The 55912-nt window shown below is 68.5% G+C and carries 54 protein-coding genes (2 of these 54 cut by a window edge); 21 read left to right on the top strand and 33 right to left on the bottom strand.

Translation table 11 applies throughout. The annotated features are described in order from the left end of the window. Positions 1–2387, top strand: partial view of a glycogen debranching protein gene (locus tag ACIBG5_RS14840; RefSeq protein WP_396392089.1) — the 3' portion only. Its footprint begins 262 nt before the window's first position; the window shows 2387 of its 2649 coding nt (coding positions 263–2649); the start codon falls outside the window, past its left edge; its stop codon occupies positions 2385–2387. A 488-nt stretch (positions 2388–2875) separates the two neighbouring features. Here the strand turns inward: ACIBG5_RS14840 and ACIBG5_RS14845 are convergent, their stop codons facing one another. The 10 genes from ACIBG5_RS14845 to ACIBG5_RS14890 all read right to left on the bottom strand — a co-directional run bounded on the left by ACIBG5_RS14845 (position 2876) and on the right by ACIBG5_RS14890 (position 10709). Further along, positions 2876–3673, bottom strand: coding sequence for a hypothetical protein (locus ACIBG5_RS14845; protein WP_396392090.1), 798 nt, complete (start codon positions 3671–3673; stop codon positions 2876–2878). Then, a complete protein-coding gene (locus ACIBG5_RS14850; RefSeq protein WP_396392091.1) occupies positions 3670–4596 on the bottom strand; it encodes an ATP-binding cassette domain-containing protein in 927 nt (308 codons plus the stop codon). Before ACIBG5_RS14850 ends, ACIBG5_RS14845 begins: the two co-directional genes overlap by 4 nt. Continuing rightward, the gene (locus ACIBG5_RS14855; protein ID WP_396392092.1) at positions 4596–4952 is read right to left on the bottom strand and encodes a GntR family transcriptional regulator; all 357 of its coding nucleotides are present in this window, start codon (positions 4950–4952) and stop codon (positions 4596–4598) included. The genes ACIBG5_RS14850 and ACIBG5_RS14855 overlap by 1 nt, the downstream gene beginning before the upstream one ends. Before the next feature lie 73 nt (positions 4953–5025). Further along, positions 5026–5754, bottom strand: a complete 729-nt coding sequence (locus ACIBG5_RS14860; protein ID WP_396392093.1) for a GPP34 family phosphoprotein — start codon at positions 5752–5754, stop codon at positions 5026–5028. Then, a complete protein-coding gene (locus ACIBG5_RS14865) occupies positions 5747–5956 on the bottom strand; it encodes a hypothetical protein (RefSeq protein ID WP_360445135.1) in 210 nt (69 codons plus the stop codon). The genes ACIBG5_RS14860 and ACIBG5_RS14865 overlap by 8 nt, the downstream gene beginning before the upstream one ends. Positions 5957–5965: 9 nt before the next feature. After that, complete coding sequence (locus tag ACIBG5_RS14870; protein WP_396392094.1) at positions 5966–6877, bottom strand: SPFH domain-containing protein; 912 nt, start codon at positions 6875–6877, stop codon at positions 5966–5968. A gap of 145 nt (positions 6878–7022) precedes the next feature. Next, on the bottom strand, positions 7023–7721 hold the full coding sequence (locus tag ACIBG5_RS14875) for an aminotransferase class IV (protein WP_396392095.1): 699 nt from the start codon (positions 7719–7721) through the stop codon (positions 7023–7025). After that, entirely contained in the window at positions 7718–9100 is a 1383-nt protein-coding gene (gene pabB, locus ACIBG5_RS14880) for an aminodeoxychorismate synthase component I (protein WP_396392096.1), read from the bottom strand. The genes ACIBG5_RS14875 and pabB overlap by 4 nt, the downstream gene beginning before the upstream one ends. Before the next feature lie 45 nt (positions 9101–9145). Further along, the gene (locus ACIBG5_RS14885) at positions 9146–9922 is read right to left on the bottom strand and encodes a class I SAM-dependent methyltransferase (RefSeq protein ID WP_396392097.1); all 777 of its coding nucleotides are present in this window, start codon (positions 9920–9922) and stop codon (positions 9146–9148) included. Positions 9923–10004: 82 nt separating this feature from the next. After that, the gene (locus tag ACIBG5_RS14890; RefSeq protein ID WP_396392098.1) at positions 10005–10709 is read right to left on the bottom strand and encodes a metal-dependent transcriptional regulator; all 705 of its coding nucleotides are present in this window, start codon (positions 10707–10709) and stop codon (positions 10005–10007) included. 97 nt (positions 10710–10806) lie between these two features. Here ACIBG5_RS14890 and ACIBG5_RS14895 point away from each other — a divergent pair, with 97 nt between their 5' ends. Genes ACIBG5_RS14895 through ACIBG5_RS14910 form a run of 4 tightly spaced genes read left to right on the top strand, consistent with a single transcriptional unit; the run spans position 10807 to position 14495 of the window. After that, positions 10807–12123: a cryptochrome/photolyase family protein gene (locus ACIBG5_RS14895; RefSeq protein WP_396392099.1), complete on the top strand. Its 1317-nt coding sequence runs from the start codon at positions 10807–10809 to the stop codon at positions 12121–12123. Between the two features lie 58 nt (positions 12124–12181). Continuing rightward, positions 12182–12574 (top strand): GntR family transcriptional regulator, encoded by a 393-nt coding sequence (locus ACIBG5_RS14900; protein ID WP_131360545.1) that lies wholly within the window; start codon positions 12182–12184, stop codon positions 12572–12574. Beyond that, on the top strand, positions 12571–13452 hold the full coding sequence (locus tag ACIBG5_RS14905; RefSeq protein WP_396392100.1) for an ABC transporter ATP-binding protein: 882 nt from the start codon (positions 12571–12573) through the stop codon (positions 13450–13452). Before ACIBG5_RS14900 ends, ACIBG5_RS14905 begins: the two co-directional genes overlap by 4 nt. Continuing rightward, positions 13449–14495, top strand: coding sequence for an ABC transporter permease (locus tag ACIBG5_RS14910; protein ID WP_396392101.1), 1047 nt, complete (start codon positions 13449–13451; stop codon positions 14493–14495). The genes ACIBG5_RS14905 and ACIBG5_RS14910 overlap by 4 nt, the downstream gene beginning before the upstream one ends. Here ACIBG5_RS14910 and ACIBG5_RS14915 read toward each other — a convergent pair. The 3 genes from ACIBG5_RS14915 to ACIBG5_RS14925 all read right to left on the bottom strand — a co-directional run bounded on the left by ACIBG5_RS14915 (position 14461) and on the right by ACIBG5_RS14925 (position 16870). Next, complete coding sequence (locus ACIBG5_RS14915) at positions 14461–15717, bottom strand: APC family permease (RefSeq protein ID WP_396392102.1); 1257 nt, start codon at positions 15715–15717, stop codon at positions 14461–14463. The two genes, ACIBG5_RS14910 and ACIBG5_RS14915, sit on opposite strands and share 35 nt — an antisense overlap. Position 15718: 1 nt before the next feature. Then, on the bottom strand, positions 15719–16243 hold the full coding sequence (locus tag ACIBG5_RS14920) for a hypothetical protein (RefSeq protein WP_396392103.1): 525 nt from the start codon (positions 16241–16243) through the stop codon (positions 15719–15721). A 69-nt stretch (positions 16244–16312) separates the two neighbouring features. After that, positions 16313–16870 carry a hypothetical protein gene (locus ACIBG5_RS14925; RefSeq protein WP_360445115.1) on the bottom strand — a complete coding sequence of 186 codons (558 nt, stop codon included), beginning with the start codon at positions 16868–16870 and terminating at the stop codon, positions 16313–16315. Between the two features lie 84 nt (positions 16871–16954). Here ACIBG5_RS14925 and ACIBG5_RS14930 point away from each other — a divergent pair, with 84 nt between their 5' ends. After that, a complete protein-coding gene (locus tag ACIBG5_RS14930) occupies positions 16955–17209 on the top strand; it encodes a hypothetical protein (protein WP_396392104.1) in 255 nt (84 codons plus the stop codon). Here ACIBG5_RS14930 and ACIBG5_RS14935 read toward each other — a convergent pair. From ACIBG5_RS14935 to ACIBG5_RS14955, 5 genes are all read right to left on the bottom strand, one after another. Further along, positions 17201–18046 (bottom strand): ketose-bisphosphate aldolase, encoded by an 846-nt coding sequence (locus tag ACIBG5_RS14935; protein WP_396392105.1) that lies wholly within the window; start codon positions 18044–18046, stop codon positions 17201–17203. The two genes, ACIBG5_RS14930 and ACIBG5_RS14935, sit on opposite strands and share 9 nt — an antisense overlap. Before the next feature lie 17 nt (positions 18047–18063). Next, positions 18064–18978 carry a 1-phosphofructokinase family hexose kinase gene (locus ACIBG5_RS14940; RefSeq protein ID WP_396392106.1) on the bottom strand — a complete coding sequence of 305 codons (915 nt, stop codon included), beginning with the start codon at positions 18976–18978 and terminating at the stop codon, positions 18064–18066. Beyond that, complete coding sequence (nagA, locus tag ACIBG5_RS14945) at positions 18966–20096, bottom strand: N-acetylglucosamine-6-phosphate deacetylase (protein WP_396392107.1); 1131 nt, start codon at positions 20094–20096, stop codon at positions 18966–18968. The genes ACIBG5_RS14940 and nagA overlap by 13 nt, the downstream gene beginning before the upstream one ends. After that, positions 20093–21046 carry an ROK family protein gene (locus tag ACIBG5_RS14950; RefSeq protein ID WP_360445105.1) on the bottom strand — a complete coding sequence of 318 codons (954 nt, stop codon included), beginning with the start codon at positions 21044–21046 and terminating at the stop codon, positions 20093–20095. The genes nagA and ACIBG5_RS14950 overlap by 4 nt, the downstream gene beginning before the upstream one ends. Positions 21047–21355: 309 nt before the next feature. Continuing rightward, a complete protein-coding gene (locus ACIBG5_RS14955; RefSeq protein WP_396392108.1) occupies positions 21356–21982 on the bottom strand; it encodes a TetR/AcrR family transcriptional regulator in 627 nt (208 codons plus the stop codon). A gap of 237 nt (positions 21983–22219) precedes the next feature. On the opposite strand from ACIBG5_RS14955, the gene ACIBG5_RS14960 reads away from it, so the two are divergent. Next, positions 22220–22942: a hypothetical protein gene (locus ACIBG5_RS14960; RefSeq protein WP_396392109.1), complete on the top strand. Its 723-nt coding sequence runs from the start codon at positions 22220–22222 to the stop codon at positions 22940–22942. Here ACIBG5_RS14960 and ACIBG5_RS14965 read toward each other — a convergent pair. The 4 genes from ACIBG5_RS14965 to ACIBG5_RS14980 form a co-directional block, all read right to left on the bottom strand. Continuing rightward, a complete protein-coding gene (locus ACIBG5_RS14965; RefSeq protein WP_396392110.1) occupies positions 22939–23550 on the bottom strand; it encodes a CGNR zinc finger domain-containing protein in 612 nt (203 codons plus the stop codon). The genes ACIBG5_RS14960 and ACIBG5_RS14965 overlap by 4 nt on opposite strands. Positions 23551–23563: 13 nt before the next feature. Continuing rightward, the gene (locus ACIBG5_RS14970) at positions 23564–24526 is read right to left on the bottom strand and encodes an SPFH domain-containing protein (RefSeq protein WP_360445097.1); all 963 of its coding nucleotides are present in this window, start codon (positions 24524–24526) and stop codon (positions 23564–23566) included. Beyond that, positions 24526–24819, bottom strand: coding sequence for a hypothetical protein (locus ACIBG5_RS14975; protein WP_396392111.1), 294 nt, complete (start codon positions 24817–24819; stop codon positions 24526–24528). The genes ACIBG5_RS14970 and ACIBG5_RS14975 overlap by 1 nt, the downstream gene beginning before the upstream one ends. Before the next feature lie 290 nt (positions 24820–25109). Next, a complete protein-coding gene (locus ACIBG5_RS14980) occupies positions 25110–25829 on the bottom strand; it encodes a TetR/AcrR family transcriptional regulator (protein WP_396392112.1) in 720 nt (239 codons plus the stop codon). A gap of 113 nt (positions 25830–25942) precedes the next feature. Here ACIBG5_RS14980 and ACIBG5_RS14985 point away from each other — a divergent pair, with 113 nt between their 5' ends. Beyond that, on the top strand, positions 25943–28132 hold the full coding sequence (locus tag ACIBG5_RS14985) for an MMPL family transporter (protein ID WP_396392113.1): 2190 nt from the start codon (positions 25943–25945) through the stop codon (positions 28130–28132). Here ACIBG5_RS14985 and pdxH read toward each other — a convergent pair. From pdxH to ACIBG5_RS15000, 3 genes are read right to left on the bottom strand one after another with little or no spacing between them, the layout of a single operon-like run. Continuing rightward, positions 28081–28722, bottom strand: a complete 642-nt coding sequence (gene pdxH / locus ACIBG5_RS14990) for a pyridoxamine 5'-phosphate oxidase (protein ID WP_396392114.1) — start codon at positions 28720–28722, stop codon at positions 28081–28083. The two genes, ACIBG5_RS14985 and pdxH, sit on opposite strands and share 52 nt — an antisense overlap. Positions 28723–28742: 20 nt before the next feature. Continuing rightward, positions 28743–30674 carry a hypothetical protein gene (locus ACIBG5_RS14995; protein ID WP_396392115.1) on the bottom strand — a complete coding sequence of 644 codons (1932 nt, stop codon included), beginning with the start codon at positions 30672–30674 and terminating at the stop codon, positions 28743–28745. 51 nt (positions 30675–30725) lie between these two features. After that, on the bottom strand, positions 30726–31400 hold the full coding sequence (locus tag ACIBG5_RS15000; protein WP_396392116.1) for a hypothetical protein: 675 nt from the start codon (positions 31398–31400) through the stop codon (positions 30726–30728). A gap of 138 nt (positions 31401–31538) precedes the next feature. Between ACIBG5_RS15000 and ACIBG5_RS15005 the strand changes: the two genes are divergently transcribed. After that, entirely contained in the window at positions 31539–32651 is a 1113-nt protein-coding gene (locus ACIBG5_RS15005; RefSeq protein WP_396392117.1) for a citrate synthase 2, read from the top strand. 13 nt (positions 32652–32664) lie between these two features. Here ACIBG5_RS15005 and ACIBG5_RS15010 read toward each other — a convergent pair whose 3' ends face one another. Continuing rightward, positions 32665–33411, bottom strand: a complete 747-nt coding sequence (locus ACIBG5_RS15010) for an AraC family transcriptional regulator (protein ID WP_360445083.1) — start codon at positions 33409–33411, stop codon at positions 32665–32667. A gap of 143 nt (positions 33412–33554) precedes the next feature. Here ACIBG5_RS15010 and ACIBG5_RS15015 point away from each other — a divergent pair, with 143 nt between their 5' ends. After that, positions 33555–34391 carry a phytanoyl-CoA dioxygenase family protein gene (locus ACIBG5_RS15015; RefSeq protein WP_396392118.1) on the top strand — a complete coding sequence of 279 codons (837 nt, stop codon included), beginning with the start codon at positions 33555–33557 and terminating at the stop codon, positions 34389–34391. 112 nt (positions 34392–34503) lie between these two features. Then, on the top strand, positions 34504–35628 hold the full coding sequence (gene serC / locus ACIBG5_RS15020; protein WP_396392119.1) for a phosphoserine transaminase: 1125 nt from the start codon (positions 34504–34506) through the stop codon (positions 35626–35628). Positions 35629–35789: 161 nt separating this feature from the next. Here serC and ACIBG5_RS15025 read toward each other — a convergent pair whose 3' ends face one another. The 3 genes from ACIBG5_RS15025 to ACIBG5_RS15035 form a co-directional block, all read right to left on the bottom strand. Next, positions 35790–36956 (bottom strand): hypothetical protein, encoded by a 1167-nt coding sequence (locus ACIBG5_RS15025; protein WP_396392120.1) that lies wholly within the window; start codon positions 36954–36956, stop codon positions 35790–35792. Beyond that, positions 36953–38182, bottom strand: coding sequence for a class I SAM-dependent methyltransferase (locus ACIBG5_RS15030; protein WP_396392121.1), 1230 nt, complete (start codon positions 38180–38182; stop codon positions 36953–36955). Before ACIBG5_RS15030 ends, ACIBG5_RS15025 begins: the two co-directional genes overlap by 4 nt. A gap of 71 nt (positions 38183–38253) precedes the next feature. Next, entirely contained in the window at positions 38254–38619 is a 366-nt protein-coding gene (locus ACIBG5_RS15035) for a hypothetical protein (RefSeq protein ID WP_396392122.1), read from the bottom strand. A 173-nt stretch (positions 38620–38792) separates the two neighbouring features. Here ACIBG5_RS15035 and ACIBG5_RS15040 point away from each other — a divergent pair, with 173 nt between their 5' ends. Both ACIBG5_RS15040 and ACIBG5_RS15045 read left to right on the top strand, forming a co-directional pair. Then, positions 38793–39392: a helix-turn-helix domain-containing protein gene (locus ACIBG5_RS15040; RefSeq protein WP_396392123.1), complete on the top strand. Its 600-nt coding sequence runs from the start codon at positions 38793–38795 to the stop codon at positions 39390–39392. 27 nt (positions 39393–39419) lie between these two features. Further along, positions 39420–40718, top strand: coding sequence for an MFS transporter (locus ACIBG5_RS15045; protein WP_396392124.1), 1299 nt, complete (start codon positions 39420–39422; stop codon positions 40716–40718). Here ACIBG5_RS15045 and ACIBG5_RS15050 read toward each other — a convergent pair. After that, positions 40648–41754, bottom strand: coding sequence for a hypothetical protein (locus ACIBG5_RS15050; RefSeq protein ID WP_396392125.1), 1107 nt, complete (start codon positions 41752–41754; stop codon positions 40648–40650). The two genes, ACIBG5_RS15045 and ACIBG5_RS15050, sit on opposite strands and share 71 nt — an antisense overlap. 268 nt (positions 41755–42022) lie before the next feature. On the opposite strand from ACIBG5_RS15050, the gene ACIBG5_RS15055 reads away from it, so the two are divergent. Genes ACIBG5_RS15055 through ACIBG5_RS15070 form a run of 4 tightly spaced genes read left to right on the top strand, consistent with a single transcriptional unit; the run spans position 42023 to position 47713 of the window. Next, on the top strand, positions 42023–42994 hold the full coding sequence (locus tag ACIBG5_RS15055) for a carbohydrate ABC transporter permease (RefSeq protein WP_396392126.1): 972 nt from the start codon (positions 42023–42025) through the stop codon (positions 42992–42994). Then, a complete protein-coding gene (locus tag ACIBG5_RS15060; RefSeq protein ID WP_396392127.1) occupies positions 42994–43854 on the top strand; it encodes a carbohydrate ABC transporter permease in 861 nt (286 codons plus the stop codon). The genes ACIBG5_RS15055 and ACIBG5_RS15060 overlap by 1 nt, the downstream gene beginning before the upstream one ends. An 18-nt stretch (positions 43855–43872) precedes the next feature. Beyond that, positions 43873–45183 carry an ABC transporter substrate-binding protein gene (locus tag ACIBG5_RS15065; RefSeq protein ID WP_396392128.1) on the top strand — a complete coding sequence of 437 codons (1311 nt, stop codon included), beginning with the start codon at positions 43873–43875 and terminating at the stop codon, positions 45181–45183. A 10-nt stretch (positions 45184–45193) separates the two neighbouring features. Next, positions 45194–47713 carry a hypothetical protein gene (locus ACIBG5_RS15070; RefSeq protein ID WP_396392129.1) on the top strand — a complete coding sequence of 840 codons (2520 nt, stop codon included), beginning with the start codon at positions 45194–45196 and terminating at the stop codon, positions 47711–47713. A gap of 109 nt (positions 47714–47822) precedes the next feature. Here ACIBG5_RS15070 and ACIBG5_RS15075 read toward each other — a convergent pair whose 3' ends face one another. Beyond that, on the bottom strand, positions 47823–49469 hold the full coding sequence (locus ACIBG5_RS15075) for an acyltransferase (protein ID WP_396392130.1): 1647 nt from the start codon (positions 49467–49469) through the stop codon (positions 47823–47825). An 86-nt stretch (positions 49470–49555) separates the two neighbouring features. Between ACIBG5_RS15075 and ACIBG5_RS15080 the strand changes: the two genes are divergently transcribed. The 4 genes from ACIBG5_RS15080 to ACIBG5_RS15095 all read left to right on the top strand — a co-directional run bounded on the left by ACIBG5_RS15080 (position 49556) and on the right by ACIBG5_RS15095 (position 54083). Continuing rightward, entirely contained in the window at positions 49556–50641 is a 1086-nt protein-coding gene (locus tag ACIBG5_RS15080) for a LacI family DNA-binding transcriptional regulator (protein WP_396392131.1), read from the top strand. 215 nt (positions 50642–50856) lie between these two features. Next, positions 50857–52176, top strand: coding sequence for an ABC transporter substrate-binding protein (locus ACIBG5_RS15085; protein ID WP_396392132.1), 1320 nt, complete (start codon positions 50857–50859; stop codon positions 52174–52176). 91 nt (positions 52177–52267) lie between these two features. Beyond that, positions 52268–53251 carry a carbohydrate ABC transporter permease gene (locus ACIBG5_RS15090; protein WP_396392133.1) on the top strand — a complete coding sequence of 328 codons (984 nt, stop codon included), beginning with the start codon at positions 52268–52270 and terminating at the stop codon, positions 53249–53251. After that, positions 53244–54083, top strand: coding sequence for a carbohydrate ABC transporter permease (locus ACIBG5_RS15095; protein ID WP_396392134.1), 840 nt, complete (start codon positions 53244–53246; stop codon positions 54081–54083). The genes ACIBG5_RS15090 and ACIBG5_RS15095 overlap by 8 nt, the downstream gene beginning before the upstream one ends. A 149-nt stretch (positions 54084–54232) precedes the next feature. Here ACIBG5_RS15095 and ACIBG5_RS15100 read toward each other — a convergent pair whose 3' ends face one another. Both ACIBG5_RS15100 and efeB read right to left on the bottom strand, forming a co-directional pair. Next, the gene (locus ACIBG5_RS15100) at positions 54233–54664 is read right to left on the bottom strand and encodes a hypothetical protein (RefSeq protein ID WP_396392135.1); all 432 of its coding nucleotides are present in this window, start codon (positions 54662–54664) and stop codon (positions 54233–54235) included. 35 nt (positions 54665–54699) lie between these two features. Continuing rightward, a protein-coding gene (gene efeB / locus ACIBG5_RS15105; RefSeq protein ID WP_396392136.1) for an iron uptake transporter deferrochelatase/peroxidase subunit crosses the window boundary here: on the bottom strand, positions 54700–55912 show its 3' portion. It continues 38 nt past the right edge of the window; the window shows 1213 of its 1251 coding nt (coding positions 39–1251); its start codon lies off the right edge, out of view; the stop codon is at positions 54700–54702.

Here is a 55912-nt window from a genome sequence, read left to right on the forward strand (position 1 = left end):
ACCCCGCCACCGGCTGGCACATCCGCGGTGAGATGGGTGGCTTCTGGACCCAGCCGATCAAGATGCTCGACGGGCTGTGGTTCGGCCTCGACGGCGCCTGGCTCGGCAAGGACGTGGCCGCCGCGAAGTACACCAGCGGCCACGGCTACAGCCGGATCGACTACTCCGGTGACGTGAGCGTCCACCGGACCGACTTCGTACCCGACGGCATCCGCGCCACGCTGGTCGGACTCACCTTCAAGTCCGGTACGGCGAAGACCGTCAAGCTCGATGTGGACGCGCACTCCGAGCTCATGCAGTCCTACCCGTGGGGCTGGACGGCCCCGGGTGCGGCCGATGCCAACCTGCCGGACACCGGCGGGTACACCGACGGCTCGCTGCGGTTCCGCGAGCAGGGCACGCCGTCGTACCCGAACGCGACCGCGCACGACTACGCCGCGTTCGTCGGATCGTCCCTGCGTCCGACGGGCCACGCACTTGGTCCGGACCACCGCGGCCCGCAGGACCCGGCCGTGATCTGCCCAGCCGACGGATTGACGCCCGCACGGTGTGACGACTCGCTCGTCGGGAAGGGCACCGGCGGCCGGCTGACGTACGACGTACAACTCGCACCGGGCAAGGAGAAGACCGTCTGGTTCGCGGTGGCCGGATCCGACACCGGCGTGTCCTCGGCACAGCGCGAGTACAGCCGGGCGTTGAGCAACCCGGACAAGTTGCTGAAGGCAAAGGCTGACGAGCGGCAGCAGATCGACAGCATGTCAGCGGTGGAACTGCCTGGTGATCCACTGCTGCAGCAGAGCGTCGAATGGAGCAAGCAGAACCTGGCCGACTCCGTGCAGGAGGCGAGCAACCTGCGCATCCGCGACGTCAACGAGGGCAAGGACTACCCGGCACCAGTCGGCACGGTCGGCACCGCACGCTGGTTCGGTGCGGGCTTCCCGGACTACCCGTGGTTGTTCGCAACCGACGGTGAGTACACCGCGTACGCCGCGGTCGCGGCCGGTCAGTTCAGCACGGTGAAGGACCACCTCAAGGCGTTGCGGGATGTCAGCGACATCCTCAACGACCGCAGCGGCAAGGTCGCGCACGAGGTCGTCCCGACCGGCGACGTGTACTTCGGTTCGAACCAGAGCGCGGGCAACACCGACGAGACGGTGAAGTTCCCGAGCATCGTCGCACTGCTGTGGAGGTGGACCGGCGACGACCGCTTCCGCGACGACATGTACGACTTCAGCGTCCGCAACCTGCAGTACGTCTACCGCGAGCTCGACAAGGACAGCGACGGCTGGCCCGAGGGTCTCGCGAACGTCGAACGCAGCGGGATGGGCGCCGAGAAGCTCGACAGCACCGTGTACCTCGCTCGCGGGCTGCGCGACCTCGCCGACCTGGCCGCCTCCCGGCACGACACCCAGGTCCAGCAGTGGGCCACCACCCGGGCCGACGACCTCGAGTCGCGGTTCGAGTCCCAGTGGTGGGTCCCGCAGGCGCTCGGGTACGCCGACTCCGTCGACGACCCGGCGAACCCCGCGAACGACAACACGCCGATCTTCCAGCGGCACTGGATCGGCGTCACTCCGATGGAGGCCGAGCTGGTCCGGCCCGGAAAGCCGGTGTCCCCGCTGGCTTCCCCGGAGCACGCGGCCATTGCGCTCGACCAGCGCGAGAAGCGTTGCTACACAGGCGAATTCGGCCTCTACCACACGGGTACCGGACCGACGTCCGATCCGGCCGGCAACCCGGGTCCCTCGTGTGACCCGGTCGTCTCGCAGGTGAAGAGCGAGCGCAGCATCTTCTCGCTGAACACGTCGATCATGGCCGTTGCGGAAGGCAACTACGGTCGTCTCGGCACCGGCCAGCAGCAGGTCTACACCACCGGCAACGCCCGCATCCAGCTCGACCCGAACGTCTGGGAGACGCCGGGCGCGATGCCGGAGATCGCGCCGTCGCCCGACTCGGCGGCGAACATCGGCCGGCCGTTCTACGACCGCTCGATGGCACTGCAGGCGTGGGGCACGTACGGCGTACTGTGGCCGGTCGTGCACCAGCAGCTCGGCGTGGACCCGGACCTCGGCCACGGCCGGGTCTCGATCGTGCCGCAGCTTCCGGGGGGCCAGCAGAAGGTGGCCGGCAGCAACATCCAGCTCGGCCGCGGATCGGTCGATGTGTCCGCACGCCTTACAGGCAAGCAATTGCGGACCGATGTCAAGGTAACGGGTGTCGGGGCAACGTTCACCATCGGCGCCGTACTCCCGGCCGGTGCGAGCGTGAAGAGCGTGTCGCTCGACGGCCACGAGGCGCAGTACAAGCTCGTCACCACGACGCGTGGAGTGGAGGTGCAGGTAGCGGCCCGGGGCTCGTCCTCGGCGCTGACGATCACGCTCTCCTGACCCGTTGACTCCGGGGTCGTGGCCGAGGCGGGCACGACCCCGGATCGCCGGCCGGCGCACAACCGTTCTGTGCGCCGGCCGGCTTTCTTGCGTCTGTTTTTCGGCACCTGCGAGTGCCGTTAGACGGCGTCGCGAACATGAAGCGGGGCCCCTCCGAGTATGAGTCGGAGGGGCCCCGCATTAGCTGAAGGAAGGTGACGTCTCCAGCCTCCCGAACGAGTCCGTAGGACCGGCAGACCCCGTCACCGGTCTACCTCAGTAGGGATCCCCACTGCGAGGGGCCCCCGGTTTTCGCCCGACCCGCCGCTCCTTCGCAGAAACGGCGTGTCGACATTTCTACCGCCGTCAACCAGGGTCGCACAACCCCTTCCTGCCAACAGTTTGCGCCACTTCGCCACCTGCCGCCTGTTCTCCACAGCGACCCGGCAACCGTCCACAGATATCGTCCGACTTATGCACACCCCCTGTGCATAACATCGATCGCTCGTTCAACCTTTGGCCGGCTTCAACGCCATCGGTCGCAGCAGCAGATAACCGGCGTACAACCCGAGCGCTGTGACCACCGCGACGGCCGGTACCGCGACGGCCAGTGGTGGACGATCGTAGCTGAGACGTGACAGCGGCTCGGCCAGCCACTCGGCGACCAGGAGGAACTCGGTCGCCGCGGCCGGCAGCACGGACAGCGGCAGCAGCAGTACTCCGCGCCAGAAGCCGAGACGGTAGAACGTGATGCCGAGCAACCAGCCGGCTGCTTCATGCGCCACGATCAGCAGGAAGAACTCGGTGAAGATCATCCCGACCTGCGAGGTACTGGTGAAAAGGTGCCGGTTCTCCATCGCCTGGGCCCACCCCTGCCAGTCGTAGATCACGCGTTCCACCTGGTAGACCAGCACCCACAACAGCGCGGTCGCCACCGCGGCCCCGACCAGGAAGATGCTCGAGGCAACGGAAAACATCCGCCGGGTGACGCCCTGCGCGACCATCAGTTTCAGGTATGCCGGAGCGAGCATGATGCCGACCGCCATCGAGAAGTACTTCGGCGACTGGGTGCCGTAGTCCCACGTGCTGTACCCGGTCCCACCGGAGACGGTCTGGACGATGAAACCGCCTACAGCGAAGGCGATCAGCATGATGGCCCAGTATCCGAGGATCATCGGCCGCGAGCCGATCATCATCGCGTGCAGGACCTGCCGCAGCCGGTACCACGACGTGACACCGCGCGGCATCGACGTGGCATCGGCAACTCGCTGGGTGGCCTCGGTTCGATTGTCGACTGCCGCACTCATGAACGAGCTCCAGAGGTCGGGGCGGTGAGGTGCACGAAGAGGTCCTGCAGGCCGACCGGGCCGACCTCCAGTCCGGCCCGCGTCGCCTCGGCGAGCAGGGCGGGATCGAGATCGCCGAGCACGGTGGTGGACTTGGTGCCGCCGAGCCTCTCTTCCGCGAGCACGGTGAACCCGGCGGTGAAGTCGTCCACCGCGGCGGCCGGTCCGACGATCGAGGCGCCACGGCCGCGGAGTGCGTCCACCGGCGACTGGGTGACGAGGCGGCCGTTGTCGAGGATCACGACCTCCTCGAGCATCGGGCTGACCTCGGTGACCAGATGCGTCGACAGCACGATCGTCCGCGGCACCTCGGCGTAGTCGGCGAGCAGGGCGTCGTAGAACAGGTTGCGGGACGGGACGTCCATGCCGAGGTAGGTCTCGTCGAAGATCGTCAGCGGTGCCCGGCTGGCCAGCCCGAGCACGACCCCGAGGGCGGACTTCTTACCGCGGGAGAGCTTGCTCACCTTCTTGCCGGTCGGCACCTCGAACCGATCCAGCAGCTCGCCGGCCAGGTCGTCGTTCCAGTACGGACGCAAGCTCGAGGCGAGCCCGAGCACGTGCTTGACCGGCGCCGCGTCGACCAGGTCACCGGACTCGCGGATCAGGCAGACCCGGCTGGTGACGACCGCGTTCTCGTACGGCTCCTGCGCCGTACCGAGCTCGGCTGACTCGACCAGCACCCGGCCCTCGTCCGGGCGCCGGAAGCCGGCCAGGGTCGCGGCGAGCGTGCTCTTCCCGGAACCGTTGCGGCCGAGCAGACCGTGGATCTTGCCGGGCGCGAGGCGCAGGTCGAGCCGGTCGAGCGCCGGCACGCCGCCGAACCCAACCGACAGGTTCTCGGTCCGCACAGCGAGAGCGGTCTGTTCAAGAGTGCTGGTGGTCATCAGGCTTCCACTGTGCGGATGTGCTGGACGACGTCCTTGAGCGGAACGCCGATGGCCTTGGCCTCGCGGATCATCGGGTCGACCACGTCGGCGAAGAACGAGTCCTGTCGGCCGGTGCGCAGCAGCAGGCGGGCGTTGGGGCTGACGAACATCCCGATCCCGCGCTTCTTGTAGAGCACGCCCTCGTCGACCAGTTGGGCGAAGCCCTTGGCCGCAGTCGCCGGGTTGATCCGGTAGAACGCGGCGTACTGGTTGGTCGACATGACCTGTTCGTCCTCGGCGAGGGCACCGGTCACGATGTCGTTCTTGATCTGCTCCGCGATCTGCAGATAGATCGGACTCCGATCGTCGAACACCACGGCCCCCTCTCTGCCCTCACTCGGTCCACCGGTTCATTACTTGAGCAACGAACCATAGCACCTCATGGGGTCAGCCTCCTGCGGCGTACGACGACTGCTGCAGAGACTTCTTCAGCGCCGGTACGACGGGCCCGACCCGGACACCGAGCTGCGCCAGCCGATCCTTGTGGCGGAGGCGCTGGTCCTTGGTGACGACCGTGCGCAGGTCCGCGGTCGCGGCCAGTACGACGACGGCTGCATCACGGAGGTCCACGCGTGTGACCAGCCGGGACGGGCGGAGTGTGTCCGTCGCACTCTGCAGCACCTGGCGCCGAATCAGCGGGTGCCGCAGCGTGATGCGATGGGCCGGGAACAGACCGAGGACCCGGTACGGCGCGACCCTGATCAGGTAGGCACGCTCCAGGTCGCCGCGGACCTCGCGGACCATCGCGCGCTGCCGGCGGTCGACCCAGGTCTTCCACTTGCGCGGACCGCGGCCACCGATGTCGGCGAGGATCCCCGCCAGGACCTGATCCTCCGGCGCGGCCACCTTCGTCAGCCGGGCGCGACCGTTGTCGTCGGCAAGGTTCCCGGCGAGCTGGAGGTCGACCAACGCGGCCGCGCGGAGCAGCTTTCCGAGCTTCGAGGTGTTCGTCAGGCGGCCTTTCATCGGGTCGTAGGCGAGCAGGAACAGCCTTGCTGCCAAGGCATCCGGAACTTTGGCCTTGCCGAGGGCAACGGTCTTCCGAGCACGGGCCGGGCGCCGGGTCGCGACGCTCCGGGCGGGCCGCCGCAGCGGCGTCACCACAGCTCTACTCATGGTCTTCCTCCTTGGCCGGACGGCCCGGGCGGCGGATCTTGCCGACGCCTGACGGCAGCCGGCCGGCGTCGGCCAGCGCCCGCCGGAGCAGGTACTCGATCTGAGCGTTGGTGCTGCGCAGGTCGTCGGCCGCCCACCGGGCCAGCGCGTCATGCACCACGGGATCCAGCCGGAGCAGGATCTTCTTGCGTTCGGCGGCCACAGCGCCCGCTCACTGGTAGAGCGAGCCGGCGTTGACGACCGGTTGGGCGTCTCGGTCGCCACACAGCACCACCAGCAGATTGCTGACCATGGTCGCCTTGCGCTCCTCGTCCAGGTCGACCACCTCGTGCTCGGACAGCCGGGCCAGGGCGAGCTCGACCATGCCGACCGCACCCTCGACGATCCGCTGCCGGGCCGCCACGACCGCGCCCGCCTGCTGGCGGCGCAGCATCGCCTGGGCGATCTCCGGCGCGTACGCGAGGTGGGTGATGCGCGACTCGATCACATGCACCCCGGCCGCCTGCACCCGGGCGCCGATCTCGACCGACAGCGTCTCGGTGATCTCGTCGGTGCTGTCCCGCAACGACAGGCCGCCTTCGTCGGGATGTACGTCGTACGGGTAGCTGTTGGCGATGTGCCGGACGGCGGTCTCGGTCTGGATCGCGACGAACTCGACGAAGTCGTCCACCTCGAACATCGCCTGCGCGGTGTCCTCGACCTGCCAGACCACGACCGCGGCGATCTCGATCGGGTTGCCGTCGGCATCGTTGACCTTGGCAACGGCCGTCTCGTGGTTGCGGATCCGGGTGGAGATCTCACGCCGCTGGGAGATCGGGTTCACCCAGCGCAGGCCGTCGGTGCGCAGCGTCCCGGCGTACCGGCCGAGGATCTGCAGCACCCGGGCGCGGCCCGGCGAGACCGGCGTCAGCCCGGCGGCCACGATCAGGCCGGCCAGGAAGATCAGCACGGAGAGCACGATCAGCACGCCCTGGTCCTGGCTCAGGCCGATCACGAACAACACCACTGCGCCCACCACCAGCACGAACGCCAGCCCGGCCATCGGCCACCCGTTGACCTCGCGTGCCACCCGCTCGGTCACCTTCGGCTTCGGCATCTCCACCGCAACGTCCAACTCCGCCATCACCAGCTCCTCTCGGATAGCTGAAAGGTAGCAAAGTGATATCACTTTTACAAGCGGCGGCTCGCTGGCGGCTTGTTTCGCCGATAGCCGGTTGTTACCGGTTACCGAGCAAACACCCCGCCATCGACCGAGCCGGATCGGTGGGTCAGAGGGGTTGGGCGAGGGCTTCCAGGTGGGATTGCCAGAGGGGGGCGTGGGAGTTGGGGAGCGGGTCCATGGCGGAGTCGGACCAGGCGTGGATGGGGCGGATGCCGTGCAGGGCGTTGACGAGCCAGGCCTCGGTGGTGTTCTGGAGTTCGGTCGGGGTGATGGGGTGTTCGGAGACCGGCGTGCCTTGGGCGGTGGCGACGCGGCGGAGGAGTCGGGCGGTGACGGACGGGAGAAGCGGGCGATCGGACGGCGGGAAGCAGAGGGTGTCGTCCTCCCACCAGGCGAGGGCCGAGTAGGCGGCCTCCAGCACGGTGCCGTCCTGGTCGAGGAGGAGGATCTCGTCGGCGCGATGCGCGGCGGACTCCTTCAGCTTGCCCAGCAGCTCCAGGTCAGGACCCTTCACCCGCGGCTCGGTGCGTGGATCGGGATCCTCGTGTACGGCGACCCGGACGCGGCCGCCGGTCGGCGGAGCGGGCCGGCGCTGTACCGCGAGCTCACCCGACTCGTGCAGCTCGAACCGAGGAAACCAGCGACCGAAACCCGGCAACCGGCCGACCTGCTTGTCCCAGTACGCCGCCGCATCCACCCCCGCCGCCAGACACGACCCGACGAACCGTTCCCGGTGCAGCTCGATCCCCCGAACCTTGCCATCAGCAACCAAGAACGAATCCGCCACCCGCAGACCACCACTCATGTCCCCCACCCTTCGGCCGCGGAGTTCCCGCCCACGGCTGCCATTGCCTTCAGCACCATTTCGTCGTACTCCGCGACCGGGTCGGAGTCGAGCACGATCGCACCCCCCGCGCCTACTGTCGTTCCGTCCGGCGTCAGTACCGCCGTCCGGATCACCACACTCAGATCCGCCCGCCCGTCCACGGTCAGATAGCCGAGCGCACCCGAATACACCCCACGGGCACTCGACTCCAACGCGTCGAGAATCTCCATCGTGCGGATCTTCGGTGCACCCGTCATCGACCCCGGCGGGAAGCACGCCCGGACCGCGTCGATCGCGCTCACCCCGGAGCGCAGCCGGGCGCGGACCGTGGTGACGAGCTGATGGACGGTCCGGTAGCTCTCGACCTGCATCAGCTGCGGCACGTGCACCGTGCCCGGCCGGCTGACCCGGCCGAGGTCGTTGCGGATCAGATCGACGATCATCAGATTCTCGGCCCGGGTCTTCTCGTCCTCGGCCAGTGCCTTCGCCGCCAACTGGTCCTGCGCCGGGTCCACCTCCCGCGGCGCGGTCCCCTTGATCGGGCGGCACTCGGCCCACCCGTCCGCATCCACGGTCAGGAACCGTTCCGGCGACGAGCTGGCCACCGCGAGATCGCCGTACCGGAGGAAGGCGGCGTACGGCGCCGGGTTGGCCGCCCGCTGCCAGCGGAAGAACTCGAACGGATCGGGCACGGACGGCAGGCGGACCCGGTTGGTCAGGCAGACCTCGTACGTCTCACCTGCCTCCAGCGCCGCCATGCACGCGGCGATCCCGGCCAGGTACGTCGGCCGGTCCTGCTCGAGATGCGCCTCGAGGTCGAGCCGCGCGATCGCCGGTACGCCGTCGCCGGACATCCACCAGTCCGACGCACTCCGAACCGCCCGATCCAGCCACCCCGCGCCCGCGTCTTGTTCGTCGACGGCGACGAGGTAGGTGATGTCGCGGTCGTGGTCGATCACGACGAACCGGTTCGCCCAGATCCACAGCGCGTCCGGCGTCGACGCCTCGTGCGCCGCGACTCCCCCGGTCAGCGCCTTGAGCTCGTAGCCGAAGTACCCGACGTACCCACCGTTGAAGAGTCCGGTCAGCTCGTCCGGTACGGCGTCCAGCCGGCCGGCCTTCTCCGCCAGCCGCTCGCCCAGCTCCACGAACACATCACCATCTGAGACATCCCGGACGACGACCTCGGCGTCGGGGCCGGCCGTCGTACCCAGGACGGAGACACGTCGTACCGCCCGATCCGTCAGGCTTCCGTCGAGCCAGAACGCAACAGGTTCTTCGGCCAGCAGCTCGCGGTAGACAGTCTCTCCGTCGAGCGCCCGGTCGACCGTCCGGACGGACCAGCTCAGCGCACCCACAGGCACACGCTACCTACCCGCGGGCGGATCCACGCCCCTGACTCGTCAGGCGGTCAGAGCGAGCTTGGTGCGCATGGCCGTGATCCGGCGGATCGGGATCGCGACCTCGAGTCCGTCCTTCGACTCGGCGCGATCCGCCAGCCAGCCGGCGGCGGTGTCCCGGCGGACATCCGGAGTACCGGGAAGGTAGAGCGCGTTCACCAGACGGTGGGCGTCGTCGCGGCTGCGGATCATGTAGACGTACCGCTCCCGCTGGCTCTCCATCACGTCGAAACCGGCGTGGTGGAGCTGGTCCTTGAGCTCGGTGATCTCGCCGCCGGCCGGGAACTGCGGGGTCGACCGCAGCCGCGTGGTCAGACCGCTCAGGGTGCGGATGTCACCGCGGCGGAGCGGTCGTACGGCGGGCACGATCGCGGCCAGCACACCGCCGCGACGCAGTACCCGGGCCGCCTCGGCCAGGACCGCCGGCAGCGGCTGGAGCACCATCAGGCCCATCGAACAGGTGACGACGTCGAACACCTCGTTCGCGAACGGCAGATGCAAGGCGTCCGACTGCACCCTCGGACCTGGCGCACCGGCGAGCTGGGCCGGGTTGTTGTCGACGCCGACGACCCAGTGGCCGTGCAACTCGCGGGAGACCGGGCCGTTGCCGCAGGCCAGGTCGAGGACGCGCCGGGCCTCGCCGGAGACGGCGCGAACCAGCCAGCGGTACGGCGTGTGGTCGCCGGCCACCGCGCGGGAGAGCAGGGCTTCGGTGCTACCTGGAGTCGCGGTGTGGAACTCCCGCAGGTACTCGGGCCAGTCGATCAGATTCTCGGACATCGCGCAGTGAGGCTACCTCGTGACCACCCGCCGTACACCATCGAGCGCACAGCGTGGGTGGTCTCTTAATACAGCTTTGAACTCAGACCCGGCTGACGAAGATGTGGCCGGCGGTCTCGTCGCTGATCACGCCACCCGCCTCGCGGCTGCCGACCAGGACACCCTCGGCGTCCATCGTCGAGTCGACCTCGCGACCCGGCAGCGCGCCGGCCCGGCGCAGTACGGCCATCGCGCCGTCGTCGGTCTGGACCGGTTCGGCGATCCGGCGGACCAGCACCCGGACGCTCTCGCCGGTGGACGCGTCGAGCACCTTGTCCAGCGGCTCGACACCGATCCGGAAGTCCTCGATCCCGCTCGCCTGGCCGCTGGTCTCCAGTTCCTCCAGACCCGGGATCGGATTGCCGTACGGCGACTCGGTCGGGTTGTTCAGGATCTTGAGCAACCGCAGTTCCACCGCGTCGCTCATCACGTGCTCCCAGCGGCAGGCCTCTGTGTGCACGTCCTCCCACTCCAGCCCGATCACGTCGACCAGCAGCCGCTCGGCCAGCCGGTGCTTGCGCATCACCCGGACCGCCTGCTTCCGGCCGACGTCGGTGAGCTCCAGGTGGCGGTCGCCCTCCACCTTGATCAGCCCGTCGCGCTCCATCCGGGCGACCGTCTGGCTGACCGTCGGACCGGACTGGTGCAGGCGTTCGGCGATCCGCGCACGCAGCGGCAGGATCCCCTCTTCCTCCAGCTCGTAGACGGTCCGCAAGTACATCTCGGTGGTATCGATCAGCTCGCTCACGACAACCATTCTCACCTATGTAGGCAAGCCTGACCGAATTCCCGGTGAACAGGCGGACCGAGTAGGTCATAACCGCGGAAGCACGCACGATGGACCGATGGCGCCTGCGGTGATGTGGTTCCGGCGGGACCTCCGGCTGGCGGACAATCCTGCGCTGCTTGACGCAGTCGCCGCGAGTGACGGCCGAGTGCTCGGCCTGTTCGTGCTCGACCCGCGACTGTGGAACCGCGCGGGAGATCCACGCCGTGAACGGTTGGCGGCGTCGTTGCGGCAGCTCTCCGATTCCATCGGCGGCCGGCTCGTCGTACGACGGGGTGATCCGGCAACCGTCGTACCGGAACTGGCCGAGGAGATTGGCGCGGCCAGTGTGCACATCAGCGCGGACTGCGCCCCTTACGGACAGCGCCGGGACAAAGAAGTTGAAGCCTCATTGAAGTGTCCGCTGGTGGCGACCGGATCGCCGTACGCGATCGCTCCCGGGCGCATCCTGAACCAGCAGAATCGCCCGTACCAGGTGTTCACGCCATACTTCCGGGCCTGGCTCGAGCACGGCTGGCGTCGTCCGGTCGATGCGCCGGCGAACGTCGGGTGGCTCGAGGCCGACGGCGAGGATCTTCTGGAGAGCGCAGTCGAAGGCGCTGGCGAGCAGGGAGCGCACGAGCACTGGCATGAGTATCTGGACCAGGTCGCGCGGTACGACGACGAGCGTGACCGGCCGGATCTCGACAGCACCTCGCGGATGTCGATCCCCTTGAAGTACGGCGAGATCCACCCGCGCACCATGCTCGCCGATCTCGCCCGCAAGCGCAGTCGGGGCGCGGACGCCTACCGTCGCGAGCTCGCCTGGCGCGAGTTCTGCGCGGACTTGCTCGCGCGGCATCCCGACGCCGCCTGGAAACCGCTGCGGCCCGAGTTCGAGCGGATGGAGTACGACGACCCCGGCGCGCTGTTCGACGCGTGGTGCCAGGGCCGGACCGGGTATCCGTTCGTCGATGCGGGGATGCGACAGCTCGCCGAGACCGGCTTTCTGCACAACCGCGCGCGGATGGTGGTCGCGTCCTTCCTGGTCAAGGACCTGCACGTGCATTGGAAGTTCGGCGCCCGCTGGTTCATGCGGTCGCTGCGCGACGGCGACCTCGCCTCGAACTCGTTGAACTGGCAGTGGGTGGCCGGCTGCGGCGCAGATGCGGCGCCGTACTTCCGGATCTTCAACCCAGTCGACCAGGGCAAGAAGTTCGATCCCGACGGTGAGTACGTCCGCCGCTGGGTGCCCGAGCTGCGCGATCTCGACAGCAGCGCGGTCCACGAGCCATGGAAGCACGGTGGCGCCGACGGCTACCCCGATCCGGTCGTCGACCACGCCTCAGCCCGCCGCGAGGCGCTGCGCCGGTACGACGCCATCCGTACGTCTTGACGCCGACTTGAGTCATACCTCTATAGTGCTAGGTAACTAGATGAATGGGGTTTGATTGATGATCGAGTTCCATCTGGACGGACGGTCGGGGGTGTCGCCGTACCAGCAGATCGTCCAGCAGGTCCGGAACGCACTGCGGCTCGGACTACTGCGCAAGGGCGACCAGTTGCCGACGGTGAAGGACGTCGTCGCGGCGCTGGCGATCAACCCGAACACTGTGCTCAAGGCGTATCGCGAGCTCGAGCACGAAGGCCTGGTGCAGGCCCGGCCGGGGCGCGGCACGTTCGTGACCCGGACACTGACCGACAACACGCTGGCCGCGCACGGCCCGCTGCGGCAGGACCTGCGCCGCTGGCTGGCGAAGGCGCGCAAGGCCGGCCTCGACGACGAAAGCATCGAGGCGTTGTTCCTGACCACGTTTCGGTCCGCCGCTCTGGAGGACTTAGCATGAGCGCCGTCCTGCAGGCCCGCGGCCTGGGCAAGAGATACGGCCGGCGCTGGGCGCTGACCGACTGCGATCTGGAAGTGCCGGCCGGACATGTCGTCGGGCTCGTCGGCCCGAACGGCGCCGGCAAGAGCACGCTGCTCAACCTGGCCGTCGGGATGCTCACACCGACCGCCGGATCCGTCGAGGTACTGGGCGGCCCGGCCGGCGCGCAGCAGGCCAAGGTCGGGTACGTCGCTCAGGACACGCCGACGTACGCCCGGCTGAGCGTCGCCGATCACCTGAAGCTCGGTGCGAAACTCAACCCCGGCTGGGATCCCACCGTGGCCCAGCGGATCCAGCGCCTCGGACTCGACCCGAAGCAGAAGGCCGGCAAGCTGTCCGGCGGCCAGCGAGCCCAGCTCGCACTCACGCTCGGCCTGGCCAAGCGGCCCGACCTGCTGATCCTCGACGAACCGGTCGCCGCGCTCGACCCACTGGCCCGGCGCGAGTTCCTGCAGGACCTGATGGGGGCGGTCGCGGAGCAGGAGCTCAGCGTCGTACTGTCCTCCCACCTCGTCTCCGATGTGGAGAGGTCCTGCGACTTCCTGATCGTGCTCGTCGATTCGCGGGTCCAGGTCAGCGGCGAGATCGACACGCTGCTGGCGACACACTTCCGGCTGACCGGTCCACGACGCGCCGCCAAGGATCTGCCCGGCGATCAGCACGTCGTGACCGAGAGCCACACCGACGTGCAGTCGACGTTCCTGATCCGCACCGAGAAGCCGATCCTCGACCCGGCCTGGACCGTCACCCAACTCACCCTCGAGGACGTGGTACTGGCCTACATGGCCAGCAGCGTCCCCGCCCAACCCCTACGTCCGGTCCTGGAGGTGCAGCGATGATCTGGCTGACCTGGCGGCAGTTCCGAGTCCAGTTCCTCGTGGTCGCGTCCGTGATCGCCGCGGCCGCGGTCGTCCTGGCGCTGACCGGCCCGGGCCTGCTCGACGACTACCACCGCCTGACCGACGACTTCATCAAGAACCTCGGCTTCGAGCGCCTCAACCCGTTCCTCTACATCGCCGGTCAGGTCCTGCTGTACGCCGTTCCGCCGGTGATCGGGGCGTTCTGGGGCGCACCGCTGATCGCCCGCGAACTCGAGACCGGCACCCATCGGCTGGCGTGGAGCCAAAGCGTCTCGCGGTGGCGCTGGCTGGCCACCAAGGTCGGGTTCACCGGACTCACCGCGATTGCGATCACGGCCGTACTGAGCCTTGCGGTGACCTGGTGGGTCAACCCGATCGACGACGCGATCAACGCCGGCCAGGAGTCGAACACCTACCTGCCGCGGATGTTCCCGCCGGTCTTCAGCGCTCGCGGCCTGGTCCCGATCGGGTACGCCGCGTTCGCGTTCGCGCTCGGAGTCGCGGTCGGACTGGTCGTCCGTCGTACCTTGGTCGCGCTCGCAATCACGCTGGCCGCGGTGATCCTGGTGCAGATCGTCACGCCGACGTTGATCCGGCCGCACCTGCTCGCGCCGACGGAGTCCTACCTGACCGTCAGCCTGGACAACCTCCGCGGCTTCATGCTGACCGGGGACTCCACTCCTCCAGAGGTGAAGCAGATCGAGGTGGCCAGCGGGTCCGTCGGCGCCTGGAAACTGTCCGACGAGACCGTGGACAAGTCCGGCAAGAGGGTGAGCACGTTGCCGAGCTGGATGATCGACTGCGAGCCCGGACCTCCTCCCGGTCTGGAACCGCGCGTCCCACCGGCGAAGGCGGCGGCCTGCTTCCAACGGCTGGCGGACGAGGGCTACCGGCAGCACATCAAGTACTTCGAGGCCAGCACCTTCTGGGCTCTGCAGTGGCGTGAGTTCGGGCTGTTCCTGCTCCTGGCGCTGGGACTGACCGGGTTCAGCTTCTGGCGGATCCGCCGCGACCTGTCCTGAGTTTCCTGACGATCAGGGCGATCGCGAGGAGTCCGGCTCCCACCACTGCTGAAGTCCACGGGAGGGTGACGGCGAGAACGACGCAGCCGATGAGGCCGATCACGTTGAGGGCACGGGGCCATCGACGCTGGTCGGCCGGCTGGGTGAACGCGGAGGCGTTGGCGATCGCGTAGTACAGCAGGACGCCGAACGACGAGAAGCCGATGACTCCGCGCAGGTCGGTGGTCAGCACGAGGATCCCGACGACCACGGCGAGCGCGATCTCGGCGTGGTGCGGGACCTGGAAGCGCGGATGGACGGCGGCCAGCCAGCCGGGCAGGTCGCGGTTGCGTGCCATCGCGAGCGACGTTCGGCCGATGCCGGCGATCAGGGCGAGGAGTGCGCCGAGGCTCGCGAGGGCGGCTCCGATCCGGACGACGGGACTGGCCCAGCCCGCGCCGACGGTGTCGACCGCGGTGGCGAGCGGCGCGATGGTCGTGGCCGGATCGAGCACGAGCAGCAGCGCCACACCGACGGCAAGGTAGATGCCGATAGCAACGATGACGGCGGTGCTGATCGCACGCGGGATGGTCTTCGCCGGCTCGCGGACCTCCTCACCCATGGTCGCGATCCGCGCGTACCCGGCGAACGCGAAGAACAACAGCCCCGCCGCCTGCAGGACGCCGTACGGCGAGGTGCCGGTGAACTCGAGGTCGCGATGGGGCGCACCGGTGAACAGCACGATCAAGACGAGCGCGAGGACCGCGAGCGTGCAGGCGACCAGGATCCTGGTGAGTCGTGCGGTCTTGGTGACACCGCGATAGTTGACCGCCGCCAACCCGGCCACGGCGGCCAACGCGACCAGCCTGCGCAACCATCCACCACCAGGTACGGCGTACGTCGCGAAGGTCAACGCCATCGCGGCACACGACGCCGTCTTCCCCACCACGAAACACCACCCGGCGGCGAAGCCCCACCACTCCCCCAGTCGCTCCCGCCCGTACACATACGTCCCACCCGAGACCGGATAGACAGCCGCCAACTGAGCCGAGGACACCGCGTTGCAGTAGGCGACAACCGCGGCAACCGCCAACCCGATCAGCAGCCCCGATCCGGCGGCCCGCCCAGCCGGCCCCCACACCACGAAGACCCCGGCCCCGACCATCGAACCGAGGCCGACCACGACGGCGTCGCCGACGCCCAGCCGCCGGGCCAGGGTGGGATGCGGCTGGGCGGCACTCATGTCAGTCGGCCGCCGCCATCGCCGCGGCGATCTTCCGGTCGGCATCGGCAACGTCCTCCTCGGGCGCCGGGGGCAGCAGGTCGGCCCACAGTGGCAGCATCTCCCGGCGCGCCTCGAGCATGCCCAGCGGGCGCGGGTAGAACCACACGTGGAAATGGGCCGAACCGTCGCCCCAACGATAGACGTGGACGCGGGCAATGCCGCCGAGACCGAGGATCGCTCGCTCGATCCGGGCGACCACCGGACCGTAACTGGTCGCGTGGGCCGCGGGCAGGTCGGCGAAGCTGTCGTGGTGACCTCGACTGGCCAGCCAGACCACTCCCGGGATGGTGACGTCCTTGGCCGGGCACAGGGCCCAGTTGTCGTCCATCCAGAGCGGCGGCCGGTGTTCGGACTTCTCGAACGAAGCCAGCCAGTCGCAGAGTCCGCACGGATCCCCGCCGGGCTCGCCGACGCGGGGTGGTTCGGGGATCACGCGCGGCGGCGGCTCGCGGCGGATCAACGGTTCGGCGTAGGGAAGTGTCATGGCGCCCCTCCAAAGCTGTCGGTCCCGTCAGTGAAACATGACTGTTGCAGAAAATGCAACGACCATGTTTCAGAAGTTCAGGACTCCGCGGAGGGTCAGGTCGAGGGTGAGCCGGCGGACCCGGGCCTTGGACCAGTGGTGCCGGCCGCGCATGTGCACGTAGGTGAAGGTCGCCGACACCATCAGCACCTCGGCCACGTCGCTGATCCGGCCGTGCGGATGCAGCGATCCGTCCTGCTCGCCCTCGCGCAGGAACCGCTCGAACGGATCGATGAACGAGACCGGGCCGTTGCGTGCCTGCTCCTGGTGGAACACCAGGTCCGAGGACAGGATCAGCGGCAGATGCCGGTCGATCACGTCGAACAAGGCCTCGAGCGTCTTGACCAGGCCTTCGCGGCCGGTGCCGGAACCGGCCAGGATCGGCCACATCGTGTCCCGGTAGTCCTCGGCCAGCGCGTCGAGCAGCGAGTTCAGCAGCAGTTCGACGGTCAGCCCCTGCCGCCACAGCGTGACGCGGGACCGGCCGACCTTCTCGGCGACCCGCTCCAGCGTGACACCGGACCAGCCGTGCTCGGCGAGTACGGCGACGGTCGCCTCGCGCAGCGTCTCGTCCACCGCGATGGTCATCTCCGGCCACTCCTCACCGAGCGCTCTTGTGCAACACGGCCGTTGCACTGCACGATGACTGTACCAAGAAGCGAAGGAGCAACCGTGGACACGAGGACGGAGATCCGGCTGCGGCTGACCCCGCAGGAGGTGGCGGGACTCGCCGCGCTCGCGGTCGGGTTGCGCGGGGTGACCGAAGCCGAGCTGACCGAGGAGGACGCGGCGGTCGCGGCGCTGGAGCTGGCGCTCACCCGGCTGATCGAGGACTTCGAAGTACCCGATGAGAGCGCTCGGGCGCGGGTCCAGCAGGCACGCGACGAGCTGCGGGCGCACTGGGTCCGGGGCGGCGCTTCACTCTGAGGGCGTCGCTCTGAGGATGGTCAGCAGGCGGGCCACCTCGGCGGCTACCTCGTCGCGGGCCGGGCCGAGGTACTTGCGGGTGTCGACCAGGGTCGGGTTGCCGGCGAGGACTTCGCGGACCTTGGCGGTGAAGACGTTGTTCAGGTGGGTGGCGATGTTGACCTTGGTCATGCCGGCCTCGACGGCTCGGGTGAGGTCGGGGTCGGCGACACCGGAGGAGCCGTGCAGGACGAGGGGGACGGGGACGGCGGTGTGGAGTTCGGCGATGAGGTCGAAGTCCAGGGACGCCGTACGTTCGGTCATCGCGTGGGACGAGCCGACGGCGACTGCCAGGGCGTCGACGCCGGTCGCTTCGGCGAAGGCGAGGGCCTCGTCGGGGCGGGTGCGGGCGCCGGGTGCGTGCACTCCGTCCTTGCCGCCGACCTCACCGATCTCGGCCTCGACGAACACCCCGTGGTCGTGACAGAACGCCGTGACCTCGGTGGTCGACGTGACGTTGTCGGCGTACTCGAGCTTCGACGCGTCGTACATGACCGAGGTGAAGCCGAGTGAGACGGCCTCGGTGACCAGGTCGCGGTCCATCGCGTGGTCGAGGTGGACGACGACCGGGACCGTCGCGGCGGCCGCGGCGGCCAGGGTGGCGACGCCGATCGGCTTGAGGGCGCCGTGGTACTTCACCGCGTTCTCGCTGATCTGCAGGATGACCGGCGCACCGACCTCCTCGGCGCCGGCGATCAGCGCGGTCGCGTGCTCCAGCTGGATCACGTTGAACGCACCGACCCCACGACCAGCCTTGGCGGCGGCCAGCACGACCTCGGCCCCGGAGACCAACGGCATGAGCTTTCTCCTTCTGACTAACTAACGGTGACCTGGGGCTGCCAGCGCCGGTACGCGGCCAGATCGATGTCCCCGGCAACCGGTGTCAGCACCGCGGCGGCCGACGCGGCCACAGCGGACTTCAGTACGACGGACCAGTCGGGCTCCGGCGACTCGGCGACAGCCGCCGCAACCACAGCCGTGCAGGCGTCGCCGGCACCGGTCGGGTTGCCACTCACCTTCTCGACCGGCAGCGCTCGCCAGACACCCTTGTTGCTGGCAGCAACCATCCCGCGTGATCCATCGGTGATCACGGCCGCGGTCGCACCCAACCCGACCAGCTGACGAGCGCCGTCCTCGATCGTCGTGTCACCCAGCGCGTCACGCAACTCGGTCGCGTTGGACCGCACCACCGCACCAGCCTTCGCAGCCGCGGTCAGCGCGGCACCGCCGGCGTCGATCACGGTCAATACGTCGTGATGCCGCGCGCGGACCGCGAGTTCGGCGTACGCGTCAGCGGGCAATCCCGGCGGGATGCTGCCCGAACAGGCCAGCACGCCCAATCGTGACCACGGCATCCGGTCCCCGAACGCACGCCACTCGTCAGCGGTCACCGAAGGGCCGGTCTCGTTGAAGATCGTCGCGTCCCCGTCGGCACCGTTGACGATGGCAACGGTACGCCGAGTCTCCCCGGCGATCGGCGTCAGCAGTGCGGTGAGGCCCGCATCGAACAGTTCCTCCGCAACCAGCTCACCGGTCACACCGCCGACGAACCCGAGCACCAGCACCTGGTGCCCCAACGTCGACGCCACCCGGGCGACGTTCACACCCTTGCCACCGGCCCGCTGCCGAACAGTGCCGACGCGATGACTGCCACCGACGACGAGCTCGTCGACCTCGTACGTGACGTCCAGCGCGAGGTTGAGGGTGATGGTCCCGATCAGTCCAGCCACGACCCTGCCCGCATCACCTTCTGAACGACGTACTCGTCGTCCAGCACCACCAGGTCCGCCCGCTTGCCGGTCTCGATCGCGCCCACGTCGTACCAGCCGAAGGCCTGCGCCGGCGTTGTCGACGCCATCCGGGACGCGTCCACCAGGGACACACCGGCCTTCACCGCGTTGGCGTAGGACACGTCCATCGTCAAGGTACTGCCGGCGATCGAATGCTTGCCGTGGGCAAGCGTCACCAGACCTTCCTTCACGTCCACCTCGAGGTCGCCGAGCTTGTACCGGCCGTCCGGCATCCCGGTGGCCTCCATCGCGTCGGTGATGAGGGCGATCCGGTTCACCCCGGCCGCCGCGAGGGCGACGCGGACGACCTGCGGATCCAGGTGCAGCCCGTCGTTGATCACCTCGAGCAGCAGCCGTTCGTCGTTCAGGGCGGCACCGACCGGACCCGGGTCGCGGTGGTGGAACGGCCGCATCCCGTTGAACAGATGCGTGGCGACGGTCGCCCCGGCGTCGGCGCCGGCGATCATCTGCTCGTACGTCGCGTCGGTGTGTCCGAGGGCGGCGACGGCGCCCGCGTCGACGACCTGGCGGATCGCGTCCAGCCCGTGCTCCAGCTCCGGCGCGATCGTCACCATCTTCACCGCGTCGCTCAGGACCTTCGTGACGTCGTCGGCGACCGGGTCGCGCAGCAGCGTCGGCTCGTGCGCACCGCACCGCGCCGCGGACAGGAACGGACCTTCCAGGTGGACACCGGCGATCACGCCATCGGTGATCAGGTCCGCGAGACAGGCGGTCTGCGAGACGATGTCATCGAGGGGCGCCGTCACCAGGCTGGCGAGCGTGGTCGTCGTACCGTGCCGGGCGTGGAAGGCCGCAACCTTGCGCGCCTCCTGCGGATCGGTCGTCGAGTACGTCGATCCGCCGCCGCCGTGGGTGTGGATGTCGACGAAGCCCGGGACGACGGTGACGTTGCCGAGGTCCTCGGGCCGCTTGCCGTCGGCCGGCATCCCCTCCGACCTGCGGCCGAACGCGACGATGTCCGCGTCGACCACCTGGATCCAGGCGTTCTCCAGCACGTCGTCCGGCGTGACGAGCCGGCCCACGCGATAGGTCGTCATACCGTCTGATCTCCACTCTCGTCGGCCGTCACGCGGTCCCAGGCCATTACCGCGGCGCCGAGGCAGCCCGCGTCCTCACCGAGTACGGCGGCCACGATCTCGGGCTCGCGCTGAAAGGTGAGCCGCGCGTGGATGCCGTCGCGCAGCGGTTGCAGCAGTGTCTCCCCCGCGCCCACCAGTCCGCCGCCGATCGCGATCCGAGTCGGCGCGACCAGGGTCGTGTAGAGGACGAGCGCATCGATCAGCGCCTTCAGTGCGTCGTCCCAGACGTGCGCAGCGTCCGGATCACCGGCGGCCAGCAACTCCAGGACCTCACGTGCACCGTCCACGGTCCGGCCGGTCCGGGCGCCGTACCTGCGGGCCAGTGCGGCCGCGGAGGCGACCGTCTCGAGGCAGCCCCACTGACCGCAGGCGCACTGCTCGGCCGCATCGCCGTGGACGAACCGGGTGTGGCCGAGTTCGCCGGCCCAGCCGTCGCCGCTGACCAGCGAGCCGTCGATCACCATCGCGGCGGCGATGCCGGTGCCGAGCGGCAGGAACATCGAGTTCGTGGTGCCGGTGAGCGCGCCCTGGCGGAGTTCGGCGTACCCGCCGGCGCGGACGTCGTGGGCGAGCACGATCGGTACGCCGTCTCCGATCGCGGCCTCCAGCTCGGCGCGCACCGGCGTACCGACCCAGGCCAGGTTCTCGGCGCCGACCGTGCCGGTCTCGGCATCGATGACGCCGGGCACGACGACACCGATCGCACGCACTCGGTGACCGTCCGCAGTCGCCTTCTGGCTCAGCTCGACGACGGTCTCCAGCAGGGCATCGAGCACGGCGCGGCCCCCGGCCTCCCGGGGAGTCGGCCTGGTCTCGCGGTGCAGCACGGCACCGTCCGCGGCGACCAGGCCGCACTTCATCCGGGTTCCACCGAGATCGACGGCAACCACGACTTCACAGGGGTCCACGGAGCGCCATTATGCAGCGTTACCGGGCAGTCCGAACATCCGTGAGCAATCTCTGGACAACCTCGACCAGACCACTGGTGTCCCGTAAGCGATGTAGCTCGAACGATAGCGGTGTCCAGGTGCGTGCATCGGGGTGCTTGAGCAGTGGCCTCGATGCGGAGCATCGTGGGCGCTGGTCAAGTGCCGCGAGGTGCGTGCCTGGGCGCCGATAGCGTCGAGCTACATCGCTTACGGGACACTGACGACTCTGGTTCAGTTGCGTCCGAAAATCCGCGGGCAGGGCGCCGCGGGTCATCGGCCGCCACCGGATCAGGTCCGAAGGCCCCGGTCGAAGGCGGCGACCAGGAACGTGACCAGGTTCTCGGCCAGCTTGCCCGGGTCCTCGACATCATCCACGCCAGGCGCGCGGGACAAGGCCTGGGACTGGTGCAACGCAAGCAGTCCGAGCATGTTCACGTATCCGAAGGCGACCGCCTCGGGCGAGGCGTGTGGCAGGGCTGACTGAAGCGCGGCCAGGTACCGCGACTCGATCGGGTCGGACTCGGCGGCGTACAACTCCCGGATCCGCTGGCTCGGATCGAACGCGATCCGGCCGATGAAACGCGCGACCACCGCGCCTCGCTCACCCCGGCGCAGGACCAGGTCCAGCCCGGGCTCGATGAATGCCCGGATCAGCTGCTCCGGACTCGGCCCGCCGCGGGCCTCCAACTGGTCCAGCCGGCGCCGGCGTTCGGCGTTGACCGGCGCCATCGCCCGCGCGACCGCGGCTCGCAGCAAGGCCTCCTTCGAGCCGAAGTGGTAGTTGACCGCGGCGATGTTCGCAGCCGCCGCCACCGTGATGGCACGCAGCGACGTTCCTTCGTAGCCCCCTTCACCGAAGCGTTGCTCGGCGACGTTGAGCAATCTCTCCCGGGTCGATTCGACCGGTGTTTCCACAAACTTCTCCTTCCCCCCGGCTACCGCTCGCTCAGGCACCCCACCTGCTCACTCGCCGTAGCCTGCAGTCAGCATAGTTCAAGCGGTCGTTTGAACTGGAGGGCTTAGCTCTTTAATCTCCGAGAATTCCTCAGATTTATCTGAAAACTCCTTCCTTCCCATGGTTCACAGCCCTCACACGTCCCGATCGCGGTCCGGTTGCCGGTCAGATCGGGCGTCTGGTTAGGGTCGTGCGGTATGAGTCTGGTTCGGGTGGAACGGCGGTTTCAGGGACCCAAGCGGTCGGGCAATGGCGGGTACGTCGCCGGACAGGTTGGTACGGCGCTGGCCGCGCGGATCGACGCCGGCGTGGTGCCGCGGGTGACGCTGCGAATGCCGCCGCCGATCGAGAAGGACCTGACGCTGGACGCCGACGTCGAAGGGGCGCGGTTGACCGACGGCGAGGCCGTCGTTGCCGACGCCGTACCGGTGGACGCGGACTTCCTGGCCGACGCGACCATCGACCCGGTATCGCCCGACGAGGCTCGCGCGGCCGAGGCGGCGTACAAGGGTCTGAGCAATCATCCGTTCCCGAGCTGCTTCGTCTGCGGGCCGGAGAACGCGGACGGCCTGCAGCTCAAGCCGGGTCCGCTCGGCGACGGACGGACGGCGTGCACGTGGCAGCCGGGCGGCGACCTGGTGACCGGCGGCCTGGTGGACGACGTCTTCCTGTGGTCCGCGCTCGACTGCCCCGGCGGATGGGCGATCGACCTGGAGGGCCGCCCGTCGGTGCTCGGGCAGTTGACGGCCTGCATCGACGCGCGCCCGCAGCCCGGCGAGCAGTGCGTGGCGCTCGGCCGCTACCTCGGTGAGGAGGGCCGCAAGACGTTCACCGCCAGCACCCTGTACGACTCCGACGGCCGCGTGCTCGCCCGCGCCCGGCACACGTGGATCACGGTCGACCCCGCCGTCTTCAACTAACGGGCGCGCGCCGCGTGCGCGCGGACCTTGGCCCGGTTCCCGCAGGTGGCCATCGAACACCACCGCCGGCGCCCGCGGGGGTCGAGGAACAACCAGCCGCACGACTCCCCCGGGCACATCCGAACGTGCGCCCGCGGCGGCCCGGTCAGCAGCTCACCCGCGAGCAGCGCCAGGTTGTCCAGCGGCAGCGCCAGATCCTCCGGCAGCTCCCACACCGGACCGTCGTCCGCCAGGACCAGTTGCCGTCGCCCGGACGCCCGTTCGATCACCCGGGCCACGGCCTCGAACGACTCATCGGTCGCCTGCCCGGTCAGTACGTCATACAGCTCGGTCCTGAACTCAAGTGTCGCGTGCAGCCGCCGCGCCGCCTCGGTCGGCTTGCCACCGGCCTGCTCGATCAGCCGGAACACGGTCGCCGGCGGCACCAGGCCGACGTACGAGGTCCAGATCAGGAAGGCCTCGTACGACGTCAGCCACTCGGTCCGGGCCGGGCCACGGGTGGTCCAGTCGGACCGGGTGTTGACGAAGTCGAGGACCGGATCCGCGCCGACCGGCTTGGGCAGGACGACGCCCTGCACGAGCTCGAGGTGCGACGGCAGCGCGGACATGACCCAGCTCAACTCAGTTGGCGGGCTGCTGGGTCGTGGTGGTCGGCGTCGGCACCGGGATGCTGACGTTGCCGTTCTGCGGGATGACCATGAACTGGATCTTGCCCGATTCGATCGCGGTCTTCAGCAGGTAGCCCTGCGCGCCGAGCATCGCGACCTGCGCCTTGACTGACTGCAGTTCGACGTTGACCTGCTGGTTCTTCTGCTCCTGGGTCGCCTTGGCCAGCTCGGCCCGCTGCTTGGCCTCGAGGCCGTCGATGATGCCCTTGTCCAGCGGTGTCGGCTTCTGGATCGTGAAGGACAGCTCGCCACAGTCGTTGGTGCCGTTGTACGACGGGCCGCAGAAGTAGTCACCACCGACGGCGGCCGGCAGCAGCCGGGTGAACTCCTTGGCCGCGGCGGACTGGAAGGCCGCCTTCTTCGACTCGTTGTTGTAGAGCTCGGCCCAGCCGTAGTCGGCCGCGACCGCCGCCAGCGCCCGGTCGATCTGCGGCCGGAAGTAGCTCTGCAGCATCTGGTCCCAGCCGTCGTCCTCGTAGGCGTCGGTCTTGAGCCCGATCCGCTCGTGGAACGACTTCAGCACCGCCTCGTCGCGGTTCAGCGTGAAGTAGACCTGGACCCGGACGCCGAGCCGGACGTTGTCCTTGCTGACCACGGTGACCTCGTCGGCCGCGTCGGTGTCGGCGCCGTCGCCGCCGATGATGTACGAGCGCTGGTCGATCGGGTAGGTGTAGACGGTGTCGCCAGGGCCGATCAGCTTGTTCGTCGAGCCCGGGGGGATGACGGACTTGAACTTCTTGTCCTCGATCACGCCACCGCCGTAGTGCAGACCGATCCGGTTCGCGTCGGTGTCGGCGAAGTTGAAGATGTTGAACAGCGCGATGATCACGATCACGGCCACGATCAGGCCGCCGATCACCTTGACCTTCGTGCTTCCGCCCTTGGCGACGGCGGTCGCACTCCCCAGTTTGGCCATCAGTCGTCGAGCTCCTTGCGGGTTACCAGTCGCCGGATGTCGGCGAGGGTCAGGTCTGCGGTGACCGCGACATCGCGCGGCACCGACGGATGCGAGCTGAGCGTACGCAAGCCCTGCTCGGCAGCCGCGACCGCCCGTTCCAGCGTCCTGACCTCGTGCATCAATGCCCGGTGTTCGGCGTTGACCTCGGCCAGGGCCTGCTCGGCCTGGGCAGCCCGGCGGTACGACGCCCACGCCATCCAGGCGGTTCCGACCAGCAGGATCACGATGACCGGAAGTCCGAGTCTCAGCATGTCTCCTATGGGACCACGGCACCCCGTTCGTCTGTGCGCGAAAACTGGTTGAACGCCGGGCCTGCGGACAGTAGGTTTTCAGTACACGCGAAGGGAGGTGGTCCAACGCATGAATTGCTATCGGACTCGTGAGGTGGCGGCGGGCTAACCGCCAACCACTAACAAGTGGGCATGTGGTCGGCCAATTCAACGCCAGCCACCGGGCCCGCGGGCAGTCAGGTCAGTCCGCCTGACCCAGAGTTCGGCCACCCGGTCGCGGTCTGGAAGCGCTCGCGGGCTTTTTTCTGCCCTCACTCCGGCGGTGGGCAGTCCAGGCCGAGCTCTTCGCCGATCTCGCGGAGTTGGGCTTCGAAGTACGCGCCGGCATCCGGCAGCACCCAGTGCAGCTGTCCGAAGACCTCCATACAGATCAGGCCGTAGAGCCTGACCCAGTAGCTCAGCGCGAGGTAGATCGCGCCGGCTGGCATGCCCTGGAACTCCTCGGTCTCTTGCTGCAACTGAGCGAGCAGCACCGGTCCGAGGTCCTCGTCGGCCGGATACGGGAACGGCTTCCAGTGCCAGATCTGCGCGACCAGGTCCTTGAACACGGCCCCGAAGCGCATCGCCGCCTGATGCCCAGGCGTGTCCGCGTGGTCCTCGGCCTCCGGGTTCGGGATCGCCGTACCGAACAGCAGCGCGAACTCGGACGGATGCGCCAGTGCCCAGTCCCGCAGTCCATTGGTCAGCAAGAACAACCTGGCACCGAGATCCGCATCGGTGTCGGCGGCCTGCAACTCCATCAGCGCACCGGTCAGTTCGTCGTACAGGTCGGCGATGAGGGCGGTGACGAGGGCCTCGTGGCTCGGGAAGTAGCGGTAGAGGGCCGGCGGGGTCAGGCCGAGCTCGCGCGCGACCGCACGCAGGCCGACCGCGCCCACGCCGCCGCTGACCAGCAGCCGCCGCGCGACCGCCTTGATGTCGGCCAGTGTCGCGGCCCGCTGCCGGTCACGCCGGGTCGCACCCTCGTCCATCGAAATTCTCCTTGACAGGCCGGCCTCCCGGATGTCTAGAGTTAACACCGTTAACAGTTAACGCTGTTCACTGAGACACCCGCCGCTCAAATCTAACGTCCTGGGGGAGTTTCGTGTTCGAGACGCTCGGCCACTTCACGTTCCGGCGCCGCCGCCTGGTGCTCGCCCTGACCGGAGTCCTCGTCGCCGTCGGGCTGGCCTGGGGCACCGGCGTGTTCGGATCGCTGGCCAACGGCGGGTTCGACGCACCGGACACCGAGGCCGCCAACGCTGTCGCGACGATCGAGCAGAACGTCGGCCGCACCGGCACCGACGTGATCGTGCTCTACCGCAGTTCCACGCAGACCGTCGCGGACCCGGCGTTCCGGCAGTCCGTCGAGCAGCACCTCTCGGGCCTGCCGTCCCAGGACGTGCTGAGCACAACGACGTACTGGAGCAGCCGCTCGCCCCTGTTCGTCTCCAAGGACCAGCACAGCACGTACGCCGTGCTCACACTGGCCGGCGCGGACCAGGAGGAGCGGCTGGCGACATTCCACCGGATCGCCGACCAGGTGCGGACCGCGCCACCCGCGCTGGACGCGAAGGTCGGCGGCGAGATCGCGGTCTTCGACGAGGTGAACACCCAGACCGAGCACGACATCGTGCATGCCGAGACGATCTCGACGCCGATCGTGCTGGTGCTGCTGGTGGTCGTCTTCGGCGGCCTGGTCGCCGCCAGCCTGCCGTTGTTCGTCGGCGCGCTGGCCATCCTGGGCGCCTTCGTGCTGCTGCGCGGGCTGACCGCCATCACCGACGTGTCGATCTTCACGATCAACATCGTCACGATGATCGGCCTCGGACTGGCGATCGACTACGCGCTGTTCATCGTCACCCGGTTCCGCGAAGAGCTTGCCAAGGGCAATGATGTGGAGACGGCGCTGACCGCGACGATGTCGACGGCCGGCCGGACTGTCGCGTTCTCCGGCATCACCGTCGGCGTCGCGATCAGCAGTCTGGTGCTGTTCCCGGTGATGTTCCTGCGCTCGATGGCGTACGGCGGTGCGGCCGCCGTGCTGGTCGCGATGGTGGCGGCGCTGACAGCGCTGCCTGCCTTGCTCGCGGTCCTGGGGCATCGGGTGAACAGCCTGCGGCTGCCGTTCCTCAAGCCTCGCAAGGCGCGCGCCGAGCACGGAGCGTGGTACCGGCTCGCGCACAGCGTGATGCGGCGTCCGGTGCGGTATGTGCTCGTGCTGGTGCCGGTGTTGCTGGTGCTCGGGATCCCCTTCCTGCAGGCGCAACTCGGTGGCGTCGACCACCGGTCGTTGCCTGCCGGCGCCACCTCCCGCACGGTGACCGAGACGCTGCAAAGTGACTTCGCTGGTGCGGGTGGGTCGGACATCGTCGTGGCAGTCCGCTTCGACTCCCCGCCATCCGATCCGTCGGCGGCACTGGCGCCGTACCTCGGGAAGCTGCGGCAGGTCGCGAACGTCGAGAACGTGCGAGTCGGCGGGTACGACAGCGGCGTCGCGGAGGTGGTCGTGCATACGCACTTCACCGCGCAGGAACTGGCCGCGCGCGATGTCGTCCACGACGTACGGGCGATCGCGCCGCCGGGTGGGACGCAGACCGAGGTCGGCGGTGAGACGGCCGCGGTGATCGACCTGCTCGATGTGCTGGCCGAGCGGGCGCCGTACATGGCCGGATTCATCGTGCTGGTGACGTTCGTGCTGCTGTTCGTCGCGTTCGGATCGTTCGTGCTGCCGGCCAAGGCGCTGCTGATGAACGTGCTCTCACTGTCCGCGGCGTTCGGCGCGATGGTCTGGATCTTCCAGGACGGTCACCTGTCCGGGCTGCTCGACTTCACCCCGGCCGGATTCCTCGACGCGACCAACCCGGTGCTGTTGTTCGCCGTGCTGTTCGGGCTCTCGATGGACTACGAGGTGTTCCTGCTCAGCCGGATCCGGGAGGAGTACGACCGGACCGGCGACAACACGCAGGCGGTCGCGCTCGGACTCCAGCGGACCGGCGGCATCATCACCAGTGCGGCGCTGCTGCTGATCATCGTCGTGGCGGCGTTCTCGACCTCGGGCATCGTGTTCGTGAAGATGATCGGCGTCGGGCTGGTGATCGCGATCGCACTGGACGCGACGATCGTGCGGGCGTTGCTGGTGCCGGCGACGATGCGGTTGCTCGGCCGGGCCAACTGGTGGGCGCCGGCTCCGCTGGTGCGGTGGTGGCAGCGCAACGGCTTCCGCGAGACCTCGGAGGCTCCTCAGGGCTGGAGCCGCGACAACTCCCAGCCTTCGGAGTTGGTACGCCGGTAGGCCAGGCGGTCATGCAGCCGGCCGGTCCGGCCCTGCCAGAACTCGAACGCGTCCGGCCGGACCAGGTAGCCACCCCAGAAGTACGGCGTGGAGATCTCGGTACCCTCCGGCCACTGACGCTCGTACGACGTGTACTGCAGGTCGAGCTCCTCGCGGGACGCGACCGGCTGGCTCTGCTGTGACGCCCAGGCCCCGAGCTGTGACTCGCGCGGCCGGTTGCCGAAATACGCGTCGACCTCGTCGCCGGGGAGCTTGGTCGCGCTGCCCTCGATGCGCACCTGCCGCTCCATCGCATGCCAGGGGAAGACGAGCGCGCAGTGCGGGTTCACGGCCAGGTCGTCGGCCTTGCGGGACTGCTGGTTGGTGAAGAACACGAAGCCGCGCTCGTCGAGGCCCTTCAGCAGCACAGTCCGCGCCGACGGCCGGCCGTCGCCGTCCGCGGTGGCCAGCACCATCGCGTTCGGCTCCGGCAGGCCGGCTTCGGTCGCCTGCGCCAGCCAGGTCCGGAACTGGACGATCGGGTCCGGATCGACCTGGCTCTCGAGCAACTCCCCGAGGCCATAGGCCCGCCGCATCTCCGCAAGATCCACGGTCCGAGCCTACTGGGGCCCTACTTGCTGAGGCTGCGCCAGGACCGGCCGAGTTTGCTGGCTCGGAAGGTCCGCCACAGGACGGTCGACGCCAGCAGCCGGGCGGCCGAGTTCCGGACCAGACGGCGTTTCTTCGGGATCACGACCGGCGCGGGCCGCGGTGGGGCGATCCGAACGACCGGGCGGGTGTCCTCCGGCAGGTGGCGGTTGATCTCCTCGAGATGCTGGTCGAACGTCGCCCGCCAGAGCGCCTGCCGCAGAGTGGCCTCGCCGCCGGCCGAGCTGGCGCCCGCCGTGGACGCCGCCCACAGCGTGCTGAGCGACCCCGGATCGAAGCCGTCGACCTCGGTCAGGAGTTGCTCGATCAGTTCGCGGTCGGGCGCGTCGGCCAGGCAGCGGACCGTGCTCTTGGCAGGCCGAGGTGTCGCCGGGGCGACGACCGGCTTGAAGAACGGTACGTCGGCCCACTCGGGCACCAGGTGCCGCACCAGCTTGCGGTGCAGGGCGTTCTCGACCCGCTGACTGGGATCGAGAGCGAACGCGGCCCGGACGAACGCCGGGATCAGCAGCGGCGAGACGACACCGCTGCGCTCGCCCGTCGTCCCCCAGCGACGCAGACGTTCGACCACGTAGAAGTAATCGATCATGGTCGCGTTCTCGATGCCGCCGTGCACCGCGTCACGCAGTACATGCTCGATCTGGTCGGCGACGGCGGTCCGGGATCGCTCGGACGGGCCTGCGGTCGGGGTCAACCGGGTCTGCAGACGGTTGCCGAAGGCATGCAGCTTGTCGTGCAGTGGGAGGGCGTCGAGCTGGAGTACGTCGTTCGGGTAGAAGTGGCCGTGGGCTACTTCACCGCCGGCACCGCCGATGGCCAGGTGGGCGACGTTGGCCAGAGTGGCGGGCGGCGCGTGGAACAGGTAGCTGGCCGGACGGAGGCCCTCCGCGTACCGGTGCCAGCGCAACGCACGCTCCACCAGCGCCGGCGACTTCGGCGGCTGGGCCGATACCTTCGCCGCCTTCACGCCCACCGGCTTGCGCGTGGTGAAGTGCTCGACCTGCTGCGGGAGCATCTGCACCAGCGATTCGGCCACGTCGAGCTCACCCGGCACTGCGTCGTAGCTGTTGAGCTTCACGTCCACACCGGCGGCAAGGAACGAGGCGGCGACCACTCTGGAGTCGCGGCCACCACTCAGGTCGACGGTCGGCTTGCCGGGCCACAGCCGACCTACTGATCGCGCGACATCCTGCAGTGCCTCGGCCGTCTCCTCCACCGTGTCCGGGCTGTCGGTCGACCACACGCTGGTGGTCTCGATCCGGCTGACGGTCTGCCGACGACGCCTGCCGTCTGCAACGATGTGCGTCGCCCCGGGCACCGCGAGGACCCCGTCGTACGGCGTACTGTCATCCATGAACCAGCCGCAGGCCGCGGCAAAGGTCCAGCCGCGCCGGTCCGCCGCGGCATGGGTGCCGCCGAACAGCAGCGCGGCCACCGGCCGGTTGCTCCACACCCAGCCGTCGGACAGCCGCAGCTGGAAGAGCCGGCCGACACCGATCGAGTCGGTGAACAGGTCCAGGCGGTCCTCGTCCGGATCCAGCACCGCCATCGTGAACGGCGGGGCAAGCTCCAGGAAGCCGGCCGGGCTCCGGCGTACCGCGTGCGCCAGCTTGGCCGGCGCGTCGTGCGGCGGGACGTCGCCGATCACCCGCTGATAGCCCAGCGGCGCGTGCTGGGTGGCGATCCGGAGCTCACCGGCGTCGTGCCAGGACGGCCAGAACGAACCGCTGTCGTCCCGGTCCCACACGTGCAGACCGATCGTGCTGCCGTCGTACCCGCTGTGCTTGCCCCTGCGGTCCCAGAGGCCGTCGTAGTACGCCTCGATCCGTGCCCGCCCCGCGGCAGCCCGGGAGGCGCTGTCGTTGTTGAAGGCGTAGGCGACCAGAGTTTCCATGCAGAGCCAGATGCACGTTCCGAGCGGAAAGTTGCGATCCAGTCCGGAAATTTACCGTGGCGGTTGCTGGCCGGGGAAAGTGCTGCCGGGCGGCTGCTGACCGGGGTACGCCCCGGGCTGCTGCCGGTCCTGGTGCTGGCCCGGTTGCTGACCTGGTTGCTGGGCCTGTTGCGGCTGGCCCGGGTAGGCCTGCGGATGCGGCTGGGGCTGCTGTTGCTGGCCCGGGTAGCCACCCCACTGCTGCGGCTGCGCGGCGTAGGCCGGGTTGTAGCCTCCGCTCTCGCCACGGAGCGCCCGAGTGGTCTTGGCGTCGCCTGCCCAGCGTCCGATGCCGCCGATCAGCAGCACGATGCCGATGAACAGTGCTGACCCATCGGTGAGCATGTAGGCGATCGTCCTCGTGCCGGGGACCTGGAACAGCTTGACCACGTCGTAGGCGGCGCGGATCGGCGCAAGCATCACGACCAGTCCGGCCACCGTCATCAGAGCGCCGGCTCCGACCATGACGCCGGCCCCGATCGACCGGATCGCCATCAGCAGACCGACGATGACCGCGATGGCCACCAGCATCAGGAGCCACTGCAGACCGTGGGTGAGGATGCTGTCGAACCTGACCTGACGCGTCAGGGCCAGCCGGGTGCCGGCGTACGACCCGCCGACGATTCCGGCGTAACCAATGATGATCCCGAGCACGAGACCCAGGACGGGATTGGGCTTGGCTGGCATGTGCTCCACCGTAGACCTCGAACCGGTCACACATCTGTCCGGTCGCCGAGCCGGAGACATATGCTGCCTGGGCGCCCAACGGTGCGCGCGGCTCTCCTGGTGGGCTTCGTGCGTCGATCACGAGGACGAGGGAGTCGCATGTCAGATCCGAGGACCGAGGTGCAGCACGGGCTCGAGGGCGTGGTCGCCTTCGACACCCAGATCGCGGAGCCGGACAAGGAAGGTTCGGCGCTGCGCTACCGGGGCGTGGACATCGAGGACCTGGTCGGCCGGGTGCCGTTCGAGAATGTCTGGGGTCTGCTGGTCGACGGCGCGTTCACCCCGGGTCTGCCGCCGGCCGAGCCGTTCCCGCTGCCGGTCCATACCGGTGACGTGCGGGTCGACGTGCAGTCCGCGCTGGCCATGCTCGCGCCTGCCTGGGGTCTGCGGCCGCTGTACGACATCGACGACGTACAGGCGCGTGAGGATCTGTCCCGGGCTGCGGTGATGGCGCTGTCGTACGTCGCCCAGGCGGCTCGTGGCATCGGGCAACCGATGGTGCCGCAACGTGAGGTGGACAAGGCGACGACGATCACCGAGCGGTTCATGATCCGGTGGCGCGGCGAGCCCGATCCCAAGCACGTGAAGGCGGTCGACGCGTACTGGACCTCCGCGGCCGAGCACGGCATGAACGCATCGACCTTCACCGCGCGCGTGATCGCGTCGACCGGTACAGATGTCGCGGCCGCGCTGTCCGGCGCGGTCGGTGCGATGTCTGGACCGCTGCACGGTGGTGCGCCGGCGCGAGTGCTGACGATGATCGAGGGCGTGGAGCGCGGCGGCGACGCGCGTGCGTACGTGAAGGGGCTGCTGGACGCGGGCGAGCGGCTGATGGGTTTCGGGCATCGCGTGTACCGCGCGGAGGACCCGCGGGCCCGGGTGCTTCGTCGTACGGCGCGGGAGCTGTCGGCACCGCGGTACGAGGTGGCTGAGGCGTTGGAGCAGGCTGCGCTGGCCGAGCTGCGGGAGCGGCGGCCGGACCGGGTGCTGGAGACCAACGTGGAGTTCTGGGCGGCGATCGTGCTGGACTTCGCCGAAGTACCGCCGCCGATGTTCACGTCCATGTTCACCTGTGCGCGGACGGCCGGCTGGAGCGCGCATGTGCTGGAGCAGAAGCGGACCGGGCGGCTGATCCGGCCGTCGGCGATCTACTCCGGCCCGAGCACGCGCCCTGCCACCGCCATCGAGGGCTGGAATCCGGGCTGGGCCTAGCGGCTGGTTGCGTTTAGCGGTCCTGGCTGGGTGAGCGGCCGGTGCGTTGCTTGTACTGGCGGCTGAAGTACGGGACGTCGGTGTAGCCGAGGGCGGCAGCGGTCTGGGTGACTGTCAGGCCGGTCTCGGTGAGCAACTCGTGGGCGCGGTCGATCCTGCACTGGATGAGGTACTGCGCCGGTGACATGCCGAGCTGCGCGACGAACCGGCGGGTGAACTGCGCTCTGGACAGGGCAGCGCCGCGTGCCATCTCAGCGACGGTCCAGTCGTGCCCCGGGTCCTGCCGAAGCTGGCGTGCCACCTCGTCGACCGCGGTGTCGGTGGCGCTCCGGCCGGGGTTGTGCACGGCGTCCCAGACGAGCCCGAGCACCTGCTCCAAGCACAACTCCGCTTGCCGCCTGCCCAACGGATCTTGCCGCCGGTACGACGCATCACTCGTCCGCGCGAGCACGCCGAGCAACTCCCGGTCCATCACCTCGCCCCACCGCGGCTCCGGCACCACTCCGCGCCGGTCGACCTGGAAATGCATACCGAACACCAGCAATCGCCGCCGCGGATCGTGCGTGGCTCTTGGCGCATCACCTGGCGCGAAAACTGCGCACACACCCGGATGCAGCTCTCGCCGTTCCCCCGCCAGCTCCATGGAGCCTCGTCCGTCCAGCACACACCACAGCAGGTGATCCGGCAGCGGACGGGACACCCACGACCAGCTGGGCTCGCAGCGCCAGAACGTCGGCGGCGACAACAGGTCGAGCGTCAACGGTGCCGGGTAATGCGACAAAAGTTCAACTCCTCGCGCGAATCATCCGTGGCCGGCCGCAGCGGACGTCTGGAGAATAGTGCTGTCTGGAAGACGGTAGACGACTCCGGGCACCGATGACGGATCTCTCGCAGGAGCTGTGCATGAGCGTTTCGTACAAGGAAGAGTTCGAGCAGGCGGGCTACACGCTGGTGCGTGGGCTGTTCGAGGTCGACGAGGTCGAGCGGCTGCGTGACCACTACATGGAACTGCGGCACCGGGGGTCGTACCAGGGCGACTTCGCCGGGCACACCTCGGCCGACCGCGACCCGCTCCGCCGGTACCCGCGGATGGCGCAGATGCACCGCTGGGACGACACGTCGCTGCGCTGGATGATCGATGCGCGGCTCGACAAGGTGATGACCGAGATCCTCGGCCGGTCGCCGTACGCGGTCCAGACGATGATCTACTTCAAGCCGCCGGGGTCTCGTGGGCAGGCGCTGCACCAGGACAACTTCTACCTGAAGGCCGAGCCCGGCACCTGCGTGGCCGCGTGGATGGCGCTCGATGACGTGGACGAGGCGAACGGTTGCCTCGAGGTCGTTCCCGGCAGCCACCGCTGGCCGATCCTGTGCACCGAGAAGGCGGACACCACGGTCAGCTTCACCGACGTGACCGTTCCGCTGCCGGCGCAGGGCGCCGCCGTACCGATCGCGATGGAACCAGGTGATGTGCTGTTCTTCCACGGCGCCCTGGTCCACGGCAGCAACCCGAACGTCACCACGGACCGCTTCCGGCGCGCGCTGATCGGCCACTACATCGAGGGTGAGGCCGAGAAGGTCGCGTCCTACTACCACCCGGCGTTGCGGATGGAAGACGGCTCGGAGTCGACGCTCGAGGTCGCCGAGGGCGGCGGTGAGTGCGGCGAGTGGACCGACACCCCGGACGGGCCTGTCGCGGTGCTGACCGGTACTCAGACCATCACCCGCAAGCACGAGTAGCCGCTCGGCCCCGGGTGAGACCCGGAGCGGTCGGGCTGGCGCGGTATGGGAGTATGGGGTTCGCTGACAGCGTCGTCGGCTCAGGAATGGCAGACGACGAAGGGAAACGCTGGTGACCAGCGACATTCAGATTCCTGCAGAGCTCAAGCCCGCCGACGGCCGCTTCGGGGCCGGACCGTCGAAGGTGCGTCCGGAAGCCGTTGCCGCGCTGGCGACCGAGGGCGCGAAGCTCCTCGGTACGTCGCACCGGCAGGCGCCGGTCAAGAACCTGGTGGCCCGGGTGCAGCAGGGTGTGGCGGATCTGTTCCAGCTGCCCGACGGGTACCAGGTGGTGCTCGGGAACGGCGGATCGACCGCGTTCTGGGACATCGCGACGTTCGGGCTGATCCGGGAGAAGAGCCAGCACCTGAGCTTCGGTGAGTTCTCCTCGAAGTTCGCGAAGGCCGCGCAGCTCGCGCCGCACCTGGGCGACCCGACGGTGGTGAAGTCCGACCCCGGGACGCGCCCGGTCGCGGTCGCCGAGGCCGGCGTGGACCTGTACGCCTGGCCGCACAACGAGACCTCCACCGGTGTGATGGCGCCGGTGCAGCGGGTGGCGGGCGCCGACGAGGGTGCGCTGGTCGCGATCGACGCCACCTCGGGTGCGGGTGGTCTGCCGGTCGACATCAACGAGGTCGACGTGTACTACTTCGCGCCGCAGAAGTGCTTCGCGTCCGACGGTGGGCTGTGGATCGCCGTGATGAGCCCGGCGGCGCTGGCGCGGGTCGAGGAGATCACCGCGTCCGGGCGATGGATCCCGGCGTTCCTGGACCTGGCGACCGCGATCGACAACTCGAGCAAGAACCAGACGTACAACACGCCGTCGCTGGCCACGCTGTTCCTGATGGCGGAGCAGACGGACTGGATCAACAACCAGGGCGGGCTGGAGTGGAGCGTCGGGCGGACGACCGACTCGAGCAACCGGCTGTACACCTGGGCCGAGAAGTCCGACTACGCCACGCCGTACGTCGAAGACCCGGATGCACGGTCGCTGGTCATCGGGACCGTCGACCTGGATGACTCGATCGACGCTGCGGCGGTCGCGAAGACCCTGCGCGCGAACGGGATCGTCGACACTGAGCCCTACCGCAAACTCGGGCGCAACCAGCTCCGGGTCGCGATGTTCCCGGCGGTCGACCCCGACGACGTCGAAAAGCTCACCCAAGCCATCGACTACGTAGTCGACCGCCTGAAGTAACCCGTACGCCGATCAGCCGCCGATCTCCTCGTGAGGTCGGCGGCTGATTGGCCTGTGCATCCGGGGTCGATGGCGGGTTATCTCACCGCTGGCCGGTTGTTGTCCGCCATCGGCCAAACAACCCGCCAGCGACCCGGTTGGGCAGCGAGGGGCGGCGGGCGTTAGGTGTGGCGGCGGTGGGGGGTGGGTGGGGCTTGGCCGGTCAGGCGGGCGTTTTCGGCTTGGCGGTCTCGGCGTTCCCGGCGGCCTGGGGGGAAGGTGAGGATGGTGATGAGCAGGGCGAAGGCAGCGGCGCCGACCAGGATCCAGCGGAGGCTGTGGTTCTTCTTGGACTCGGTGCCGGCCTCGTTGGTCGCGCCAGGCTTCGGAGTCGCGCTCCCGGAGGGCGCAGGCGAGGCGGCCTTCTTCACCGGGACCGGGACCTGGTAGACGGGCGAGTCCTTGGCGTCGTACCCGACCAGGAGCGTGTTGTCGGTCTTGCCGAGAGCGACCGACTCCCCCTGCCCCAGCGGCGCGGCACCCTTCGCGACCACCTTCGGCGTCTCACCCCAGGCAACGGTCTGCACGTCGGTGTACGTGCGCAGCACCGCCTGCTGGCCGTCAGCCAGGAACACGCCGTCGGTGACTCCCGCGGGCGCGGGCGCGAACTTCGTCAGCTCGTTCGTGCCCTCCCGCGACGGACCCGGCGGCGCAGCATAGATCGCGGCGCCCTTGGTGGCCTTCGTCACGATGTACAGCTGGTTGGTCCCGGGCTCCACCAGCAGCGTCTCGGCGTCGTGGGCCCCGTCGGGATAGGTGAAGTCGTACCGGTGGTAGGTCATCTTCTCCACGTCGCCGCGCTGTTTGGGCTCCGGCATCGTGTAGATCGAGACCATGTCCCGGTTGGCCCCGTTGTCACCGATGTCGGCGACGTAGATGAAGCCGTCCTTGTCGACCGCGATCGCCTCGACGTCGCTCACCTCCGCGTTGAAGTTGAGCACCATCTCGACCTTGCCGGACAGGTCGATGCCGAACACCCGGGCGCGATCGCCGGAGTCGTTGATCGTCCAGTAGATGTCGTCGAAGTTGTGCGACTTCGCCAGCCCGGACGACTCCTCGATCCGCGAGTCCCCGATCGTGAACAGCTTCTTCGCCGCCCCCGGCGTCGGATCCGCGATCGGCACCCCCGCAGACCCGGCCGAGCCCGCTGCCGTCGCCGCCGCTGACGTCAGCCCGGCCGCCGCGGTGGTCGCCGACGAGCCTGCGGCCACTGCCGACGGGGCGAGCGGAAGCACTCCGAGGGTGAAGAACGCGGCGGCGGCCAGGGCGAGGGGACGGAGGAGGGTCACGAGCGAACCTCGCGGTCGTCGGGCAGCACGAGTTGGGCGAGCCGGGGTGTGACCTGCCACTCGTCGATCAACGTCCGGTACTCGGACTCCAGCTCCGGCGTCGGCCTGGCGCCGGTCCGGGCGGCGCGGAGCAGCAGGTTACGCGGTGTGTGCTGACTGTCCACGAACTGCACAACCTCCACCCGGTATCCGACCTGTCGCAGGACCGCCGCCCGAAGGGAATCCGTCAGGACGTCGGCGAACCGCTCACGAACGATGCCATATCTGGTCATCAGCGCATAAGGCGCCGGTGGTGAGACGCTCTTGAGCTGCTTTTGGATGTCGTGATGGCAACACGGAGCCGCGAGCACCAGCGGAGCCTCCCAGTTCACCGCCCGCGCCAGCGCGTCGTCGGTCGCGGTATCGCACGCGTGCAGCGCCAGCACCACGTCGGGCCGTACGTCGAGCTCCGCGTCCTGGATGGTCGCGTCGACGAACCGCAGATGGTCCTGCCAGCCGAGCGCCTCCACCCGCCGCGTGTTCCGCGTCCGCGCCTGCGGATTGCGGTCGATCCCGATCATCCGTACGTCGTGCCCGGCCTCCGTGAGCAGGTGGTACGCGGCGAGCGTGAGGTAAGCGTTGCCACAGCCGAGGTCGACCACCTGCAGCGGTCGCCCGGTTGCGATCCGGCCCGCCGCGACCGCCTCGTCCAGCGCGGGCGCGAGCAGCTTGCAGAACTCGTCGATCTGCTTGTACTTCGACTGCCGCGACGGCTTCACCCGGCCGAGGTGGTCGCTGATGCCGAGCTCGATCAGGAACGGCGCATCCGGATCGAGCGCCCGCTGCTTCACCCGGTCGTGGCCGGTCTCCTGCTCCCGGCCGTCCTCCTGCCGGTGCAGCAACTCCTTGCCCTTCTTGGTGTACCGCAGCCGGAGCGTCTCGCTTGTGGTTTCGACGTGCCACGACCCGTACGGCACGTCCAGCAACTCGTCCACCGCCTTCGCCGCGTCCGGTCCGGCGGCCAGGTTGCGGGTGTGCGCCTGGCGCTCGTCGTACTCGGTGATCTGCAGGTGGCGGTGGCCCTTGAGGTCGACGTACCGCAGCTCCACGCGCTGGTACTGCGGCTGGTCGTGGCCGCGCCGACGCCCGGATCCGAGCGCACGGACGAGGGACGCCTGGTCCACCAACGCCGTGCGAATCGCCTCCCGTGCGCCGGGCTGCTGATCCGGATCCACCTCTGCCTGCATCGCGCCATTGTCGCCGACCGCTCCAGCCGATCCAAAAGGGTCTCGTCGACCGTCGGTCGCGGTGAGTGAACTCATTGCAATTTCTGGTCGTCGGCGAGCAGCCCCAGCGAGCGCAGCCGGGTCGCGATCCCGCCCACCTGACGGCCGAGGGTCTCGACCAGTTCCTCCTTGCTGGCGCCGCCCTTGAACAGGTCGGCCAGCGTCTGCTCCTCCTCCGGCGTCCAGGGGCGGAACGCGTTCGGGTGGTTCTTGCGGGCGTCCCGGATCTTGCGTGTCATCGAGCGCATGTCCAGCAACTCCAGGGAGCGGATCCGCGCCTGGCGGTGCCGGCCGACCTCCTCGCCCTCGCGCCAGAAGACCACCGCTCCCTCGTCGAACGTCATCAGGTCGGCCGGGACGTCGCAATAGTCAGCCTCGTCGAGCATCACTCGCAGCATGGTGGTTCTCTCCGTTTCGTGGTGCGGACCGCCGCTCCGGTCCCTTGTCATCGGAGAAGATGCCGCGATCCGGCCCCTCCCCGACGCCCACTTCACGACCTGTGGACAACCAACCGCAGAACTTCTTTGCAAAATTACTTTGCAAAGAGCCTTTGCAGTCCTACGATCGGTCCATGAGCGACGAGAGGGACGACCTGACACCGGCGGCTCCGGGCAAGACTGTCCACCTGGACCGGCACCTGGTGCGGGCGCTGGCGCACCCGATGCGGAACCGGATGCTCGCGATGCTCCGGATGTACGGCCCGCAGACGGCGACGACGCTGGCCGGTCGGCTCGGGGTGAACACCGGCGCCACCAGTTACCACCTTCGCCAGCTGGCCGAGGCCGGGCTGGTGGTCGAGGACGACACTCGCGGCAACGCGCGGGACCGGTGGTGGAAGTCGGCACACCAGAGCACCCAGTTCGATCCGACCGCACTGCTGGACGAGGAGCCCGAGCTGGCGATGGGGTTCCTGCACGGCATCGGGCAGACGTACGCCGAGAACATGTTCGGCTTCATCGACTCGATGCAGACGCTGACGCCCGAGTGGAAGGACGCCAGCCTCCTGTCGGACTACCTGTTCCACCTGCGTCCGGAGGAGCTGAAAGCGCTGCAGGTCGAGCTGCTGGCGGTGCTGGAGAAGTACAAGACGGCCGATCTGACCGCACCGCTGCCGGAAGGCGCGGAGCAGGTGTCGGTGCAGATCCAGGCGTATCCGCGCGAGACCCGCTGAACGACCAGACGAAGTGAGGTGAGGGGTGTGGGCACTGTGAGGCAGGCGGATCGAGCGCCGCTGGTGGCGTTCCTGGTGGCGAACGTCGTGTCGATCTGCGGGACCCGGGTCAGCGCGATCGCGATTCCGTGGTTCGTACTGATGACGACCGGGTCGCCGGTCAAGACCGGTGTGGTGGCCCTGGCGGAGATGGGCCCGCTGGTCCTTTCCAAAGCGTTCGGTGGCCCGTGGATCGACCGGGTCGGGCCGAGAAGGATCAGCGTCCTGGCAGATGCCGCCAGCGCTGGAGTGGTGGCGCTCATCCCGCTTCTGCACATGTTGCACGCGCTCTCGTTCCCGGTGCTGCTGGTGCTTGTCGCCGTTGCGGGGGCGCTCCGGGGACCGGGCGATGCCGCCAAGGGGACGTTGATCCCGGACATCGCGGAGGCGGCCAAGGTGCCGCTGGAGCGCGTGACCGGACTGGAGAGCACGACCGAGCGGTTGGCCGGCTTCATCGCGTTCGCGATCGCCGGTGCACTCATCACGCTGGTCGGCGAGGTGAATGCACTGTGGATCGACGCCGCGTCGTTCGGAGTCTGCGCAGTACTGATCTACCGATGGATCCCGCGACGGCACCAGGCCGCCAAGAACGCAGCGGACGAAGAGCCGGAGGGCAGCTACGGTCAACGGCTGCTGGAGGGCTGGCGATTCCTCCGCAAGGACAAGCTGATGATGCCGCTGGTCCTGATGATCGCGGTCACCAACCTGCTCGACGCCGCGATCGCGGCGGTACTACTGCCGGTCTGGATCAGGGACCACGGCTTCGGGCCTGGGCACACCAGTCTGATCCTCCTCTCGTTCGGAGTCACCGCCACGGTGTTCGCACTGGTCGCGTCGGCCGTCGGCGACCGGATCCCGCGCAAGCTGGTCTTCACGCTCGCGTTCCTGATCTGCGGTGCGCCACGGTTCGTCGTGATGGCGTTCGACGCGCCGGTGTGGATGGTGATGGCGATCTACGCCGTCGGAGGCATCGGCGCCGGCTTCATCAACCCGGTGCTGGGCGCCCTGTTCATCGAGCGGATCCCGCGGCAGATGCTCGGCCGGGTCAACTCGCTGGCCGACGCGGTCTGCTGGACCGGCGTACCGCTGGGTGGCGTCGTGGCCGGTGCCGCGATCGCCGGCATCGGTTTGGCACCTGCACTGCTCGCAGCCGGAGTGGTCTATCTGGTCGCGACCATGTCACCGGTGCTGATCGGCCGGAACGAGCGGTGGAAGGCTACACAGGATCGGACGGGTCCTCGGGAAACGGAGGCCGGCTTGAGTCCGGTGGCAGTCCCCACGTCTTAGCCTTCGCCGCCTCGGTCTCCTGGCGCCGCATCCGGTCGCGCTCGGCGCCCAGCAGCCCGAGCAGCACCAGGTCGAGCAGCATCCCGCCGACCGCCGCGAACTGGGTCCCGGCGAACTGGAACACCTGGGTGACCAGCAACGACACCAGCACCGCCAGCTCGAACAACCGGATCGCCCGGGCCCGGTTGCCCTTCCGCAGCTGCAGCCAGCCGCGCACCGTGAAGGTTGCCGACAGCAAACTCCCGGCCGCCACCCCGAGCACCGCGAAGTCGGTGAACAGCCCGTCGTCGAAGCGGATCCCGGCCGCGATGACGGGCGCACCGATCGCCTGGACCACCAGTACGCCGACAGCCACGCGAGGCGCATAGCGATGCGTGGCCAGTCGGTCGAAGCCACGCTGGAGGGCCTGCCACGCGGCGTCCACCGGCGCGGCCAGCTCCACCTCGTCGGCCGGGCACGCGGCCAACAGCTCCCGGGTCTCCTGGCGGCCCGCCACGTCGAGGCCCACCTGACGAAGCTGCTGCGACGCCTGCGCGAGCCGACGGCGGGACAGGCCACCCGCCACGCCCTCCACGGCATGGTCGACCACGTTGGCCAACTGCTCGCGCGGATCGATCGGCCGCCGGGTGGCGATGAACCGGGTCCCCAGCACGATCAGCACGAAGATCACGTACACGATCGCGGCGGCCGGTTGGTAGAAGTAGTCGTTGTCGGACGTCACGAACTTCCCGACCTCGTCGATGAACAGGCCGAACCCGACCCCGCCGACCAGTGCGGCCGCGGGTCGCACGACCGGACCGACGTACCCGAGGAGCAGGACGATGGCGACCAGCATCAGCAGGCCGCCGGGGAGCACGTGGGCGATATGCAGACCTTTGCCGCCGATCTGGGGGTAGCCGCTCAAGCCGAGAAACAGACGGGTGATCAGCACGGTCGCCACCCCGGACACCACGAAGGTGGTGAGGTGCTCCCCCGATCGCACGTTGCGGACCAGGCCCGCCCGCAGCAGGTACGACGACCGCGCACTGGAGCTCATGCGCCAGAACCTTAGCGCCCGGCCGAGTCGGCGAGCGCCGGCGGCGGAGCTGTTCCAGGCTGATGAATACGAATGCACTCCGGTCTTGCGCATCGTCCGGAGGCGTCCTAATCTCTCGCGTAGTGGAACCCCACTTCCACCAAGCGGTAACTCTTGAACGTCCAACAACTCCGGCCGGAGTCCTCCAGACACCAGATCTGAAGACTTCGGCCGATTTTCCGAACCGCTTCTACATCGGTGAAGAAGGACCCTGAGAGGAGGCCCGACCATGAGCATGAGAACCGAGATCTCTGCTCCGGCAGGCCGCGAACCGACAGCTGACATCCCTCCCGGCGGCACCCCGGCAGCACGGCCCAGACCCCGCAGACGCTCCGACCGGGTCGCCTATCTCTTCCTCGGCCCGTGGTTCGTGGGACTGCTACTGCTCACGGCCGGACCTCTGCTCGGGTCCCTGTACCTGTCGTTCACCAAGTTCAACCTGCTGCAGCCACCCGCCTGGAACGGCTTCGGCAACTACGTCAAGATGTTCACCGACGACCCGCGCTACCTGCAGTCGTTGAAGGTCACCTTCATCTACGTCGCCCTGACCGTCCCCCTGCAGCTGGGATTCGCACTGGCGGTCGCCGTCATGCTGAACCGCCCGCTGCGCGGAATGGCGTGGTACCGGTCGATCTACTACATCCCCTCCCTGCTCGGCGGCAGTGTCGCGATCGCGGTGATCTGGGGTCAGCTGTTCGACGACGACGGTGTCCTGAACGCCTTCCTGGCGTTCTTCGGCGTCGGCGGCCGCAGCTGGATCTCCAACCCCGACACCGCCCTCTACACGCTGGTGCTGCTGAACATCTGGCAGTTCGGCTCGCCGATGGTGATCTTCCTGGCCGGGCTCAAACAGATCCCGCAGGAGCTGTACGACGCGGCGTCGGTGGACGGAGCGAACCCCTGGCGGCGGTTCTGGTCGGTCACCGTGCCGCTGCTGACGCCGATCATCTTCTTCAACGTGGTACTGCAGATCATCCAGGCGTTCCAGGCCTTCACCCCGGCCTACGTCGTGAGCGGCGGCAGCGGCGGGCCGTCGGACTCCACGTTGTTCTACACGCTTTACCTGTACCAGCAGGGTTTCACGAACCTGAACATGGGCTACGCCTCCGCGATGGCCTGGGTGCTGCTGCTGATCATCGCCACCTTCACGCTGATCAACTTCGGGCTCGCCCGCCGCTGGGTCTACTACGAGGACCGCTGATGACGACTGTCTCGCAAGCTCCTGGAACCCGCCGGCGCGGGCGGAAGTGGCTGACCCACCTCGCGCTGATCGCCGGAACCCTGGTGATGGTCTATCCGCTGCTCTGGATGGTCGGCGGATCCTTCAAGGACGAGAAGGACATCTTCTCCCAGCTCAACCCGTTCCCCAGTTCGCTGGACCCGCGCAACTACATCGCCGGCTGGACCGCGACCGATCCCACCTTCACCCGGTTCTACTTCAACTCGCTGCTGATCGCGGTCCTCGCGGTAGCCGGCAACGTGATCGCCTGCACGCTCACGGCGTACGCGTTCGCCCGGCTGGAGTTCCGCGGCAAGAAGGTGTTCTTCGGCATCATGCTCGGTTCGATCATGCTGCCGGCGCACGCGCTGCTGATCCCGCAGTACGTGCTGTTCTTCAACCTCGGCTGGGTGAACACCTATCTCCCGCTGGTGGTGCCGAAGTTCCTGGCCACCGACGCGTTCTTCATCTTCTTGATGGTCCAGTTCATCCGCACGATCCCGCGCACGCTGGACGAGGCCGCGATGATCGACGGATGCGGCAAGGTCCGCATCTTCAGCCGGATCATCCTGCCGCTGACCGGGCCGGTGCTGATCACCACCATGATCTTCACCTTCATCTGGACATACAACGACTTCTTCGCCCAGCTGATCTACCTGTCCTACCCCAGCAGCGAGACCGTACCGGTCGCCCTGCGGCGATTCGTCGACGCGACCGGCGACTCGTCGTACGGGCAACTGCTGGCCATGTCGGTGCTGTCGCTGGTGCCGACCTTCATCGTCTTCCTCCTCGCCCAGCGCCGGATCGTCGAAGGCATCGCCACGACCGGCCTCAAGGGCTAGCCCCGAAAGGAACCAGCCATGACCACACCCCTCAACCGGCGGCGCTTCCTGCAGGCCGGACTCGCGGCCGGCGTACTCGCGCCCTTTCTGTCGGCCTGCAACCTGGACCCCGCGGCCAAGGAGGCGAAGAACTCGGTCCGGTTCAGCAGCTACGGCGACCCGACCAAGCTCGGGCTGCGCAGCAAGCTCGCCGACCAGTACACCTCGAGCCATCCGGACGTGAAGATGGTCTTCGAGGGCACCGCGACCGCGGAGTACTGGGACAAGCTCGCCACCCAGATGGCCGGCGGCAACGCCCCGGACGTGATCAACATCGACATCGCCCGGATCGGCCAGTACGGCGCTGCCGGCGCGCTGCAGTCGCTGGAGAAGTACATCCCGGACACCATCGACACCAAGCCGTTCGACAAGAACCTGCTCAGCCAGGGCCAGTTGAAGGGCGAGCAGTTCGGCATCCCGGTCGCGATGGGTGCCTACAGCATGGGGTACGACGTGACCGTGCTCGACCAGCTCGGTCTGGAGCACCCGAAGGAGACCTGGACCTGGTCCGACTTCGCCGCCCTGGCGAACGAGATCCGGCAGAAGTCCGGCAAGAAGATCTACGGCGCGGAGGACCCCAGTGGGGACACGGCCTCGTTGCAGATCTTCCTGCGTGGCAAGGGCGAGGACCTGTACAAGGACGGCGCGCTCGCCTTCACCGAGGCGGCGCTGACCGAGTGGTTCGAGTACTGGGCCGCGCTGCGGGCGACCGGTGGCACGATCCCCGCAGACATCGCGGCCCAGGCCAAGTACGGCGACTGGCCGACCAGCCCGCTGGTCAAGAAGCAGGCGGCGCTCGCGCACATCCACACGCCCAACCTCAAGGGCGGTTTCCAGGATCTGACCAAGAACACCATCGACATCACCCTGCCGCCGCGGAACACGAAGGACGGCAAGTGCGGGACCTTCCCGGCGCCGAGCAGCTACCTGTCGCTGAACGCCAAGAGCCAGCGCGCGGACGATGCCGCCGACTTCATCAACTGGTTCGCCAACGGCGAGGAGGCCGCGAAGACCCTGCGGCTGATCAGCGGACCGCCCGCCTCGGCTTCCGGCCGGGACGTGCTGCTGAAGGGCAGCGACCTGTCGGCGAGCGAGAAGCAGGTGCTGGCCTACACCGACCTGGCGCTGAAGAACGCCTTCGCCCCGCCGCAGGCCGGCCCGGCCGCTTCGACCGCCGTCAGCGACCTGTTGCTGAAGACCAGCCAGGACATCGCGTTCAAGAAGATCTCGATCCAGCAGGGTGTCCCGAAGTTCCTCGCCGACGCCGGCAAAACCCTCGACGGCAAGTGATTGGAGCCCTATGAACGAGCAGAACCCCGTCACCACCGGCCGCACCGCCACCTGGGCGATCGAGCAGCTCGTGCAAGCCCTGGCGGAGCGGGGGATCGCCGCCGACGGCCCACCGGTCCGGCTGGCCACCCCCGACGAGGTCCCCGCCGCGGACCTCGCAGATGTGCCCGAGTCGTACGCCGTACTCCGTGTCGACGACGAGATCGTTGTCATCAGCAACGATGAGACCGGCCTCCGGTGCGGTGTGCTCGAACTCGCGGACCGGGTCGCGGCCGGCCAGGACCTCGCCGGTACGACGCCCTTCGCCGAGCAGCCGGCCGTTCCCGTCCGGGGTGTGGTGCGGTCGTTCTCCAGCGTGGACGAGGATCTGTCCTGGTTCCACGACCAGCAGTTCTGGACCGAGTACCTGACCTGGCTGGCCGCCTCCCGGTTCAACCGGTTCCACCTGGCGCTCGGCATGCAGTACAACTACGGCGCCGATCGGCACGGCGCCACCGACAACTACCTGTGCCTTGCCTATCCCTTCCTGTTCGACGTGGACGGCTACGACGTACGGGCCGAAGGGGTCGGAGCGGATGAGCAGAAGCGCAACCTGGAGACACTGCGCTTCATCGCCGCCGAGAGCACGCGCCGTGGGCTGAAGTTCCAGCTCGGCCTGTGGAACCACGCGTACGACTACGGCCGGGACTCGGTCCACCGATACCCGATCAGCGGGCTCGGCCCGGACAACCACGCGGCGTACTGCGGGGCCGGCATCGCCAAACTGCTCACCGAGTGTCCCGACATCGACGGGCTCACCTTCCGGGTGCACTACGAGGGCGGCATCCCCGACGATCGGCACGAGATCTTCTGGCGGGCTGTGTTCGAGGGGGCGAACTCGGTCGGCCGGCCGCTGGAGATCGACATGCACGCCAAGGGGGTCGACCAGGCCCTGCTCGACGCCGTCGACCTGCCGAACCTGTCCCCGGTGCTGTCCGCGAAGTACTGGGCCGAGCATGTCGGACTGCCGTACCACCAGGCCTCGATCCGGGCCAAGGAGGCCGCCAAGCCGATTCCGCCCGGCCACGAGATGAAGGGCATCACCGAGTTCTCCCGCCGGTTCACCCGCTACGGGTACGGCGACTTCCTGCGCGAGGACCGGACCGTCGACCTGATGTTCCGGGTCTGGCCGGGGACGCAGAAGCTGCTGGCATGGGGCGATCCCGCGATCGCGGCCGGGTACGGGCGGTTGTCGACGTTCGGTGGATCCCGCGGTGTCGACCTGTGTGAACCCCTCTTCTTCAAGGGACGCCACGGCAGCGGCGAACCCGGCGGGCGCGACCCGTACGTCCGCGACGACCTCCGGCTGCCCGGCAACCGGGAGTGGACCAAGTACCGCTACGGCTACCTGTTGTGGGGCAGGCTCCTCTACAACCCCGATGCCGAGCCCGAGACGTGGCAGCGCCACCTTCGGTCGACGTACGGCGAGGCCGCGGCGGCTGTGGAGGACGCGCTGAGCCCGCTCAGCCGGATCCTCCCACTGGTGACAGTGGTCCACGGTGTCGGCGGATCGAACAACGGCTACTGGCCGGAGGTGTACCTCAACCTCCCGATCTCGTCGCGGGTGCACTCGGATCACTACGCCGGCGACACCGACCCCCCGGCGAACTGGGGTGGCGTCAGCCCGTTCGACCCGACCACCTTCTACGGCATCGACGAGTACGTCGCGGCGCTGGCCGGCCACCGGCTCTCGGCGAAGTACACGCCGCTGGAGGTGGCCTCGTGGATCGAGCAGTTGGTCGCCGACGGACAGCAGGCCCTCGATCGCGCCACCCAGGTCGTGGACCAGTCGGACGCACAGGTTCGCCGGGTCATGATCGATCTGGAGATCCTGGTCAGGATGGGCCGGTTCTTCGCCGGCAAGTTCCGGGCCGCGGTCGACTACTCGATCTTCCGGACCACCGAGGACGTCAGCTCGCTGGAGTCGGCGCTTCGGCACTATCGGGCCGCACGGGACGCCTATGCCGAGATCCCGGGCATCGTCGACGGCGTCTACCAGACGGATCTGCGGTTCGGGATCGAGGCCTCCGAGCACGGCCACTGGGCGGACCGGATCCCGGACATGGACGCCGACCTGGCGGCCCTGGCCGGCGAACTGCAGGAAGCAGCAGGCACGAAGCCGGCCGCAGCACTGCTGGCAGCCCCGGCCCGGCCGGCCACGCCTGGCGTGAACCACACGGCGCCGGAGAGCTTCGACCGCGGCAAGCCGGTCACGCTCTCGCTGGAGGTGGGTGCTCCGACCGTTGTCGGCGCGACACTGCTCTACCGGCACGTGGACCAGTCCGAGTCCTGGCAGCAGGTCCCGATGGAGCTGTCCGGGCAGACCCTGTCCGGCACGATCGGCGGCGACTACACGGCATCGACGTACCCGCTGATGTACTTCTTCAGCGTGCTGCATCGTGACGGCGGGCAGGCGCTCTACCCCGGTCTGGCCGCAGACCTGTCCAACCAGCCGTACGTCGTCCTGGGCTCCTCGACCGTCAGCGGATGACCGCTGCGATCACGACGATCGCGACGAGCGCTGCCAGGACGACAGAGGTGACGAGTCGACGGGTGCGGGGGTCCACTGGTTCAGGCTAGTGGACCCCCGTCCGGGCAGATCACCCCAGTGGGTAGTTGCCGACCAGCGGCTCGGGGCGGTGGACTCCGCGGGGGCGGTAGCCGAGCGCGTCGGACAGGCCGAGGTAGTCGGACAGCAGCCAGATGATGGCGAGCCACATCTCGGTGCCCTGCAGACCGGGGATCGCGCGGTCGTCGGAGCCGTCGGGCGCGAAGGCGAATCCTTCACCGTCCACCCAGCGATCCAGGATCCGGCTGAGCTGATCCTCGGCCCAGCGCTTCCCCTCGTCCAGCCCGACGCTCGTCTGCTTGCGCGCCAGCCACAACGGGTGGATCACGTCCAGCACGTTGCAGGAGTTGTAGTTGTCGCCACTGAACATCCGGCGGTCATTGCTATGGGCAAGCACAGTCTTCACCGCCTGCTCCGGGTACGGCAGCGGAAGGCCGAACTGCGCATACGTACCACGGGTCAAGCGGTAGAACCCGTTGACGACCTGCAACCAGCCGTCGTCCGGATGCGGCTGACCCCAAGCGCCACTCGACGGATCGGCCCGGACCGTCAGCCAGCCGAGCAACGTCATCAAGGGCCCGGTTTCCCTGTGGTCATGGAGATTCCGGGCGAGTGCGGTGCCCAAGGCATCGATCGCGGAACCCGCCGACCAGGCGTGTCGCGCCCACGGCAGACGGTCGAGTTCGCCCGGCTCGAAGTCGGTCCGGATCGGGTGCTCGAAGCTGCTGTCCAGGACCTGCAACGCGAACCCGACGCACAGGATGTGGTAGCTCGCCGGCCCTTCCAGCACAGCGAGCCTGGCATCGGAGGGGACCTCCAGACCGGCGTCAGCGAGGTCCCCCGGCGCAACCAGTCCGCTCTTCGGATCCTGCCGCGCGCGGAGGCGGCGTACCAGGTCGTCGCGGGTGTGACCTGCGGGCGTACGACGGAGCAGTACGTCGGCGATCTCGATCGCGTCGCACCACGGGCGGATCGCAGGTTCTTGATCGAGCCCCGGGCGGTCGACGAAGCGCTCGCCGTCCCAGCAGCGGGCCAGCACGTCGTCCACCTGGTCACGCGCCCTGGCGGCGAAGGCGGTCAGGCGCGAGGCCAGATCAGACGTGGGAGCCACCGAAGCGCCGGACTCGCGGGACCGGAGCACCCGGGCCGGATTGCCGGCCACGACCGTGCTGGCCGGAACGTCCTTCGTGACCACCGCGCCGGCACCGATGATCGAGTGCGGTCCGACCGTCACCCCATCGAGGATCGTCACGTTGGAGCCGATCCAGACGTCGTCACCGACCGTGATGCCGAGCGCCGTGTGCGGCTGCCGGAAGATCGGCTGACCCGGCGCGGTGCCGTGGTTGAACGCGAGCAGCGACGTATGCGCCCCGATCCGCACGCCGTCACCGATCGTGATCCGGCCGCGCACCGCCGAGAACGGATTGATGGTCGAGTCCGATCCCAGCGCGATGTGGCCGGTGACGTAGGCGTGCGCCGCGATGTACGACCGCTCCCCCATCTCCAGCTCGTCGCAGTACACCGCGGCCGACTCGGCGACGTACGCCGTGCCGGCGAGCGTGAGCGATCCGCCCAGCCGCCGCTGCCGCTCGGCCTGCCGTTCACGCTCCTCGTCGGTGGCGATCCGGTGGTACTCCCAGGGCAGGAAATCGAGTCGCAGCGGCTCAGTAGATGTCATGGGATAACGCTATCCAAGACTCGGGATCCGCGCCTGCCCACAACCGGCGCTGCTACTCTCCCGTCTGTGCGGGGTAGGAAACAACCATGACGACACCCGGATCCTTGGCCGGCGGTGAGACCGCTGACGACGGTCCGGCGAGCAGTGGTGGGCGCCGGAGTCACCGAGTCACGATCAGCGATCTCGCGCGCCTTCTGCAGATCTCGAAGGCGTCGGTCTCGTACGCGCTGAACGGCCGGGCCGGCGTCAGCGAGGAGACCCGGCAGCGGGTCCTCGCGCTGGCCGACGAGCTCGGCTTCCACCCCAACTCGGCCGCCGTCGCGCTGTCCGCCAGCCGGACCCGGACGATCGGCATCGTGATCGCCCGCGACCCGGCGCTGATCTCGACCGAAGCGTTCTACATGCGCACCCTGGTCGGCATCGAGCAGTACCTGAACGAGGTCGACTCCTCGCTGCTGCTCCGGCTGACCGGCGAGCACGGCGAGGACCTCGACGTACTGCGGCGATGGTCGCGGCAGGGGCGGGTCGACGGGTTCATCCTGTTCGACGAGCACGACGACGACCCGCGGATCCCGCTGCTGCAGGACCTCGGGGTGCCGTGCGTGGTGGTCAGCTCGAACGCGCCGAACGACCAGGCCGGCCGGCTGATCAGCTCGCCGGAGGAGACCGTCACGCTGCTGCTCGACCACCTGGCCGGGCTCGGGCACCGCGACATCGCGCACATCAGCGGGCCGTTCACGTTCGTGCACGAGCAACTGCGGGTGCGGATGCTGCACGAGCACGCCGAGCAGCGCGGGATCCGGGTCCGGCACATCGAGGGCAGCTACCGGTACGACGACGGCGCGGAGCAGACCCGGCTGCTGCTGACCGGGCCGAATCCACCGACCGCGATCGTGCTCGGCAACGACCTGATGGCGGTCGCCTCGCTCCGGGTCGCGATGGATCTCGGTACGGCGGTCCCCGGTGAGGTCTCGATCCTGGCCTGGGACGACTCGCCCCTGTGCCAACTGGCCCGGCCCGGCATCACCGCGATCGACCAGAAGACGATGGAACGCGGCCGCGCCGCCGCCGACCTGCTGTTCCGGGTCGCGGCCGGCGAAACCGACCTGCACGAACAAGCACCGGCCGGGGAACTGCGGGTGCGGGAGTCGACCGGGCCGGCGAACTCCTGACGGCGGTCTTTGAAGACTCTGTGAATTCAGGCGGATCCGGAGTGTGTCGGATTGCGCTTGCCCGGCCGGAGGTGAAGGTTGGCCGGGTCACGAGGTAGTAACGAACACGCTTCTACTGAACCGGTTAGGGTTTCGAAACTTAACCGGTTAGGCCACTATGGGGCCGATCCGCCTTCACAGGTCCGTGGAGGCTCGACGGGACGAGGGAGTCCGACGTGAGACTGCGTTCGCTTGTAGCCGCGGCAGCGGTGACCGCCTTGGGAATCAGCCTGGCCGCCTGCGGTGGCAGCGACTCAGGTGATTCCTCCGACGGTGGCTCGGGTGGAGACCAGACGCTGACCTACTGGGCCAGCAACCAGGGCACCAGCCTGGACAACGACAAGGAGGTGCTGACCCCGGTCCTGCAGAAGTTCACCCAGGACACCGGCATCAAGGTCAACCTCGAGGTGATCGGCTGGAACGACCTCCAGACCCGGATCCAGACCGCCATCACCTCCGGCCAGGCGCCGGACGTGGTCAACATCGGCAACACCTGGGCCGCGTCGCTGCAGGCGACCGACGCGTTCCTGCCGTTCGACGGCGACGCGATGAGCGCGATCGGTGGCAAGGACAAGTTCGTGCCGACGGCCCTGGCGACCGGCGGCAAGGAGGGCACCGACCCGACCTCGGTCCCGCTCTACGGTCTGGCCTACGGCCTGTACTACAACAAGGCGATGTTCGCCGCGGCCGGCCTGCAGCTGCCGAAGACCTGGGAAGAGATGGTCACCGACGCGCAGAAGCTGACCAACCCCGCGAAGAAGCAGTGGGGCATGGCGCTGGCGGCCGGCAGCTACACCGAGAACGTGCACTTCGCCTTCATCAACGCCGCGCAGAACAAGGCCGACTGGTTCAACAGCGACGGCAAGCCGACCTTCACCGGTGACGGCAACGTGCAGGGCGTCCTGCGGTACCTCGACCTGATGCAGAAGGACAAGGTCGCGAACCCGTCCAACGCGCAGTACGACAACGGCACCAAGTCGGTGAACGACTTCGCCACCAAGAAGGTCGCGATGGTCATCAACCAGAACAACGCCGACTCCTCGATCGTTGCCAACGGCATGAAGGCCGGCGAGTACGGCGTCGTGCCGTTCCCGGCCCCCTCCGGCGGCGAGCAGGTGGCCAGCCACGTCGCCGGCATCAACCTGTCGGTCTTCAAGAACACCAAGCACAAGGACGCGGCGCTGAAGTTCGTCAAGTACATGACGGACGCAACCACCCAGACCACGCTGGGCAAGCCGTTCGCCTCGCTGCCGGTGCTGAAGGACGCCAAGCCGGTCTTCACCACCGACGCGACCGAGGCCGCGACCTTCGCCGACGTGTACAACACCAAGTCCAAGCCGCTGCCGCTGGTGCCGGCCGAGGACCAGTTCGAGAGCACCGTCGGCAAGGCGATGAACACCATGTTCGCCAAGATCGCCACCGGCGGGACGGTGACCGCCGACGATGTGAAGGCGGCCCTGAAGACCGCCGAGGATCAGGTGGCCGCGAGTAGCTGACGCCACGCCCAGTGGCCCGGACGACGCCGTCCGGGCCACTGCCCGCGTCAGCCCACCACCGATCCCGACAAGACAGGAGGCGACCCAGACGATGTCCGTCGCCACATCCGAAGCACGGCCGGCAGCCGAGGCCAAACCCGCGAAGAACAAGAAGCGCGGCCCGGAGCACCGGCCCGGTCTGAACCGGTGGCTGCCCTACCTCCTGCTGGCACCGGCGGTGCTGGCGGAACTGCTCATCCACATCGTCCCGATGTTCGTCGGCATCTGGATGAGCTTCGTCAAACTGACCAAGTTCTACATCGCGAACTGGTCCGCCGCGCCGAGCGCCGGGCTGAACAACTACAAGGTCGCCCTGGACTTCAACAACGCGGTCGGCGAGGGCCTGCTGAAGTCGTTCGGGGTCACCGTCGCCTTCTCGCTGATCACGGTCGGGCTCTCGTGGGTGTTCGGGATGGCCGCGGCGGTCGCGCTGCAGCCGCAGTTCCGGGGCCGCAGTCTCGTCCGCACACTGTTCCTGGTCCCCTACGCGTTGCCGGCGTACGCCGGGATCCTGACCTGGAACTTCATGCTGCAGCGTGACACCGGCGTGGTGAACCACGTGCTGGTGGACAACCTGCATCTGAGCTCCGACCGGCCGTTCTGGCTGATCGGCAGCAACGCGCTCGTCTCACTGATCACGGTCGCGACCTGGAAGCTGTGGACGTTCGCGTTCCTGACCCTGATGGCCGGTCTGCAGAGCATCCCGCGGGATGTCTACGAGGCGGCGGCGGTGGACGGGGCCGGCAACCTGCGGCAATGGCGCAACATCACGCTGCCTTCGCTGCGGCCGGTGAACCTCGTGCTCGTGCTGGTGCTGTTCCTGTGGACGTTCAGCGACTTCAACACGCCGTACGTGCTGTTCGGTACGGCGCAGCCGCCGGCCGGTGATCTGATCACGTTCCACATCTACAACGCGTCGTTCCTGACCTGGAACTTCGGCACCGGTGCGGCGATGTCCGTGCTGCTGCTGATCTTCCTGATGATCGTCACCGGCGCCTATCTGCTCATCACGGGAAGGAGGTCGCGCCGTGCGTGAGACCAGAGGCTTCAAGGTCTACCGGGGTGTCGTGCTGGTCGTCCTCGGGCTGTTCGTGCTGATCCCGCTGTACGTGATGATCACCTCGTCGCTGAAACCGCTGAAGGACGTCCAGGGCGCCTTCACCTGGTGGCCGTCGAACCTGACCATCGCGCCGTTCGTGGACATGTGGAAGACGGTCCCGCTGGCCCGGTACTTCGTGAACAGCACGGTGGTCTCCGTGGCCGCGACGGTGCTGTCGGTGGTGCTGGCGATCCTGGCCGCGTTCGCGGTGTCGCGGTTCAAGTTCCGCGGCCGGGCCGTGTTCACCACCACGGTGCTGTCGACGCAGATGTTCCCCGGTGTGCTGTTCCTGCTCCCGTTGTTCCTGATCTTCGTGAACATCAACAACTCGTTCGGGCTGCAACTGGTCGGCACCCGGCTCGGGCTGATCATCACGTACCTGACGTTCAGCCTGCCGTTCTCGATCTGGATGCTGGCCGGGTACTTCGACAGCATCCCGAGGGAGCTGGACGAGGCGGCACTGGTGGACGGGTGCGGCCCGATGGGCGCTCTGTGGCGCGTCGTACTCCCGGCCGCGCGGCCCGGTGTCATCGCGGTCGCGATCTACTCCTTCATGACCGCGTGGGGTGAGGTCCTGTTCGCGTCGGTGATGACAACTGAGGCCAATCGCACCCTGTCCGTCGGCCTGCGCCAGTACTCCACCCAGACGAACATCTACTGGAACCAGATCATGGCCGCCGCCCTCGTGGTCAGCGTCCCCGTGGTGATCGGCTTCCTGCTCGCCCAACGCCACTTCGTCGCCGGCGTCACCGCAGGCGCGGTCAAGTAGCCCGCACCCTCCCCCGGACCAGGCTCCCCGTTTGATGGGCTGACCTAGCAGAGTGTGGGTTGACCTGCCGCATGCAGTGGGCGAACCCACCCGGTGATGGGTCAGCCCATCAAACGGGGGTGACGGGGAAGGGTGGGGGCGGGGCGGGGTCAGACGCGGCGGCCGTTGAACATGATCGGGATGGACCAGCTGGTGACCTGCTTCGTTCCGCTGCCGATCGTGATGGCCGACGGCCTCGTGCACTCGACGCCGTAGCCTCCGATGTTCGTGGGCGGGGCACACCCCGGTACGGCGGTCTTCAGCCAGGCAGCGATCTGCTCTCGCGTCCCGGTGTCGGAGAACAGAGCGGCCAGGACGAAGGGCAGGTCGGCACGAGCCTTGGCCACTGCCTGGGCCTGACCCTGCGGGTAGGCGCCGGGGCCGCCGCTGAAGGTGTGCAGGGTGACGCCGCCGACCAGCGTCTTGTCCCGCGCGAGGCCGTTGCGGATCGAGATCAGGTCCTGATCGTTGGGCTTGCGGCACTCGGTCGTGCCTGGGCCGTCGGCCTTGCACGTCCAGCCCTTGACCTTGATCTTGGCCACCAGCGCGGGGATCGGCAGACCCGGGAAGCACTGGATCAGGCGAAGAGCTTCTCGCCCCAGTAGGAGCCCGGGGTCACGCCGGCCGGGCAGGCGAAGATGCCGGAGCCGACGTGGTGGATGTACTCGTTCATCGTGTCGGTGCGGGCCAACTGGTTCTGGATCGGGATGAACTGCTCGCGCGGATCCCGCTGGTAGGCGAGGAAGAACAGCCCCGCGTCCAGCCGGCCCAGACCGTCCGAACCGTCGACGAAGTTGTAGCCGCGGCGGAGCAACTCGGCGCCCTTGTTGAACTGCGGGTGCGCCAGCCGGATGTGCGAGTCCATCGGGACCTTCGGTTCGCCGTCGGAGGTCTTGGCGGCGAAGTCAATCGCGTCGAACTCGTCGGCCTTGCCCAGGGGCGCCCCGGTGCCCTTGCCCCGGCCGATGATGGTCTCCTGCTCGCCCAGCGACGTACGGTCCCAGATCTCGATGTTCATCCGGATCCGCCGCGACACCAGGTAGGAGCCGCCGACCATCCAGCCCGGGCCGTCCTCCGGCTGCACCCACAGCTGCTGCTCGAGCTTGTCGGTGTCCTCCAGCTTGAGGTTGTTCGTGCCGTCCTTGAAGCCGAACAGGTTGCGCGGGGTGGCCTGCGCTCTCGACGTGGACGACGTCCGGCCGAACCCGAGCTGCGAGTAGCGGACCGCGACCCGGCCGAACCCGATCCGGGCCAGGTTGCGGATCGCGTGCACCGCGACCTGCGGATCGTCGGAGCACGCCTGTACGGCGATGTCGCCGCCGGACCGGTTCGGGTCGAGGTCGTCACCGATGAAGTGCGGCAGATCGACCAGCGCCTTGGGACGCTTGGCTGCCAGCCCGAACCGCTTGTCGAACAGCGAAGGCCCGAACCCGATGGTCAGCGTCAGCCGGGCCGGCGGCAGGCCGACCGCCTCACCGGTGTCCTCCGGCGGTGCCTCATCCGGTCCGTTCACCGCGCCGTACTGGCCGATGTCGCGACCAGCTGTCATCAACGCGGCCGCGGCCGTCCACTCCTTCAGCAGGGCGATCAGGTCGTCCCGGTTGGTCGTGGTCACGTCGAATGCGGCGAAGTGCAGCCGGTCCTGGACCGGCGTGACGATCCCGGCCTGGTGCGGTCCGTGGAACTCGACCGGGCCGGTGTTGTCCGCGGCCTGCGACTCCTCGCCGGTCAGCGCCGAGTGCGCGGCGTACCCGGCAACTCCGGTGGCGACTGCGACACCCGCCGCGCCG

It is taken from the genome of Kribbella sp. NPDC050241 (assembly GCF_044459685.1).
Taxonomy (GTDB): Bacteria; Actinomycetota; Actinomycetes; order Propionibacteriales; family Kribbellaceae; genus Kribbella.

Excerpts from the sequence above, each read along its gene's own strand:
- ACIBG5_RS14845 (WP_396392090.1), bottom strand. The coding sequence starts at position 3,673 with ATGAGTGCGGCAGTCGACAATCGAACCGAGGCCACCCAGCGAGTTGCC.
- ACIBG5_RS14850 (WP_396392091.1), bottom strand. The coding sequence starts at position 4,596 with ATGACCACCAGCACTCTTGAACAGACCGCTCTCGCTGTGCGGACCGAG.
- ACIBG5_RS14860 (WP_396392093.1), bottom strand. The coding sequence starts at position 5,754 with ATGAGTAGAGCTGTGGTGACGCCGCTGCGGCGGCCCGCCCGGAGCGTC.
- ACIBG5_RS14870 (WP_396392094.1), bottom strand. The coding sequence starts at position 6,877 with ATGGCGGAGTTGGACGTTGCGGTGGAGATGCCGAAGCCGAAGGTGACC.
- ACIBG5_RS14875 (WP_396392095.1), bottom strand. The coding sequence starts at position 7,721 with ATGAGTGGTGGTCTGCGGGTGGCGGATTCGTTCTTGGTTGCTGATGGC.
- ACIBG5_RS14885 (WP_396392097.1), bottom strand. The coding sequence starts at position 9,922 with ATGTCCGAGAATCTGATCGACTGGCCCGAGTACCTGCGGGAGTTCCAC.
- ACIBG5_RS14895 (WP_396392099.1), top strand. The coding sequence starts at position 10,807 with ATGGCGCCTGCGGTGATGTGGTTCCGGCGGGACCTCCGGCTGGCGGAC.
- ACIBG5_RS14900 (WP_131360545.1), top strand. The coding sequence starts at position 12,182 with ATGATCGAGTTCCATCTGGACGGACGGTCGGGGGTGTCGCCGTACCAG.
- ACIBG5_RS14905 (WP_396392100.1), top strand. The coding sequence starts at position 12,571 with ATGAGCGCCGTCCTGCAGGCCCGCGGCCTGGGCAAGAGATACGGCCGG.
- ACIBG5_RS14910 (WP_396392101.1), top strand. The coding sequence starts at position 13,449 with ATGATCTGGCTGACCTGGCGGCAGTTCCGAGTCCAGTTCCTCGTGGTC.
- ACIBG5_RS14915 (WP_396392102.1), bottom strand. The coding sequence starts at position 15,717 with ATGAGTGCCGCCCAGCCGCATCCCACCCTGGCCCGGCGGCTGGGCGTC.
- ACIBG5_RS14920 (WP_396392103.1), bottom strand. The coding sequence starts at position 16,243 with ATGACACTTCCCTACGCCGAACCGTTGATCCGCCGCGAGCCGCCGCCG.
- ACIBG5_RS14925 (WP_360445115.1), bottom strand. The coding sequence starts at position 16,870 with ATGACCATCGCGGTGGACGAGACGCTGCGCGAGGCGACCGTCGCCGTA.
- ACIBG5_RS14935 (WP_396392105.1), bottom strand. The coding sequence starts at position 18,046 with ATGCCGTTGGTCTCCGGGGCCGAGGTCGTGCTGGCCGCCGCCAAGGCT.
- nagA (WP_396392107.1), bottom strand. The coding sequence starts at position 20,096 with ATGACGACCTATCGCGTGGGCCGGCTCGTCACGCCGGACGACGTGCTG.
- ACIBG5_RS14960 (WP_396392109.1), top strand. The coding sequence starts at position 22,220 with ATGAGTCTGGTTCGGGTGGAACGGCGGTTTCAGGGACCCAAGCGGTCG.
- ACIBG5_RS14965 (WP_396392110.1), bottom strand. The coding sequence starts at position 23,550 with ATGTCCGCGCTGCCGTCGCACCTCGAGCTCGTGCAGGGCGTCGTCCTG.
- ACIBG5_RS14970 (WP_360445097.1), bottom strand. The coding sequence starts at position 24,526 with ATGGCCAAACTGGGGAGTGCGACCGCCGTCGCCAAGGGCGGAAGCACG.
- ACIBG5_RS14975 (WP_396392111.1), bottom strand. The coding sequence starts at position 24,819 with ATGCTGAGACTCGGACTTCCGGTCATCGTGATCCTGCTGGTCGGAACC.
- ACIBG5_RS14980 (WP_396392112.1), bottom strand. The coding sequence starts at position 25,829 with ATGGACGAGGGTGCGACCCGGCGTGACCGGCAGCGGGCCGCGACACTG.
- ACIBG5_RS14995 (WP_396392115.1), bottom strand. The coding sequence starts at position 30,674 with ATGGAAACTCTGGTCGCCTACGCCTTCAACAACGACAGCGCCTCCCGG.
- ACIBG5_RS15000 (WP_396392116.1), bottom strand. The coding sequence starts at position 31,400 with ATGCCAGCCAAGCCCAATCCCGTCCTGGGTCTCGTGCTCGGGATCATC.
- ACIBG5_RS15005 (WP_396392117.1), top strand. The coding sequence starts at position 31,539 with ATGTCAGATCCGAGGACCGAGGTGCAGCACGGGCTCGAGGGCGTGGTC.
- ACIBG5_RS15015 (WP_396392118.1), top strand. The coding sequence starts at position 33,555 with ATGAGCGTTTCGTACAAGGAAGAGTTCGAGCAGGCGGGCTACACGCTG.
- ACIBG5_RS15030 (WP_396392121.1), bottom strand. The coding sequence starts at position 38,182 with ATGCAGGCAGAGGTGGATCCGGATCAGCAGCCCGGCGCACGGGAGGCG.
- ACIBG5_RS15035 (WP_396392122.1), bottom strand. The coding sequence starts at position 38,619 with ATGCTGCGAGTGATGCTCGACGAGGCTGACTATTGCGACGTCCCGGCC.
- ACIBG5_RS15040 (WP_396392123.1), top strand. The coding sequence starts at position 38,793 with ATGAGCGACGAGAGGGACGACCTGACACCGGCGGCTCCGGGCAAGACT.
- ACIBG5_RS15050 (WP_396392125.1), bottom strand. The coding sequence starts at position 41,754 with ATGAGCTCCAGTGCGCGGTCGTCGTACCTGCTGCGGGCGGGCCTGGTC.
- ACIBG5_RS15055 (WP_396392126.1), top strand. The coding sequence starts at position 42,023 with ATGAGCATGAGAACCGAGATCTCTGCTCCGGCAGGCCGCGAACCGACA.
- ACIBG5_RS15060 (WP_396392127.1), top strand. The coding sequence starts at position 42,994 with ATGACGACTGTCTCGCAAGCTCCTGGAACCCGCCGGCGCGGGCGGAAG.
- ACIBG5_RS15065 (WP_396392128.1), top strand. The coding sequence starts at position 43,873 with ATGACCACACCCCTCAACCGGCGGCGCTTCCTGCAGGCCGGACTCGCG.
- ACIBG5_RS15070 (WP_396392129.1), top strand. The coding sequence starts at position 45,194 with ATGAACGAGCAGAACCCCGTCACCACCGGCCGCACCGCCACCTGGGCG.
- ACIBG5_RS15075 (WP_396392130.1), bottom strand. The coding sequence starts at position 49,469 with ATGACATCTACTGAGCCGCTGCGACTCGATTTCCTGCCCTGGGAGTAC.
- ACIBG5_RS15080 (WP_396392131.1), top strand. The coding sequence starts at position 49,556 with ATGACGACACCCGGATCCTTGGCCGGCGGTGAGACCGCTGACGACGGT.
- ACIBG5_RS15090 (WP_396392133.1), top strand. The coding sequence starts at position 52,268 with ATGTCCGTCGCCACATCCGAAGCACGGCCGGCAGCCGAGGCCAAACCC.